We start from the raw sequence: 57671 nt of genomic DNA, 5'->3' as shown, positions 1-57671 counted from the left end.
CCTCGGCGAGCAGGCGGGCGTCGGGGGTGCCGTGCCGCAGGCTCACCGGGACGTCGACGCCCTCGTACAGTTCCCGCGTGCGGGCGAAGCCGTGACTGACGAGCGGATACCCGTTGAGCAGGTCGTGCCCCTCGGCGTGGCCGGCTTCGAGCAGCTTGGCGGCGGTGGCGTAGTCGTTGTGACGGGTGTGGCTGTCGATCGTCAGCGGGATGAAGTCGGCGCCCGCCCGGTGCAGCGCCAGGGTCAGTGCTCGCTGCTGTTCCCAGCCGGGAAGACCGCCCCGGGGCTGGATGTACGGTCGCTCCCGCTGTCGCCGGTAGGCCACCGACGCGAAGCGGCCACGCGGCAGCGAGTGCAGATATCGGCGGGCGGTCGACAGGTCGAGCTCGGTGGAGCCGCTGGCGCGGATGACCTGCGCCCGCTCGTCATCGAGGTCGCCGAGGCAGCGGTCGTCAGCACCGAACATCGCTGAGATCCCGCTTCAGCGCGTCGAACATGGGCCGGAAGTTTGGCGGCTGGTGGAACACCCGGTGGAAGCCGTAGCCGGTGAAGAGGCGCTCCACGTCGGCGGAGGATCGGTCCCCCATCACGAGGTTTCCGCCGGCGTACAGCAGGACGTCGGCGAGCCCGACGGCGGCGAAGTGGGCACCGAAGCCCGCGCAGGCACCCTCGCCCTCGCCGTTGATCGAAGCGACCAGCACGGCGCGCGCGCCGGTCTCCCACGCCGCGTCGGCGAAGTCCACGATGTCGATGCTGGTGCCGAGGTTGTACGGACGGAAGCCCTCCTCAGCCAGACCGATGGTCAGGATGCGGTTGGCCACGACATGGATGTCGTGGCCGACCACGCCGATCACGACGCCCGGCCCGCACGCGTCGTCTGCGATGTCCGGGCCGGCCACCGGCCCCGGTGGCGCGTCCACTACTCGGAGGCGGGTCTGGCGACGAGCGTCGGCATCCCGAGCAGCGCCACACCACCCGGGTTCGCCACCTTCTGTCCCGGCTTGTCGAAGTGCCGGAAGCAGGAGAAGGTCTGGTCCTCGTGCTTGCTCTGCACGAACGCCTTGAGCTTCGGGCTCTCCTCGTACATGGTCAGCATGTCGGTCTCGAAGACGTTGCCGATCACGTCCGGATTGCCCAGCTCGCAGATCATGACATCGCCGTTGGAGTGCAGGTGCAGCTGGGCCTTGCCCTCGATGCAGCTGGCGTAGATCACTCCCGGGTCGCGGAAGAGCGGCTGCAGCCGCTTCCACCCGGCACTGCCCGGCCGGAGGTAGGCGGACAGGCAGCTGAAGAAGAGGGTGGTGCGGGGGTCCCGGTGCTCGATGAGATCGGCGATCGCGGTGCAGATCCGGTCGGAGTCGAGGGTGTTCTCGTACCCCTGGTGGACGCTCGGGATCTCCATCTGGATCTCGTGCTTCCGGACGCCCAGGTCCGCCGCGAAGCGGTGCACCTGGGCCATCCGCGACTCGGTCTCGTCGAACAGGATCGTCTCGACCACGGTGTCGATCGAGGGCGAGGCGACAGCCCTGCTGATCGCCGTGACGATCTTGGAGAACATCTTCTCGGTGACCCGGTAGAACGCGGAGTGGCTGGCCGCGTCGGTGTGGTTGAGCGAGAAGTGCAGGACGCTCAGCCCGGCGGCCTCGAGGCGCTCGAACTTCTCCTCGTCGAGCACGGTGCCGTTGGAGTTGATCTGCGTCTCGATGCCCTTGCTCGTGCAGTATTGGACGATGCCCTCGCAGATGTCGAACTCGAGCAGCACCTCGCCGCCCGACAGCTTGACGCGCTGGAGATCAGGCAGTGTGTCGATGACATTGGCGACGTCCTCGACCGACAGGATCTTCCGCTCCAGCAGATCGTACGCACCGCAATAGTCGCAGCGGAAGTTGCAGCGCGAGGTCACACCGATTTCGATTGCCCGCAGGGAACCTGCGCCGACGCGGCTCATTTCCAGAGACTTGAAGGTCATTTCCGCTCCCCCTGCAGCGACATGTCCGCGACGGCTGGCCCGCCGCGACCGAACGATTGCGCATCGGTGCGAATGAGTCGGGATGAACGGAACGCCAACGTCCCCAGTCAACCTTGACGGATATTAACTCTGATCACTTTAAGGGGCAAGTTCCTGTCGGGATCCCGTCGACAACAACCACCGATATTATGGGAAACAGCAGATCACGATCCCGCGACGAAGACATCACCGATGTGTCCAAATTCAGCGGGATCCGGCGGTAGGTCGATGATGACATCGGTGATGCCGATATCCAGGCACGACCGCAACCAGTCGGAAACCTGCGCCACCGAGCCGACCAGTTTCGGCGCGTCGATACCTCGCATCGGCGCGCCGTACCACAGCCGCTCGTCGTGGATCTCCCGCGCCTCGGCGAGTGCGTAGCTGGCGGTGTGCTCGCTGGAGACCACCTGCGACATGAACATCCTGCCGGCCACCTCCTGGCGCCGGTCCGGCGCGTACATCCGCGCGGTGGCCGCCCAGGCCTGCTCCTCGGTCTCCCGCACCACCGCGCCGACGAGCATGGCCACCCGGTCGACGCCCTGCTCCGCCCGTACCCGGGCGACGTCCTCGGCGAGGGTGGCCCGCGGCCGGGCCATCATCAGGACACAGTCGGCCGGCACCACCCCCGGGGTCGACGACGAGGGCGTCACCAGCAGCGGGGCGCACTCGCCGGCCGCGTACCGCAGGCGGTCGAGCTCTGCCCGCAACTCCCCGGTGAACTCCGCGAGACGACGCCGGGCGGCGACCTTGTCGGTGTCCGCGGCGCGCGACGTCCGGGTCGCCCCCGCCACGATGTTGACGTGGGTCGGTCGCCCGAAGCGGTACTCCAGGTCGGCCACCCGCCGGGCGACCGACTCCGCCGCCTCTTGGTGCGGCCGGACCGCCACGACCGGCTGAAGCGTCGGCGAGCAGGCCAGCAGGTCGTAGGCGACCAGCCAGGGGTCCATCGCGGCCGGGAAGTCGTAGACGAAGGCACCGACCACACCGACGCGCTCGGCCGCCCGCGCGTACGCGACCAGCCGGTCCAGGTACGACCGCGTGGACAGCTTCTGCCCGAGGCCGAAGCTCTCGGAGTGCGGTGGGACGATGAAGCTCAGCGACGTCGGCCTGTCACCCACTCGGCCTCACCTCCCGCGCCCGGGCCGAGTGTGCCGGACGGGGCTGCCCCCGACAAGGCAGGTGTCCGACATGCGGCACGCACTCCGCGTCGTTGCTGATCGACGCCAATCAGCGTTACCGTCCATACCGAAGCGCCGTGATCCCGTCCGGTCCATCCACTGCGAACGGCTCACCGACCGAGGTGCCAGCATGCTCACCGACTTGCGGAACTTCTCGATGACTGCGTTCCCGGCGCGCCGGCTGCGGGTCGGTTCGTCCACGCTGACCGCCCGGGAGCAGCCGCCGCACGAGGTGCACGTCGACGCGTACGAGCTGGGCGACCGGTGCGTCAGCGCGGCCGATTTCCACGCCTTCCTCCGAGCCCGCCCCGACGACGCCAACCACCTGGACATCGACTGCATCGACCCGTGCTTCATCGTGCACCGTGCCGACGGTTTCGCGCTCCGCCCCGGCTGCGCCGACTTCCCGATGATCCAGATCAGCTACTGGGCGGCGGCGGCCTACTGCAACTGGCTGTCCCAGCTTGAGGGACGGCGCGTCGTGTACGACCTTCGGTCCCGCGAGGCCGACCTCGACGCGGAGGGTTACCGGCTGCCCACCGAGGCGGAGTGGGAGGCCGCCTGCCGGAACGGCCACCCGGCCGAGCTGGTGACACCGGGCGACACCGTCAACACCGCGGACGCCGGTCCGGCCTGCCGGCGGCTGCGGGCGGGCGAAACCCTGGCGGGCAACTTCCTACCGGGACAGCCGGCACCGGTGCCGGTGGCGGGCCTGCCCGCCGACGCCGTCGGCCTGTACGGGATGCTCGGCAACGTCCGGGAGTGGTGCCACGACTATTACGGCCCGTACGGCCCCGAGTTCCGGCGCAACCCGGCCGGGGCGAGGAAGGGATCGTTCCGCGTAGTGCGGGGCGGGTCGTTCGTCGACCCCGCGACGGACGTCGGCCCGGCGAGCCGGATGGCCGCGTACGAGGACACGAAGTGCGAGGTCTACGGCTTCCGGGTGGCGCGATCGCGATGACCGTCGACGAGTCGAGCACCGCCGCCGCCACACCGGCCTTCATCGACGTGCCACCGGCTTTTCCGGCGCCGCCCGGCGGGGTCGACCCCACCGCGGGCTTCCGCCTGGCCGTCACCCCCACGACCGTCCGGCAGTACTGGCACTACCTCGTCGACCAGGGGCTGGACCGGGTTCCCGCGCCGCTTCTGCACGGCCCGCCGTCGGCGGCCGGCACCGGCTTGCGGGCGACACCGGCCGGCACCATCGAGATCGATCCTGACCTGGGCGACCTGCCGGCCACCTGGGTCACCTGGCACGGAGCCACCGCCTACTGCGGGTGGCTGGCGGCCCGACTCGGCGCACCGTGCCGAATGCCCAGCGCCGCCGAATGGCGATACGCCGCAGGTGGGCCGGCGGGCTTCCGTTGGGCGCTCGGCAACGACTTCGACCGACCGGTGTACGCGCCGGCCGCGACCGGCCCGCGACCCGTCGGTCGCACCCCGGCCAACGGCTTCGGCCTGCACGACATGACCGGCAACGTCTTCGAGTGGTGCCAGGATCCGTTGACCGCGTCCGGCGGTGCGGACGCGGACGGCCTCGGCTCCCGCGTGATCAAGGGCGGCGCCTACACCGTCCGGAACCCGGAAAGCTTCGACAACGCCACAATCTTCACCGCCGACGAGCTGAGCGCCGTGCCGTACATCGGCTTCCGGGTGCTCAGCCTGCCCGCGCCGGAGCGGGAATCGTGACCGGCAGGTGGCCGCTCGCCAGCGTCCACGCCTCGACCACCTGATCGCCGTCGACCACCACCTCGACCGCCGGCGGGCGCGAGAGGAACGCCGAGAGCGCGGCGGTCGTCGCGTACGCGCCCACGTTCTCCACGCAGAGCAGATCGCCCACCCGTGGCTCGGCGACGGTCGAGTTGACAGCGAGCCGGTCGAGCGGCGTACACAGCGGCCCCACGACATCCACGGTGACCGACGCCCCGTCCGGATTCGAGAGGTTGCGCAGCCGGGTGCTCGGCCGCAGCACCCGACCGATCCCGGACATCCCGCCGAGCACGTTGACCCCCGCGTCGACCACGACGACCGTCGCGCCGGCCCGGTGCTTGACGTCCCGCACGGTGGTGAGCAGTCGGCCGGCCGCCGCGACCAGACCCCGCCCGGACTCGAACCAGATCTCGGCACCGGCCGCCGCGAGCGGGGCCAGGACCTGGGGCAGCCCGGCCATCAGCGGCGTCAGGTCCGGACCCTCGCCCGGTGCCGCGTAGGGCCACGGAAAGCCGCCGCCGACGTCGACGACGCCGGGTCGCACGCCGGACTCCGCCGTGATCCGCTGGACCACGTCGACGACGTGCCCGAAGGCGGCGAGCAGGTCATCGGGCCCGGGCAGTTGGGAGCCGAGGTAGCAGTGGAAGCCGAACACCTCGATGCCCGTGCCGGGTCGCCGGCAGAACTCGATCGCCTCCTCCTCCAGGAATCCGAACTGCCGCCCGTCCGCCATGGACAGCCCGGCCGCCGGCCGGCTCGGCGGCTGGACGCGGACCATGATCCGCAGGGGATCGGCCGGGCTGAGCCGCACGGCCTCGCGGACCCGGGCCGCCTCCACGGCCGACTCGCAGGACAGGATGGCGCCGGCTGTCACCGCGGCCCGCAGCTCGGCCGAGGACTTGCCGGGACCGGTGTAGAGGACCGGGCCGGACGGGCCCCCGGTGCCCAACGCCACGGCGAGTTCACCGAGGGAGGAGACCTCGCTGCCGCAGCCCGCGCTCTGGAGCGCGCCGACGACCGGCGGAAGCGGGTTCGCCTTGAGCGAGTAGAGCAGGACCGCGTCCCACGGAAGCACCCGTCGCAGATCCTCGACGCGTCGGCGCAGCACGGCCAGATCGTGGACGAGCAGCGGGGTCGACAGCTCGGCGGCGAGGTGCCGCAAAGTTGACTCGGACGAATGGTTGATCGACGGTCGCGGGTCTTCCAGAGGCTCGCTCACGTGCGTTACTGTAGCCGCGAGTTCCTTCAGCCGGGACAGCAGAGATCAGGCAGCGTGGCCCATTTTTCCCGGCCGGTGACCGATAGGAAACGGGGGCTCATGAGCGACGGGCAGGCGACAGCGACAGCGATTCACGGCAGATTGCGCGCGGTGGTCGTCAATCATCTGCGCAAGGTTCCCGACGATGTGGACTGGACCACGGTGCCGTTGCCCGATCTGGGGCTCGACTCACTGTCGGCGATTGATCTGGTGATCGATATCGAGGAGACATTCGGCGCGCAGTTTCCCGCCGATCTTCTCGTCCGTGAGACATTTGCTACTTTCGCTTCACTCGAAGCGGTCGTCACGACGATGGTGCAGCCGGCATAGCGGGAATCCGCGCAGCACGGAGAGGGGAGCCGAGGCGTGACCGGGTTGACCGAGCAGCGGCGCCGACGCCTGCCGGGGCCGACCGGGCCGGCTCATCTACGGTACGCCCGCGGCCTGCTGGGTCGTCCCTACGACGCCCTGCTCGACCTGCACCGCCGCTACGGGCCGGTGTGCGCGTTCGGCTTCGGGTCACAGCGTTACGTGATGCTCTTCGGCGCCGAGGCCAACCAGCTGCTGCTGACCGACAACCCGGCCCGCCCACGGTTCCTCTCCCGGGACGTGCTCAGCCTGTTGATCCCGGTGGTCGGCGCGCGAGCGATGGTGGTGAGCGACGGGGAGGATCACCGGCGGCGGCGGGCCCTGGTGCGGCCCGCCTTCGTCCGGCGCCGGATCGAGGGCTACGTCCCGGTCATGGTCGACGAGATCCATCGCATGATCGAGGGTTGGCCGGTCGGTGGCACGGTCAACGCCTTCGCGGCCGTCCGCTCGTGCATCCGGCGGATCGCGATCCGGTCGCTCTTCGGCGACCGGCTTCAGGCCCACACCGACCAGATCGGCCGGGAGCTGGAGACGGCGCTGAAGTACATCAACCGCTCGCCGTTCCTCCGCTTCGACCACGACCTGCCCGGCACCGCCTACCGCCGTGCGATGGCCGCCCGGGGTCGGGTCGACGAACTCGTCCGGGCGGAGATCGCCAAGCGACGCGCCGAGCCGGATGACCGGGGCGACGTCCTCGACGCGCTGCTCGCCGCCTGCGCCGACGACGGGGACCAGCTCGCCGACCTGGAGGTCCGCGACCAGGTGATCAGCCTGATCGCCTCCGGATACGACTCGAGCAGCTCGGCCGCCGGCTGGGCGGTCTACGCCCTGCTCAGCAACCCCGAGGTGTACGACCGGATCCGTGCCGAGGTGGCCCGGGTCGCCGGGGACCGGCCCTTGACCGCAGGGCTGCTCGGTGAGCTGACCTACGTCGGCTGGTCGGTGTCGGAGATCCTGCGGCTCTACACTCCTGGCGTACTGACCGGCCGCAGCGCGATCGAGGACATCGAGTTCGCCGGGGAGCTGATCCCCGCCGGCAGCAAGGTTCTCTACTCCCAGTACGTGACCCACCGCCTGCCCCGGCACTGGGCGGATCCGCTGACCTTTCGTCCCGAAAGATGGGACAGCGCGGCAGCCGACTACCGGGAGCCGGCCCCGTTCAGCTTCGTTCCCTTCGGCGGCGGCTACCGCAAGTGCATCGGCTGGGCGTTCGCCGAACTGGAGTTGCGGGCGCTGATCGCGGAGCTCGCCCGTCGCACCGAGTTGTCCCTCGTCGGGCCGCCGGTCCAGCCCACCGGGGTGGCCACCATGTGGCCCCGGGGCGGTGTACCGGTGACGGTACGGAGCGTACGAGCCCGCCCCACCGGCTGACCCCACCAACCACCTGTCGGCAACCGCACCGCGTGCGCGCCGCTGGCGCTTTGCCCGCTCGGCGAAGCGACCGGCTGGCTACAATCCGAAAGATCGGCAGACGTCGCGACGAAGCGGCATTCGGGGGCCTTGCCCGATCCGGTCCCTCCCGTCCGGTCCGCGGCGGCGCCAGCCGCCGGTGCGGTCCGACCCCGCCAGCCGAGGGTCTTCGACTAGCTGAGGTGTCGTATGAGTCAGTCGTCCATCCGTGACAACGTTGCCCCGGCCCTGAAGGAGCTGATGGCGCAGCGGGTCCTGGTGCTGGATGGCGCCTGGGGCACGATGCTCCAGGATGCCGGGCTCACCGCCGCCGACTATCGGGGCGACCTGCTGGTCGACCACCCGCGGGACGTGACCGGCGATCCCGACCTGCTGAGCCTGACCCGGCCGGACATGGTCCTGGAGGGGCACCGCCGGTACCTGGCGGCGGGGGCCGACATCACCAGCACCAACACGTTCACCGCAACCCGCATCAGCCAGGCGGACTACGGCCTGGAGGAGTACGTCCACGAGATGAACCTGCGCGCCGCGCAGTTGGCCCGGCAGGCGGCGGACGAGGTGGGCGGGCGGTTCGTGGCCGGCTCGGTGGGGCCGATGAACGTGACCCTGTCGCTGTCGCCGCGGGTCGACGACCCAGCCTACCGGGCGGTGACCTTCGAGCAGGTCAAGAACGCGTACGCGGAGCAGATCGCTGCACTCGCCGAGGGCGGTGTCGATCTGCTGCTGATCGAGACCATCTTCGACACCCTGAACGCGAAGGCCGCACTCGCCGCCGCCCGCGAGGTGGCGCCGCAACTGCCCCTGTGGATCTCGGTCACCATCGTCGACCTGAGCGGCCGGACGCTGTCGGGCCAGACCGTGGAGGCGTTCTGGCGGTCGATCGAGCGCGCCGAGCCGCTGGTCGTGGGCGTCAACTGTTCGCTGGGCGCGGCGGAGATGCGGCCGCACGTGGCGGAGTTGGCCCGGCTCGCCGGCACGTACGTCGCCTGCCACCCCAACGCCGGCCTGCCGAACGCCTTCGGCGGCTACGACCAGACGCCGGAGCAGACGGCCGGGCTGCTCGGCGAGTTCGCCCGATCCGGCATGGTCAACATCGTCGGCGGCTGCTGTGGTACCTCCCCGACGCACATCTCGGCGGTCGCGGGCGCCGTCGCGGGGCTCCCACCCCGCAAGCCGCCGGCGCACCCGCCGGCCACCCGGTTCAGCGGGCTGGAGCCCTTCGCCATCGGTCCGGACACCGGGTTCGTGATGATCGGCGAGCGGACGAACGTCACCGGGTCGGCGCGCTTCCGGCGCCTCATCGAGGCCGACGACTTCCAGGGCGCGGTGGGCGTGGCGCTGGATCAGGTACGCGGCGGGGCGAACCTGCTCGACGTCAACATGGACGCCGATCTGCTCGACAGCGAACAGGCGATGACCACCTTCCTCAACCTGATCGCCACCGAGCCGGAGGTGGCCCGGATTCCGGTGATGATCGACAGCTCCCGGTGGAGCGTGCTGGCCGCCGGCCTGACCTGCGTGCAGGGCAAGGCGGTGGTCAACTCGATCAGCCTCAAGGAGGGCGTCGAGACGTTCCTGGAACAGGCCCGGTACATCCGCGACCACGGCGCCGGTGTGGTGGTGATGGCTTTTGACGAGCGGGGCCAGGCCGACACGACCGAGCGGAAGGTGGAGATCTGCGCGCGGGCGTACGACCTGCTGGTGACCGAGGCGGGGTTCGCGCCGGAGGACATCATCTTCGACCCGAACGTGCTGGCCGTCGCCACCGGCATCCCTGAGCACAACGGGTACGCGAAGGCGTTCCTCGACGCACTTCCGCTGATCAAGCAGCGCTGTCCGGGTGCCCGGACCAGCGGCGGCATCTCCAACCTGTCCTTCGCGTTCCGGGGCAACGAGGTGGTCCGCGAAGCGATGCACTCGGCGTTTCTGTTCCACGCCGTACGGGCCGGGCTCGACATGGGCATCGTCAACGCCGGTCAACTGGCCGTCTACGAGAACATCCCGACCGACCTGCTCACCCTGGTCGAGGACGTGCTGTTCGACCGTCGTCCCGACGCCACCGACCGGCTGGTGTCCTTCGCCGCGGCGGTCAGCGGCCCCGGCGCCCGCCGCGAGGTGGACCTGTCCTGGCGGGACGCCCCGGTGGCCGACCGGTTGGAGCACGCGCTGGTGCACGGCATCGTCGAGTTCGTCGAGGCCGACACCGAGGAGGCACTCGGGCAGTTGGGCCGGCCCCTCGACGTCATCGAGGGCCCGCTGATGGACGGCATGCGCACCGTCGGCGACCTGTTCGGATCGGGCCGGATGTTCCTGCCGCAGGTGGTCAAGAGCGCCCGGGTGATGAAGCGCGCCGTCGCCTTCCTCGAGCCGCATCTGGAGAAGGAACGGCAGGAGGCCGAGCGGGCGGGGCGGGTCTCCCGCGGTCGAAGCCGGGGCAGGATCGTCGTCGCCACCGTGAAGGGGGACGTGCACGACATCGGCAAGAACATCGTCGGCGTCGTGCTCGGCTGCAACAACTACGACGTGATCGACCTCGGGGTCATGGTGCCCGGCGCGAAGATCCTGGACACGGCGGTGGCGGAGGGCGCCGACGCGGTCGGCCTGTCCGGGTTGATCACCCCGTCGCTGGACGAGATGGTCACCGTCGCCACCGAGATGCAGCGCCGTGGCATGAAGCTGCCGCTGCTGATCGGCGGTGCCACCACTTCCCGGCAGCACACCGCGGTCCGGATCGCCCCGGCCTACGACGCGACGACGGTGCACGTGCTCGACGCGTCCCGGGTCGTCGGGGTGGTGTCGGAACTGCTCGACCCGGTCCGCGCCGAACAGTTCGCGTCGACCACCCAGGCCGAACAGGAGCGACTCCGCGAGCAGCACACCGCCCGCCGCCAGCCACTGCTCACCCTGGCCCAGGCCCGCGAGAACCCGGAGCGGGTGCCCTTCGACGACCTGCCCGTACCCACGTTCACGGGCATCCGCACCGTGACGCCGGAGCTGGCCACCCTGCGCGCGATGATCGACTGGCAGTTCCTCTTCCTGGCCTGGGAACTGAAGGGCAAGTTCCCGGCGATCCTGGAGCAGCCGGTGGCGCGGGAACTCTACGACGACGCCAACACCCTGCTCGACGAGATCTGCGCCGAGGGTGCGCTCGAGGCGCGGGGCGGGTACGGCTTCTGGCCGGCCCACGCGGAAGGCGACGACATCGTCCTGGACGACCCGGCGGTACGCCTGCCGATGCTGCGCCAGCAGACCGTCAAGCCGGAGGGGCGGGCCAACCGCTGCCTGGCCGACTACATCGCGCCCGGCGGGGACCACCTCGGTGGCTTCGCGGTGGCGATCCACGGCGCCGAGGAGCTGGCCACCCGCTACGAGAAGGCCAACGACGACTACCGGGCCATCATGGTCAAGGCGATCGCCGACCGGCTCGCCGAGGCGTTCGCCGAGCACATCCACCTCCAGGCCCGGCGCGACTGGTTCGAACCCGACGCCGACCCGCTCATCGAGGATCTGCACGCCGAGCGGTTCCGCGGGATCCGGCCGGCGCTCGGCTACCCGGCCAGCCCGGACCACAGCGAGAAGCGGGACCTGTTCCGGCTCCTGGGCGCCGACGCCCTCGGCATCGGCCTGACCGACGCCTGCGCGATGACTCCGGCGGCCAGCGTCAGTGGGCTCATCTTCGCCCACCCGTCGTCGCGGTACTTCACGGTCGGCCGGATCGGCCTCGACCAGGTCGACGACTACGCGGCCCGCCGCGGTGTGGACCGCGGCGAGGTCGAACGCTGGCTGCGGCCCAACCTGGCGTACGACCCGGAGTGAACCACGGCCGCCGCCGTCTGTTTCGGCAGTGAGACCGACGGCTGTCGGAAACACGACCAGGGCGGGTCGGCCGTTGTCGGATGATCCGCTGTGGACACCTGTCGCGGGGTGTCCGACCCTAGACTGAGCATTCAGCCGCATGGATCAATGCCAGGTCGACCGTCCCTCCAGCCTGAGAGGAAGCGTCGTGTCCGACGACAGGCTCGACTCGTTTCCGCACGTCCGCGCACTGTTCGAAAAGGAGATCGCCGACGACATCGAGACCGGTGTCCAGTTGTCGATCTCGCACGAGGGACGCCACCACGACATCGCCGTCGGTGAGAACGGTCTCGGTGCACCGATCACCCCCGACACGCCGGTGCCCTGGACGTGTTCGTCGAAGCCGCTCGGCGCGCTGGCGTTCGCCCGTGCCTGGGAGAGCGGCCGTCTCGACCTCGATGACCGGGTCGCCGAGCACCTGCCCGAGTACGGCGAGGGCGGCAAGGACACCGTTCGGGTGCGGGACCTGCTGACCCACACCACCGGTGTGCCGGATCCCCTCCTCGCCCTGGACACGGACGGCCAGGAGATGCCGGACTGGGATCAGGCGCAGGCGCTGGTCTGGATGGTCGTCTGCGCCACCGAGACTCAGCAGCGGCCGGGCACGTCGATGAGCTACAACCCGATCACGAACTGGTTCGTTCTGGACCGGCTGCTCACCACCCTCGACGGGACCGACCCGGGCGACAGCTACCGGTCCATGTCCTCGCTGCTGGGCATCTCGGCGACGCTCGGGCTCGACCGGGACGGCGACGCGGCGCTGCCGGTCGCGCCGATCGCGCCGCCCGAGGAGGAGGTGGGGCTGGCGAAGATGGTCATGGCAGCCCAACTGCCGCTGCCGGGGACCGGTGTCTGGGGCAGCATGCGCGACCTGCGGGCGGTCGGCGAGGCGCTGCTCACCGGTCGCGCCGCCGACGGCACCGAGGTTGCCCGGCGGGCGACCATCGAGGCGCTGACCGCGACGCACTGGCCCGGCACGGTACGCAGCGTCCTGTCGGACACCGACTTCGCGTACGGCCTGGGGTTCATGACCCTGCCCCACCTGCTGGGTCGAGCCTGCTCGTTCCGCGCCTACGGCCACGCGGGCGGCAACACCTCCAGCCTGGTGGTGGATCCGGACGCCAAGGTGGTCATGGCGATGTACTGGAACGGCCGGCTGGCTGACGTACCGACCGTCACCCGCCGGCACGCCCTCGTCGACGCCGTCTACACCGACCTGGGGATCATCCAGGAGGCAGCTCGTTGATGCACGCCACCGGGTGCCCGGCGGTGCGTTCGACCAGGGCCGGTGGTTCCTCCGCGCAGGCGTCGAGCGCCTGCCAGCAGCGGGTCCGGAAGCGGCAGCCGCTCGGCGGGTTCACCGGGCTGGGCGGGTCACCGAGCAGCAGGATCTGCTCGCGCCGGTGGTGCGGGTCGGGCACCGGTGCCGCCGAGAGCAACGCCTGGGTGTACGGGTGCGCCGGCCGCTCGAAGATTTCCGCCACGGTCCCGGTTTCCACCACGTTGCCCAGGTACATCACGGCGACCCGGTGCGAGATGTGCCGCACCACGGACAGGTCGTGGGCGATGAACACGTAGGCGAGGCCGAGGTCCCGCTGCAACCGGCGGAGCAGGTTGATCACCTGCGCCTGCACCGACACGTCGAGCGCCGACACCGGTTCGTCGCAGACCACGATCTCCGGTTGGAGCGCCAGCGCGCGGGCGATGCCGATGCGCTGCCGCTGGCCGCCGGAGAACTGGTGCGGGTACCGGTCGACGTGCTCGGGGTTGAGACCGACGGTCTCCAGCAGTTCCTGGACCCGGCGGCGGCGCCGGTCGGCGGTGCCCAGCTCACCGTGCACGGTGAAGGGCTCGGCGATGATCTGCCCGACGGTCATCCTCGGGTCGAGCGAGGAGTACGGGTCCTGGAAGACGACCTGGATGCGCCGGCGCAGGTCGCGTAGCTTCCGGCCGCGCAGCCCGGCGATGTCGGTCCCCCGGTAGCGGATCTGCCCGCCGGAGGGTTGTTCCAGCCGGGTGAGCAGCTTGGCGAGGGTGGACTTGCCGCAGCCGGACTCGCCGACGACGCCGAGCGTCTCACCGGCGCGGAGCTGGAACGAGACGCCGTCGACCGCCTTGACCACCCCCGCCGACCGGCGGATCAGGTTGCCCCGCCGGATCGGGAAGTGCTTGGTCAGATCCTCGACCTCCAGCAGCACCTCGCCGGTCATGACGTGCTGTTCGCCCTCGCTGGCCGGGGCGCGCGGCGGCGTGCGGGGAGTCATATCGTCACGGCCTTTCGGGGATCGGCGTGGTGGTGGCGGGCTCCGGCAGAGGCTCGCCGCCCGGGGTGAGCCGCAGGCACGCGGCCCGGTGCCCAACGGTCAGCGGGACCAGTTCCGGCACCACGGTCGAGCAGTCCGGCACACGGACCGTGCAGCGCGGGGCGAACGCGCAGCCCGCCGGCAGGGCGGTCATCGTCGGCGGTGAGCCGGGAATCGCCCACAGTTCCTCGTCGGCGGGCCGGTCGATGCGGGGCACCGAGTCCAGCAGCCCCCGGGTGTAGGGCATCGCGGGGTGGTCGAACACCTCGGCGGCGGTCCCTACCTCGACCAGCCGGCCGGCGTACATCACCGCGATCCGGTCGGCGACCTCGGCCACGATGCCCAGGTCGTGCGTGATCATCAGGATCGCCGCGCCGGTCCGTTCCCGCACCGCGCGCAGCGCGGCGAGCACCTGGGCCTGCACGGTCACGTCCAGGGCGGTGGTGGGCTCGTCGGCGATGATGAGGTCGGGGTCGTTGGCGATCGCCATCGCGATCACCACCCGCTGGCGCATCCCGCCGGAGAACTGGTGCGGGTAGTCGCCGAGCCGGTTGCGGGCGTCCGGGATGCCCACCGTGTCCAGCAGTTCCACGGCCCGTTCCCGGGCTTCCGCCCGGGAACAGCCCCGGTGGACGCGGACCGCCTCGGCGACCTGGTCGCCGATGGTGTGCACCGGGCTCAGCGAGGACATCGGGTCCTGGAAGACCATGGCGATGCGGCTACCGCGCAGCCGCCGGAACCGGGGCTCGGCGAGCCCGACGAGTTCCTGGCCGGCGAAGCGGATCGAACCGCTGACGGTGGCGGTGGGTGGAAGCAGCCCCATCATCGCCGCGGCGCTGACCGATTTGCCGGAGCCGGACTCGCCGACCAGGCCGACCACCTCGCCCCGACGCAGGTCCAGGTCGAGGTGGCGGACCGCCGGCACGTCGCCGCCGTCGGCGGCGAACACCACCCGCAGGTCGCGGACCGACAGCAACACGTCGTCGGGTACGGCGTCGGCGCGGGCCGCGGGCTGGGCCAGGTAGCGGCGGCGGCGCGGCCCCTTGGTCTGGGTCGGGTCGAGGGCGTCGCGCAGTCCGTCGCCGATGAAGTTGATGGACAGCGCGATGAGCAGGATGACCAGGCCCGGGAAGTAGAACAGCCAGGGCCGGGTGGCGACCGCGGACTGGGCGTTGGCCACCAGCAGGCCGAGCGAGGTGTCCGGCGGCTGCACCCCGAACCCGATGAACGAGAGCGCGGTCTCGGCGAGGATCGCGGTGGCGACCAGGATGGTCACCGAGACGATGATCGGGCCGGCCACGTTGGGCAGGATGTGCCGCGCCATGATCCGCAGGTCGGAGGAGCCCAACGCGCGGGCGGCCGAGATGAACTCCCGTTCCCGCAGCCCGAGCACGACGCCCCGGACCACCCGGGCGACGCTGGTCCACATCAGCGCGGCGAGCACGACCGCGATGAGGACCCAGCCGCCACCGCTGCCGGCGAAGTTGTGCCCGAGCACGGCGGCGACCGCGATCGTCGGCACGGTGAGGAACAGGTCCACCAGCCGCATCAGCAGCGCGTCGACGGTGCCCCGGTAGTAGCCGGCGACGATGCCGATCACGGTGCCGACCACCGCCGCGCCGAGCGCCACGGTGAGCGCGATGAGCAGCGACTGCTGGGTGCCCCGCATCACCTGGGCGAGCAGGTCGTGGCCGAGCGAGTCGGTGCCGAGCGGGTGGATCGCCGACGGCGGCTGCGAGTTGTCGGGGGTGATCTCGTCGTGGCCGTACCGCCACAGCAACGGGCCGACGAACGCGAAGAGCGCGACGAGAACGAGCACCACCAGCGCGGCGGCGGCGAGCCGGTGCCGGCGGAACCGGGCGAGGACGGCGCGCCACTGCCCGGGCGTGGCGGCGGTGGCGGGCACCGGTGGCGGGTCAGCGGACACGGCGGATCCTCGGATCGAGAGCGGCGTACAGGATGTCGGCGAAGAGGTTGAACAGGACCACCGCGACCGCCGCGACGAGCAGCCACGCCATCACCGCGTTCACATCCCGCCCGTTGATGGACTCCAGCAGGTAGTCGCCCATACCCCGCCACTGGAAGACGGTCTCGGTGACCACCGCTCCGGCGAACACGGCGGTGAAGTCCAACGCGATGACCGTCACCAGCGGGGTGAGCGCGGTACGCAGGGCGTACTTGCGCAGCACCGTGCGCCGCCGCAGCCCCTTGGCGGTGGCCAGCTTGACGTAGTCGCTGCCGAGCACGTCGAGCATCGACGAGCGCTGGAACCGGCTCCACGCCGCGAAGTTGATCAGCACCAGGGTGATGGTCGGCAGGATCATGTGGCCGGCGAGGTCGGCGATCCGGCCGCCCAGGGTGGGCGGCGGGATCACCGAACTGTCGCCGACGGTGTAGATCAGCGTCTGGCCGGCGAGCGCGTTCAGCTCGATGCCGCCCTGCTTGAGCAGCACCGCGAGCCAGAACGACGGCATCGCCAGGAACAGGAAGCCGGTCGAGGTGAACAGGTAGTCGAGCCAGGAGTACTGGCGGACCGCGCTGACGACCCCGACCAGGATCGCCAGCACGGCCGCGATCAGCATCGCGATGAGGACGAACCGCATCGTGATGCCCAGGCGCGAGCCGAGCTCCATGCCGATGTCGGCGTTGCGGTCCACCGACGGACCGAGGTCACCCTGGATGACCCCGGTCAGCCAGTTCCAGTACCGCTGTAGCACGGGCTGGTCCAGCCCGAGCCGTGCCTCCTCGGCGGCGATCGTGTGCGGCGGTACCGGCGGTTGTCGCTCCCGCAGTTCGGTCAGCGGATCACCGGACTTGGCGACGGCCAGGAATATCAGGAACGTCGACACCAACAGCACCGGGATGGCGACGAGCAACCGCCGCAGGGCGAAGCCCACGATCTCCATGAGGAACCTTCCCGCGCCGCTGCCGGTTAGCTTTCGCCGCCGGTGATCTTCCGGAGCCGACCCCAGTGCCAGAACGGGATCCGGAAGTCGACCTGGTCGGCCCAGCCGTAGAACTCGTTGCTGCGCAGCAGGTAGATGCAGTACCAGAAGAGCGGGATCACGTTGACGTCCCGGGCCCACACCTCCTGCAACCGCCGGTAGTGCGCGATCCGCTCGGCCTGGTCGGTGGTCGACCGGGCGGCGACGTAGCAGGCGTCGGCGTCGGGGTTGGCCAGCGCGAGGTGGTTACGCTGCCCGCCGCCCTGCAGCCGGCTGGCGGTGATGTCCGGGTCGGGCATCATGTTGCCGCCGCTGATGGTCAGGTCGAAGTCGCCCTCCCGACCGATCTGCTGCGCCCAGGTCTCCGAGTCCAGGCCTGCGAACTCGACGTGCACGCCGATCGCGGCGAGGTCCTCCGCGATGCTGCGGGCCAGCCCGCCGTGACCGTCGAAGGTGGCCATGTAGAACATGCGCAGCGACAGCCGGCGCCCGTCCGCCCCGCGCGGGTAGCCGGCCTCGTCGAGCAGCTTCTCGGCCGCGGCCGCGTCGTGGCCGGGGGCGGTGACGTCGCGGGCCACGGCGTAGCTGCTGCCTGGGAAGAAGTTCGCCCACGGCTCCGACCAGCCGGGCTCCGCGAAGCGCTCCAGGCGGCTGCGGTCCACCGCCTGGGCGATCGCCAGCCGCAGCCGACGATCGGCCCACCGCTCCTGCCGGTAGTTGAAGCTCAGCAACGCCACGCCGGGGCCGCGCTCGCGGTACACCGTGGCGTGGGCGGAGCCCTCGGCCAGCGGCAGCCGCTTCATGGTCAGCACGTCCTGCGGGGCGAAGTGCGCCCGGCCGTCGGCGATCATCCGTACGCACTCGTCGAGGTCGGGTTCCACCACGATGGTGACCCGGTCCACGCCAGCCGGTGGCCCCCAGTACCCGTCCCAGGCCTCCAGCACGATCCGCCCGCCGGGCTCCATCTCGACGAACCGGAACGGTCCCGAGCCGACCGGCTGCTGGTTGTGCGGGTTGGTCGCCCAGTCGGTGCCCTCGTACAGGTGCTTGGGCAGGACGTGGGTGGCGGCGAAGTTTCCGAGCTGGGTGAGGAAGGCCGCGTTGGGCTCCGCCAGGTGGTACTCGACCAGGTGGTCGTCGAGCACCTTGATGTCGACGATGCCGTGCAGGAACGACGCGGCGTGGTAGCCGTTGGCCAGCGCGGTGAGGTGGGTGTAGGCCACGTCGTGGGCGGTCACCGGCTGGCCGTCGTGCCAGCGGGCGTGGCGGTTGAGGGTGAACCGCCAGCGTCGGGCACCGTCCAGGCACTCCCAGTGCTCCGCGAGATCCGGGTAGGACGCGGCCCCGCCGACCTCGGTGACGACCAGGCGGCTGAAGATGTTGTTGGCGACGAAGTAGCCGGCGCCCCCGACGACGTTGCGGTACGACTCGTTGATCTCGGTCGTGCCCTCGGGTACGACGACGATGTACTCGTCCAAGACCTCTCCTCGGTGTGGTGGGTGCCCGGGGATGCCCGGGCCGGTGGGAAAGTCAGCGCCCGGGTTGTCCGGGCGACTGGCGGTAGGTCAGTTCACGGGCCGGATCCGGCCCCAGTGCCAGAACGGCACCCGGAAGCCGACCTGGTCCGGCCAGCCAAAGAAACTGTCGCTGCGCAGGTAGTAGGCCGCGTACCAGAACAGCGGCACCCAGTCGACGTTGCGGGCCCAGACCCGTTGCAGCTCCCGGTAGTGCTCGCCGCGCTCGTTGCGGTCCGTGGTGGCCCGGGCGGCCGCGTAGCAGGCGTCCGCCTCCGGGTCGGAGAGCCGGGCATGGTTGCGCCCGCCACCGGTCTCGAACCGACTGGCGGTGATCTCCGGGTCGGGGATCATGTTGCCGCCGCTGATGGTCAGGTCGAAGTCGGCGTCCCGGCCGACCTGCCGCGCCCAGGTCGGCGAGTCCAGGCCGACCACATCGACCTCCAGCCCGACGGCCCGCAGGTCCTCCGCGACCGCGGCGGCGATCCCGGCGTGCCCGGTGAAGGTCTTCATGTACGCCAGTCGCAGTGCCGGCAGACGACCGGCCGAGGTGATGCCGGCCGCGTCCAGCAGCCGGACCGCCTCCGCCGGATCGTGCGCCGGCGCGGTGGCGTCCTCGGCGAACGCCCAGTCCACGCTGCGCGGCAGGTAATGGGCGTACGGCTCGGACCAGCCGGGATCGGCGAGCGGGACCAGCCGGCGACGGTCCACGGCGTGCGCGACCGCGGCACGGGCCCGCCGGTCGCGCCACCGGTCCTGGGTGTGGTTGAAGCTGAGCACGGCGACGCCGGGCCCGCGCTTGCGCCACACCGAGGCGGTCGTGCTCCCCTCGGCCAGGTGCAGCCGGGGGAAGGTGAGCACGTCCTGGACCAGGTAGTGGGCCCGCCCGTCGGCGACCTTGCGGACCGCCTCGTCCAGGTCGGGTTCGATGTCGAGGATGACCCGGTCGATCTGGGGGCGGGGGCCCCAGTACCCGTCCCACGCCTCCAGGACCACCCGCTCGCCGGGCACGTGCTCGACGAACCGGAACGGTCCCGAGCCGACCGGCTGCTGGTTGTACGGGTTGGTCGCCCAGTCGGTGCCCTCGTACAGATGCTTGGGCAGGATGTGGGCGAACACCAGGTTGCCCAGCTGGGCGAGGAACCCGGCGTTGGGTCGCCGCAGCACGTACCGCAGCTCGTGCGGGCCGAGGACCTCGATGTCCTGCACATCGTGCAGGAACGACGCGGCGTGGTAGCCGTGCGCCAGCGCGGTCAGGTGGGTGTACGCGACGTCCTCGGCGGTGACCGGTTCCCCGTCGTGCCAGCGGGCGTTCCGGTTGAGCTGGAACCGCAGGGTCCGGGCGTCGGGCGCCATCTCCCAGTGCTCGGCGAGATCCGGGTAGGCCGCCGGGGAACCGGTGTCGAAGACGACCAGCCGGCTGTAGATGTTGTTCGCCACGAAGTAGCCGGCCGAGCCAACGAAGTTGCGGTAGACCTCGTTGAATTCAACGGCCGGGGCCGGGACCTCCACGATGAAGTCCCGGCCGGGCCGGTGGTCAGCCGTCACTCTTGATGCCCCACTGCTCGGTGTTGTAGCTGGTGCCGAAGCGGGTCGGGTTGGCGCGCACGTTGCCGAAGTCGCTGCGGTACGCGATCAGGGTCGGCGTCTGGTAGATCGGCAGCGTCACCGCCTGCTCGCTGATCCGGGCGTCGACCTTGTTCAGCAGGTCGATCACCTGCTGCGGGTCCAGGGTGCGGGCGGCCTCGCTGACCCAGCCGTCGATCTCCTGGTCCTGGTAGCCGGTGTGGGTGCCCTTCGAGCCGAACACCGACTGGGCGGTGGCGGTCGGGATCACGTCCAGGTTGGTGCCGAAGACGATCAGGTCGAAGTCACCGGTGTTGACCGTGGTGCCGAGGCTGTCGGTCTCCTGGAGCTGGAGCGTGATGCCGAGCTGCTTGAGCTGGTTCTGGATCAGCACCGAGGTGTCCAGCCGGACCTGGTTGCCCTTGCTGTAGCGCATCCGCAGCGGCGGCACCGCCTTGCCCTTGGGGTCGGTGAGCTTGCCGTCACCGATCACGTAGCCGGCGTCGGTGAGGACCTTCTTGGCCGCCTCGATGTTGCCGTCGCCGAGGCCCGCCGAGGTCACGTTGTCGACGTACGCGTCGACGCCCTCCAGCTTCTGACCGGGCATGAAGTTGCGGTTGCCGAGCGCCTTGGTGCCGGCCGCGAACTGGCCGATGGTCTTGTCGATGATCGCCTGTCGGTCGACCGCGGTGAAGATGGCCCGGCGCAGGGCGACGTCGGCCAGGGCCGGGTGCGCGGTGTTGATGTCCAGGTGCTCGTAGACCAGCCCCGAGGCCAGCGAGGTGGTGACGTTGCTGATGCCCTTGAGCTGCTCGACGAGGTCGAGGGTGGGACGGGGCACCACGACCTGGATCTCGTTGTTGGCCATCGCGGTGACGGCCTGCCGCTCGTCGGTGAGGATCCGGAAGACGAGCTGGTCGAGGTGCGGGCCCTCGCCGTACCACTTGGGGTTCTTCTTCATGGTGACCGACTGGTTCGGCACGTACTGGTCGATCAGGTACGGCCCGCCGGACCAGGTCGGCACGGTGGTGCTGAAGTAGTCGTTGAACGACGTGGCCAGGTCGCCCTGCTGGGCGGCGATGTGCGCCGGGAGCAGGTGCGGGAACATCAGCCGCCACGGCTGGTAGGTGTTCTTGAACTCGACGGTGACGGTCTTGCCGTTGTCGCTGCCGGTGACCGAGGCGACCTGGTCGTACCCGGCCTGGGTGGCCGGCTCGCAGGTCGCGCACTGCTGCGGGTCCTGGACCTGCCAGGTGTACTTGAAGTCGTCGGCGGTGATCGGCGTGCCGTCCGACCAGGTGGCCTCCGGACGGATCCGGTACTCGACGGTCTGCGGCGAGTCCTTGACGACCTTGGCCTCGGTGAGCAGCGCGTCGTTCTTGGCCATGGTGAAGTCCGGCAGGGAGATCATCGCGTGCGGGAGCACGGGGTTGAGGATCTGCCGGTAGCCGAAGACGTCGCCGGTGGCGTGCAGGATGTTCCAGTTCTTGACGTCGACCTCGATCGAGTAGGCGAGCGTTCCGCCGTCGCCGACCTTGGCCTGGTTGGCGTCGACCTGCCCGGCCTGGACGCCGGAACCGACGTCCTCGCCCCCCGTCCCGCCGGTGCAGGCGGCGAGAAGGGACAGCAGGGCGAGCGCGGCTGTCGCCGCCCGAAGACGGCGGTGAGGGTTTCGGTATGACACGGGGGGCCTCTCGGTACGTGGACGTGCGTGGTGCTGCGCGGGGGCTGGCATCAGACGGATGATGCGCTGGTGGCGCGTGTTCCACGTCGGCCAGCCGAGGTCACCCCGTGGTGCACGGCACGACCGATCGGTCGCCGACAGCCAGGGTGGCTTTCCACACTGCGGATATTAGTATCCACATCGCGCTCGTCAAGTGTTCGTTCGGTGGAACTCCCGTCGGCCGGGCGGGCACTCCGGCGACAGCAGCCGAATCCGCTCGGGTGGCGGCAGCGCCGGACCCCTCGTACGGCATACGATGTGCGCCGCGCGGCATTGGCGTGTGCGAGACCGGAGCGGTACAGGAACGAGGGGATATGGCGCGCGGGAGCGATGGCGAGGGCGGCGGCGTCCAGTCCGTCAAGCGGGCGTTGCAGATCATGAACGTCATCGCCGACACCGGAGCGCCGTGTGGGCTGTCCGAACTGGCGGGCGCCACCGGACTGCCGATCGCCACCATCCACCGGCTGCTCCGGACCCTGATCGGCGCCGGCATCCTGCGTCAGGAGCCGGACCGGCGGTACGCGCTCGGCAGCGCGCTCGTTCACCTCGGCGACCAGGCCCTGGCGATGATCGCCCCGCTGGTCCGACCGCACCTGACGGCGCTGGTGGACGCCCTCGGCGAGACCGCCAACGCGGCCCGCCTCGAAGGAACGCAGATCGTCTATCTGGCCCAGGTTCCCTCCCGGCACCAGATGCGGATGTTCACCGAGGTCGGCCGCCGGGTGGAGGCGTACCGGACGGCGGTCGGCAAGGCGATGCTCGCCCAGCTCGACGACCAGATGATCGCCGAGGTCTACGCCAACACCGAGTTCGTCGCCACCACGCCGACCACCATCACCTGCCTGGACGACCTGCTGCGGCAGCTGCAGTCGGTACGCCGGGACGGCTACGCGATAGACGACGGGGAGCAGGAGATCGGGGTGCGCTGCGTGGCGGTGGCGGTGCCCGGACCGCCCAGCACGCTGGCACTGTCGGTCTCCGGGCCGACCGCCCGGATCAACGACGGCCTGGTCGCCAGGGCCGTGCCGCTGCTGCAGCAGTCGTCCTCGGCGATCGCGGCGGCCAACCGGGCCACCTACCCCGGGCTGCCGGCACCCCGGGCGGCCCGCTAGCCACACCGGAACGGCCGGCACACCCGGCCGGCCGGCACACCGCCGACCGGCCGCGACACCTGCACACGGGCCGCAACGCCGGCCGCCGGGCAGACCCGCGCGACCGGCGTTGCGACGATCGATTCAGCTGGCGAGCAACCGGTACGCCGGCAGGGTCAGGAAGTCGACGTAGGTCGCCCCGAGCGCGACCTCCTCGAACACCTCGCGGGCCGCCTCGTACCGGCTGGCGGCGAACCGCTCCGCGCCCAGCTCGGTCCGGAGCGCGTCGATCTCCTCGGCGATCAGGCCCCGGACCCGCTCCGCCGTGACCACCTCACCGCTGTCCAGCGCCGTGCCGGTCTGCACCCACTGCCAGACCTGGGAACGGGAGATCTCCGCCGTGGCCGCGTCCTCCATCAGGTTGAAGATCGCCACCGCGCCGGTACCGCGCAGCCACGCCTCGATGTAGCGCAGCCCGACCGCGATGTTGTTACGCAGCCCCGCCGCGGTCACCGAGCCCGGCGTGGCCGCGATGTCAAGCAGGTCCTCGGCGGTGACCTTGACATCGTCCCGCTGCCGCTCGACCTGGTTCGGCCGGTCCCCCAGAACCGCGTCGAACACCTCCCGGCAGACCGGCACCAGGTCCGGGTGCGCGACCCAGGAGCCGTCGAAGCCGTCGCCGGCCTCGCGTTCCTTGTCCGCCCGCACCTTGGCCAGGGCCGCCGCGGTGATCTCCGGCTCCCGCCGGTTCGGGATGAAGGCCGCCATCCCGCCCATCGCCACCGCGCCCCGCCGGTGGCAGGTCGCGACCAGCAGGTCGGTGTACGACCGCATCATCGGGGCCGTCATCGTCACCGAGTTGCGTTCGGGCAGCACGAACCCGGATCCGGCGTCACGGAAGGTCTTGATGATGCTGAACAGGTAGTCCCAGCGACCGGCGTTCAGTCCCGAGGCGTGCTCGCGCAGCTCGTAGAGGATCTCGTCCATCTCGAACGCGGCGGTGATGGTCTCGATGAGCACGGTGGCGCGGATCGTGCCGGTCGGGATGCCCAGCGCCTCCTGCGCGTGGCGGAACACGTCGTTCCAGAGCCGCGCCTCCCGGTGCCCCTCCAGCTTGGGCAGGTAGAAGTACGGCCCGCTGCCGGCGGCGAGCAGCCGTCGCGCGTTGTGGAAGAAGTAGAGGCCGAAGTCGACCAGGCCAGCGACGGCCGGCGCCCCGTCCACCAACAGGTGCTGTTCGTCGAGGTGCCAGCCGCGCGGCCGGACCACGATCGCCGGCAATGGCCCGTCGCCGAGCTGGTAGCGCTTGCCCTCCGGGCTGGTGAAGTCGATCCGGCGCTCGATGGCGTCGGTCAGGTTGAGCTGGCCGGCGACGACGTTCGTCCAGGTCGGGGCGGTGGCGTCCTCGAAGTCGGCGAGCCACACCTTGGCCCCGGAGTTCAGCGCGTTGATCGTCATCTTCCGGTCGGTGGGACCGGTGATCTCCACTCGCCGGTCACGCAGGTCGGCCGGGGCGGGTGCCACCTGCCAGGTGCCCGCTCGGACATCGGCCGTCTCCGGCAGGAAGTCCAGCCGCCCGGTCCGGGCGATCTCGGTACGCCGCCGCACCCGCTCGGTGAGCAGCCGGTCCCGGTCGCCGTGGAAACGGCGGTGCAGGTCGGCGACGAACGCGAGCGCGTCGGGGGTGAGCACGTCCTCGCTGCCCACAACGGCCGGTCCAACGATCGTCACCGAGGCGTCTGTGGCCACGCCCGACCTCCAGTCTTTCGTATGGTGAATAATGAATTCCGCATGGCGGAATACGGGGGGTACCATACCACCAGCCGAGGCCTTCTGGAACGACGTGCGACAGCACGAGAACGACCTGCCGAAGCCGGCCCCGGCCGGACCTCCTGAGTGCCGATCCCGGCCGGACCTGCGAAAAGCCGGGCCTGTCGAAGAAGACAGGCCCGGCCAAAGATTCGCTCTGGACGGTCAGCCGCCGAGCGTGGCCAGCTCCGAGACGACCACGTTGGTCAGGGCTCGACCGTCCCGGCGGACCTGGCGCAGATACCACTTCTGGATCGGCGCGTGCGTGGTCTTCGCGAACTGCCACGGCCCGCGCGGGCTGGTGAGTTGCCCGAGTCCGCCGATCGCGGTGTTGATCGCATCCGGGCTCGGGTTGGTGCCGGCCGCGGCGATCGCCCGGTCCAGCACGGCCGCCGCGTCGTACGACGCCATCACCACCGAGGTGGGCACCCGGCCCGGGTACGCCGCGTTCCAGGCGGCGACGAACTCCCGGTTGGCCGCGTTGTCGAGGTCGGGCGAGTAGTTCAGACCGTTGTAGATGCCCTCCGCCGCATCGCCCTGCTCGGGCAGGCTCGCCGGCTCCGTCACGAAGCCGGCCGCGTAGAGCGGCAGGTGGGACACCTTCGACTTGGCGTACTGCTTGACGAAGGTGATGGCGTTCTGCGCGTCGAAGAAGCAGTAGATCGCGGCCGCGCCGGACTCGGCGATCTCGTCCAGGTACGGTCCGAAGTCCTCGGTGACCGGGAACGGGCTGAAGACGGGCTTGCCGGTCGGGTTGGCCAGCCGGCCACCGAGCTCGGTGAAGGTCTCCGCAAAACCGCGCAGCTCATCCCGGCCGCTCTGGAAGTCCGGCCCGATGGCGTAGACCGAGCCCCGCTTGACCTGCTGCTTGACGAAGGGCGCCATGGCCACACCCGGCTCGACGGAGATCAGGTTGGTGTGCCAGACGTACGCGACGTCGGTCAGCGCCGGGCGCCCCAGCCCGCCGACGATCGGCACCTTGTGCTTGTTGGTGAGCGGATGGATGGCGGCGACACTGCCGCCGTTGATCATGCCGGTGACCGCTGAGACCTTGTCCTGCTCCAACAGTTTCGTGGCGGACTCGACGGCGACCTTGGGGTCGTAACCCTCGTCGCCGACGACCAGCTCGGCTGGGTGGCCGCCGAGCCGCCCGCCGCGCATGTCCAGGTAGAGCTGGAACCCGTCGCGCAGCTCCGAACCGGGCGCCTGGAGGGAGCCCTCCAGGACGGTGAGCATTCCGATCCGGATGGTCTGCGCCTCCGACTCCGACCCGTCGTCGCAGCCGGCGACACCGAACGCCAGAACGCCGGTCAGGAAAGCGGCGACCAGACGCCGCGCGGCGGGGACGGCGGCTCGGGCCGGGCGGGCGGCGGTCACAGCATCCCCAGCAGCTGGGAGCGCACCGCCGGGGTGAGCGCCTCACCCATCCGGTTCGCCAGGTCGGTCATCTCGTACGAGACCTGACCGACGTCGCAGGCGGGTGAGGCCAGCACGAGCAGGGACGCCCCGTCGCTGAACGCCATGCAGAACATGAAGCCCCCCTCCATCTGAGTCACGTTGGAGATCACCGAGCCGGCCTCGAAGAACCGGGCGGCCCCGACGAGCAGGGCGATGAGTCCGCTTCCGGTGGCGGCGAGCTGGTCCGCCCGGTCCCGGGGCAGGCCGTGGTTGTGCGCCAGGACCAGCCCGTCGGTCGAGATGGCGAGGGCGTGGCTGACCTCGGGGGTACGGCCGACAAAATTCTGCAGCAGCCAGCTCAGGTCGTTCGGGCTCGTCACGGCGTCGCTCCAGGTGAGGGGGGAGTGAGGGGGTTGGGATTCGGCGTCAGGAGGCGGCGGGGGCCCGGCGCCCGGCGACACCCTTGGCATAGGCCGACATCGCCGCCGCCACGGCGGACGGGTCGAGCTTGCGCGGCGCGTCGGCAGCCGGTTTCCGGGCGTCGGGGATCAGGTGCGGCTGCGGTACGCGACGCGGCAACCCGACCTGGGTGGACGACGGTGGGGCCTGGGTCGGCAGTGCCATCGTGGCGGCTGCCCACTTCTCGCCGGCATCGACCGGCCAGGTGATCGCCACCGAGTCGCCGTCCAACGCGGTCTTGAACCAGCCGTTCACCGCGCGTTGGTCCGACGACGCCGCGGCGGTCCCGGCCGTCGGCTGGAACAGCGGGGCGGGTGTGGCGCGCGCCGGAGGGGGGCTGGCGGGTGCCACAGCCTGCCCGGCACCGGCCGGCCGGGACACGACGGGAAGCAGTGCGGTGTCGGACATGGCCTGACCGACGCCGGCCCCGGCGGGAACCCGCGCGGTGCCGGGCATGGCCTGACCGACGCCGGCCACGGGGGTGCCGGCACGGGGGGCGGTGGGCGTGACCGGTTGCACGCCAACAGCGGACGATCGCGCCGGGCCCACCGGGACATCCACCGGCTCCGGGCGCTGGACCGGTCGGCGTACGACGATCACCGCGGGCATCGCGATCTCGGCCACCGTGCCGCGCGTCGGTCCGGGGCGTAGCTCGACCCCGACACCGTGCCGGGCGGCGAGCCGGGCGACCACGGTGAGGCCCATCGCCCGCACTCCCGACACGTCGACCGACGCCGGGTTGGCGAGCGCCGCGTTGAGCTGGTCGCACCGCTGGGTGGAGAGCCCGACGCCCTGGTCCACCACCTGCACGATGGCCCGGTCGGAGAGCGCGTGCCCGGTGACCAGCACCTCGCTCTCCGGTGGGGAGTACCCGGTCGCGTTGTCCAACAGCTCGGCGAGCAGGTGCACGGTCTCGTCCACCGCGGGGCCGGCGATGCACAGCTCCCGGTCGACGCTGCCGATCCGAACCCGGGTGTAGTGCTCGATCTGGGAGAGCGCGGCCTGGATCACGTGGTCCAGCGGGACCGGTTCCTGGCGTACCCGGGAGATACCGGAACCGCCGAGCACCAGCAGGCTCTGGTTGATCCGGGCCATCCGGGTGGCGAGGTGGTCCAGCTGGTACAGCTGCTGGAGCCGCTCCGGGTCGGCCTCGTCGCGCTCCACCAGGTCGACCTGGGCGAGCATCGCGTCGACCAGTCGCTGCTCGCGGCGGGACAGGTGCACGAAGATCTCGGAGATGTTGGCCCGCATCACCGCCTGCTCGCCGGCGATCCGGACCGCCTCCCGGTGCAGCGCCCGGGTCGCGGTCGCCACCTCGGCGATCTCGTCGTTACCGGTGATCTGGAACTCCGACACCGAGTGGTCGGCCACCTCGTTCGGCCGCACGGTGCCGGGCGGGGCCGCGTTGAGCTCACGGACCACGGCGGGCAGCCGGTCGTACGCCACCTTGGTCACCGTGTTGCGCAGGGACCGCAGGCGGCGGGTGATCCGCCGGGCCACCACAGCGGTGAGTACGGCGGTGATCACCAGCACGACGAGAATGCCGACGCTCTGCAACAGCGCGTCGCGGAGGAGTTCTCCGCGCTCGGCCGCCACCCGGTCGGCCACCGCGCGGTCCACCTCGCCCTGGATCTGGAACATCCGGCTGATCCAGCCGTCGGTGGCCTCGACCCAGGCGTTCGCGTCGGCCGTCAGTCGGTCGCCGGGCAGTGTCCGGCCCACCTGGTCCTGAAGCCGCTGCGCGGCGACCACCTGCTGGTCGGTGCCGATCTGCTCCCAGTTCGCCACCCACCTGGGCTCGGCGAGGGACAGGAACGCGTTGCTGGCCTCGGCGAAGCGGGCCTGCGCGCCGACGATCTCCTGCTGCCCGGCCGGGGTCAGCTCGCCGCCGGCGAGGCTACGCAGCACGATGACCTGGAGCTGGCCGATCGCCTCACCCGCCTCCGACACCGCGACCCCGGCCCGGACGTCGTCGGCGATTCGGGTCGAGGTGTCGGTGGCCACGGACGCGCGGAAGGCGAGCAGGTCGGCGACGAGGATGCGGTAGCTGAAGGCGACCGCGGAGAGCGTGGCGCGTGGGCTGGAGCGCACCTGCTCGCGCAGGGTGCTCAGCGCGGTCAGCCCGGCGTCGACCCGTTGCAGGGCGGGAATGTTGGCCGTCACCTCCGCACGCCCCCGCCGGAACTCGGCGATCTCCGTGTCCGTCCGCGCCACCTGCTCGTCGAAGCGGGCGCTGGCTGCCTGGCTCCGGGTGGTCAGCTCGACCGCGGCGATCACCCGCTCGGCCTGAAGCGCACGGGCCAGCGCGCCCGCCTGCGTGGAGAGCCTGACCAGGTCGTGCACGGTGTCCGCGGTCATCACCTGGCGGACCGTCCCCTGCAGGGCCAGGCCGGCGAAGGCGATGACAGCGACCAATGGCACCGCAACCAGTAGTCGCAGCAGGCGAACGATGCTGCCACGGGCGAGCCACCCCCGGCGCGCTTCGGCGTGTGTGCGCACTGCACCTGCCGCTACCGCACGTATCACTGGCTTACTCCGCCCCCTTGCATCATCGATGTTGATCGCGGCAGGACCCGACACGCGTGTCGGGTACATGGTGGAGTGTGGGCGACACGCCCACGTCGAAGCGCATTCCTACCATGACCATGAGGCCCCGCAGGATCATGATCCCCCTTCCGGAAGGTGATTAACGGGTCGGAGGATACTTGAGTGCACGATCGCGACGTCCGCGACGCCGATTGTCATACATTAATATCCGGACAGGCGATGCCCGGACCCGCCCCTTCCCGTCCGACGTGAACGTCGCTCCCCCCACACCGCCGGATCCCGGCCGCGTCGATATCTTTGGCGCGAAAGCACCCCGGAGAGGGTGCCTCCGTACCAACATCTGCATGTGGCCGAGGGGGCGATGAGATGCACGGGGGGCACGGAGGCCATGGGCATGGAGGGCGTGACAAGCATGCGGGGCACGATCCGGAGGCGTTCCGCCGCAAGTTCTGGCTGAGTCTGGCCCTGACCCTGCCGATCGTGGTCACCAGCCACATGGTGATGGGCTGGTTCGGCTACCGGCTGGAGTTTCCCGGGATCGACCTCGTCGGTCCGGTGCTGGGCACGGTGGTTTTCGGGTACGGCGGGTGGCCGTTCCTCCAGGGCGCGGCGCGCGAGGTCCGGGATCGCGCGCCGGGCATGATGCTGCTGATCGCGATGGCGATCAGCGTGGCCTACGTGGCGTCGCTGGCCACCGCGCTCGGCGCGTTCGACCTGGACTTCTGGTGGGAACTGGCCGCCCTGGTCACGATCATGCTGCTCGGGCACTGGCAGGAGATGAAGGCGATCGGACAGGCCCAGAGCGCCCTGTCGGCGTTGGCCGCGCTCCTGCCCGACGACGCGGAACGGCTGGACCCGGAGGGCCAGCCCGGGCGGGTCCCGGTGGCCGACTTGCACGTCGGTGACCTGGTCCTGGTGCGCCCGGGTGGGCGGGTGCCGGCGGACGGGCGGATCGTCGACGGCCAGGCCGAACTGGACGAGTCGATGATCACGGGCGAGTCGAGACCGATGTCCCGGTCGACCGGCGATCGGGTGGTGGCCGGTACGGTGGCCACGGACGCGGCGCTCCGGGTCCGGATCGACGCGGTGGGCGAGGACACCGCACTGGCCGGCATTGCCCGGTTGGTGACGCAGGCGCAGCGGTCCAGCGGTCGCGCGCAGCTGTTGGCCGACCGGTTCGCGGCCTGGTTGTTCTACATCGCCACCGGCACCGCGGTGGTCACGCTCGTCGTGTGGACGGTGCTCGGCAACCTGGGCGGGGCGGTCGTCCGCACCGTGACCGTGCTGGTCATCGCCTGCCCGCACGCGCTCGGCCTGGCCATCCCGCTGGTGATCGCCCTCTCCACGGCGGTGGCCGCGAAGGACGGCATCCTGGTCAAGGACCGGCTGGCACTGGAGCGGATGCGCACCGTGGACACCGTGCTGTTCGACAAGACCGGCACCCTGACCCGGGGCGAGCACGTCGTCACCGGCGTCGCCGCCACCGGCAGCGGCAGCGAGGCGGAGGTGCTCGCCGTCGCCGCTGCGGTGGAGGCCGACAGCGAACACCCACTGGCTCGGGCAATCGTCGCCGTCGCCGCCGAGCGGGGTCTGCGGCAGACCGCGACGGGCTTCCAGGCGCTGCCCGGTCGTGGGGTACGCGCCGAGGTCGACGGGACCGGCTACGCGGTCGGCGGCCCGGCGCTGCTGCGGGAGTTCGACGCCACCGTCCCCGACGACCTCGCCGGCCAACGGGACGACTGGTCCCGACGGGGCGCCGCAGTGCTGTACCTGCTGCGCCCGGACGACGGCCGGGCCGACGTGCTCGGTGCGCTCGCACTTGAGGACGAGGTACGACCGGAGGCCCGCCAGGCCATCGCCGACCTGCGGAAGCAGGGCGTACGCAAGATCGTCATGATCACCGGGGACGCGCGACCGGTCGCCGAGGCGGTCGCCGCCGATCTGGGGTTCCGACCCGGCGAGGACGAGGTCCTCGCCGAGGTGCTGCCGGCGGACAAGGACGACGCGGTGGCGGACCTGCAACGCCGGGGACTGCGGGTGGCGATGGTGGGTGACGGGGTCAACGACGCTCCCGCCCTGGCCCGCGCGAACGTCGGCATCGCGATCGGCGCGGGCACCGACGTGGCCATCGAGTCCGCCGGAGTGGTGCTCGCCTCCTCCGACCCGCGCGGCGTCACCGGGGTGATCCGGCTGTCCCGGGCCGCGTACCGGAAGATGATCCAGAACCTGACCTGGGCCGCCGGCTACAACGTGGTCGCCCTGCCGCTCGCCGCCGGTGTCCTGGCCTGGGCCGGGGTGACGCTGAGCCCGGCCGTCGCCGCGGTGCTGATGTCGGCCTCCACCATCGTCGTCGCGCTCAACGCCCAGTTGCTGCGCCGGGTCCAGCTGCGCCCACCGGGCTGAGGATCTTCGCGGGCGGACGCTATGCGGCGGGATAGGCGCGGGTCTCGGCGGCCTTGACCGCGGCCCAGACCGGTTGCCCGGGAGCCAGCCGCAGCTGGGCAGCGGCGGCCGGGGTGACGTCGGCGGCCACCTCGATCGGGCCGGTGAGCTGGATCCGCAGGTTGTCGCCGTGCCGTTGCACCCCGGTGATGGTGGCCGGCCAGGTGTTGCGGGGACTGCCGTCGGGCTGCCCCGGGTGCAGGGCCACGGCCGAGGGCGGGAAGGCCACGAAGACCTCGCCGTCGTGCCGGTCACCGGTGGTGAGCCCGAAGCCGTCGGTGAGCCGGATCCGCTGCCCGCTCGCCCGGCCCCGGTAGAGGTTGAGCCCGACCAGCCGGGCCACGTAGTCGGTGCGGGGTTGGGCGGTGATGGTGGCGGCGGTGCCCGCCTGGACCACGAGACCGTCCTCGATGATGACGAGCCGGTCGGCGAGCACCAGGGCGTCGAGCGGGTCGTGGGTGACCAGCAGGGTGGCACCGGGATGAGCGGTGAGGTGCTGGTGCAGTTGGGCCCGGGTGTCCAGGCGGGTACGCGCGTCGAGGGCGGCCAGCGGCTCGTCGAGCAGCAGCAGCGCCGGCTCGACAGCGAGAGCGCGGGCCAGGGCGACCCGCTGGGCCTGCCCGCCGGAGAGCTGCCGGGGCTTGCGGCGGGCATGCTCGGTCAGCCCCATCCGGCCGAGCCAGTCGGCCGCCCGCTGCCGGGCCTGCTGCCGGTCGAGGCCGCGTCGACGCGGACCGAAGGCCACGTTGTCCAGCGCGCTGAGGTGCGGAAAGAGGAGGTACTCCTGGAACACCACGCCGATCGGGCGGTGCTCGGTGGGGGTCCACGTCCGGCGGCCGGGGTGGTCCAGCTCGCGCCCGGCCAGGGTGAGGTGCCCGGCCGAGAGCGGAAGCAGGCCGGCCAGCGCACGCAGGGCGGTGGTCTTGCCGGCACCGTTGGGCCCGAGCAGCGCGACGACCTCGCCCGGACCGATGGTCAGCGGCAGGTCGAGCAGGAAGCCGCCCCGGTCCACCACCAGGTGGGCGTCGAGCAGCGGCCCGGCGGCGGTCATCGGCCGGTCCAGCGGTCGCGGAGGCTGGCGAGGATCACCACGGAGACGGTGAGCAGAATGAGGCTGAGCACGATCGCGGCCTCCAGGTCGGTCTCCAGGGCGAGGTAGACGGCCACCGGCATGGTCTGCGTACGGCCGGGGTAGTTGCCGGCGAAAGTGATGGTGGCACCGAACTCGCCGAGCGCGCGGGCCCAGCAGAGCACGGCTCCGGCGGCCACCCCGGGTGCCACGAGCGGCAGCGTGACGTGGGTGAAGGTGGTCCACCGGCCGGCACCGAGGGTGGCCGCGGCCTCCTCGTAGCGGGTGTCGGCGCCCCGCAGCGCCCCCTCCACGGCGATGATCAGGAACGGCATGGCGACGAACGCCTCGGCGAGCACCACCGCGGTGGTGGTGAACGGCAGGGTGATGCCGAACGTCGCGTCGAGCCAGGAGCCGACCAGCCCGCGACGACCGAAGACCAGCAGCAGGGCCACGCCGCCGACCACCGGCGGCAGCACGAGCGGCACGGTGACCAGGGCGCGTACCACCCGGCGGCCGGGGAACCGGACGCGGGCCAGCAACCAGGCCAGGGGTACGCCGAGGGCCAGGCAGAGCAGGGTGGCCAGGGTGGCGGTCTGCATCGACAGCCGCAGCGCGGTGAGCACGGCCGGTTCGGTGAGCCGCTGCGGCAGCGTGCTCCACGGAGCCCGGGCGAGCAGTCCTACCAGCGGCAGCACGAGGAAGAGCAGCCCGAGCGCGGCGGGCAGCAGCAGCGCCATCGGCGTCCGGCCAATGCGTCGGGTGGCGTGTCGGGTGGGAGTCGGTGGCGCGAGCGTGCCGGGCCGCGCCACCTCGTTGTCGAGGCGGGACACCGGCTACGGCGCCTGGAACCCGGCCGCGGTGAGCACGCCGCGGCCGGCGTCGGAGCGGACGTACTCGACGAACGCCCGGGCGGTGGGCCGGTTGGCCGTGTCCTTCAGCACGACGATCGGGTACTCGTTGATCGCCTCGGCCGACTCGGGGAACTCGATCCCGTCGACGTCTTCGGCGGCGGCCCGGACATCGGTGCGGTAGACCAGCGCGGCGTCGACCTCGCCCAGCCGTACCTTGGCCAGCGCCGCCTTGACGTCCCGCTCGAGGGTGACCGGGGTGAGCGCCACACCGGCGGCGTCCAGCGCCCTGCACGCCACCGCCCCGCACGGCACCTGTTCGGCGCAGAGCGCGACCTTCGCGCCGAGCCTGGTCAGATCGTGCAGGCCGGTCACCGCGTCCGGATTCCCCTCGGGTACGGCGATGACGAGCTGGTTGCGGGCGAAGGTGACCGGGTCGCCGTCGCCGTTGCCCGCCTCGATCACGGCGGCCATGTTGGCCGGGGCGGCCGAAGCGAACACGTCCGCTGGTGCGCCCTCGTTGATCTGGTTGGCCAGGGCGGAGCTGCCGGCGAAGGTGAGGATCACCCGCACGCCCGGGTGCGCCGTCTCGAAGTCCTGACCGATCCGGGTGAACGACTCGGTCAGCGACGCGGCGGCGAGCACGGTGAGCTGTCCGTCGATGCGGCCGGCAGCGGCGGGCCGGCCGGTCGAGTCGTCGCCGCACCCGCTCAGGCCCAGCACCGCGAGCGCGGTGACCGCGGCCAGGGCGGTGCGCAGCCGTACCCCGCTCATCAGTTGGTCCTCCCCGTGCCCGCGCCCGTCGCGGCTCGCAGCGAGCCGCCCCCGAGCAGCTCCGCCGCCGCCCACCCTACGCCCCACCCCCACCCTCCCCGCCCCGTCGATCTTGCACTTTCGGTCGCCCTTGTGCACCTTTTGTTCGGCTTCGCGGGGACAGAAAGTGCAAGATCGCGGAGGGTGGCCGTGCGGGGGAGTGACTCGGGTTACCGGGGTGGGGGGAACTTTCGGGCGGGTTGGGGCGACCATCTTCACGACATCGGTTTTCCAGAGGTAGTACGTGTCCACCGGGGTCGGGCAGCAACTGTTCGACTGACGAGGAGAATGGATCCCATGCTTCGCCACCTCCGCCGCCCGTTCGCCACCGGACTCGCCGCCGCGCTGGCCGCGGCGGCCCTGCTGATCGCACCCGCCTCCCCCGCGTACGCGCACAACGTTCTGCGCAAGGCGACCCCCACCCAGGACGCCGAACTCGACACCGCACCGACCAAGGTCACGCTGGAGTTCATGGAGAGGCTGAACCCCAAGTTCACCACCATCACGCTCAGCGACGCCGACAAGCAGCCGGTGGCCACCAGCGAGCCGGACGTCTCCGGCACCAAGAGCACGATCACCATCGACGCACCGCTGGCCAACGGCGTCTACACGGTCGCGTACCGGGTGGTCTCCCTCGACGGGCACCCGGTGCAGGGGTCGTACAAGTTCACCGTCGCCGACCCCACCGCCACCGCCGAGCCCTCCCCGAGCGCCGAGCCGAGCGAGTCGGCGGAGACGACGCCCGCGACCCCGACCGCCGCGCCGACCTCCGCCGCTGCCGCCAGCCCCTCCGCCGATGACTCGTCCGGTGGCTCCGGCCTGCTGATCGGGCTGCTCGCCGGCGGCCTGGCGCTGGTCGCCCTGGTGGTCGGAGCGGTGCTGTTCCGGCGCCGGCGCGGCAGCGCGAGCCCAGGCGCTCGGTGATCAACCGGGCGGGGCGGGGTACGGGGTGGGCACCCGGTCGGCCTCCGCGTAGCCGGCGGCCTGGATGGTGAACAGCTCGGCGTAACGGCCGCCGGCGGTCATCAGCTCGTCATGGGTGCCCGCCTCGACCAGCCGCCCGTGGTGCAGGACGAAGATCCGGTCCGCGTGCCGGACGTTGGCCAGCCGGTGGGTGATGAGGATGGTGGTCACCCGGCCCTGCCGGTCACGGATGGCCTGGAACAGCGCGTTCTCCGCACGCGGGTCGAGTGCGGAGGACGGCTCGTCCATCACCAGCAGTTCGGCGTCGCGGAGGAACCCGCGGGCGGCGGTGATCCGTTGCCACTGCCCACCGGAGAGGTCCTGACCGTTGGCGAAGGTGCGATCCAGCAGCGTCTCGTAGCCGTACGGCAGCTCGCGGATCGTGTCGTGGGCGACCGCGCGGGCGGCGGCGGCCTCGATCCGGTCCTGCCGGGCCTCGGCGTCGATGTCGCCGATGGCGATGTTCGTGGCCGCCGTAAACGGCCACTTGTGGTACTCCTGGGTGACCACCGCGATCCGGGCGCCCAGCCCGTCGCGGTCCCACTCCGACAGCGGCACGCCGTTCCACCGGATGACCCCCTCGCTGGGCGTACGCAAGGTGGCGATCATCGCGGCGAGGCTGCTCTTGCCCGACCCGTTCTCCCCGACAAAGGCCACCGTCTGCCCCGCCTCGATGGTCAGCGTCACGCGATCCACCGCCGGGCTGTCCCGCTCGGGGTAGCACAGGCTCACCCCGTCGACAGTCAGTACGCGCAGCGGGTCCGGCGTGCCCGCGCCCGACTGGCTGGGCAGGTAGGCGGCGGCGCGGGTCATGAACCCGGTGTAGTCACGGAAGTGCTGCCCCTCGGTGTAGACGCGGTCGACCTGGAAGGTGACGGTGGAGAGCGAGCGCTGCGCCGCCTGCACCGCGATCACGCAGGTCGCGGCGGCGGCGAGCGGGATCTGTCCGTCGACCAGCAGCACGCCGAGCAGGACGTACACCACGCCGGTCGCCACTCCCCCGATCGTCGCGCCCAGCGTGGTGGTCGTGGTGACCCGGCGGGCCAGCAGGAGCTGGATGTCGGTCTCCACCCCCATCACCCGGTCGTACTGGTCGAGCAGGAATCGGCGCAGCCCGTACGAACGCAGCTCCGGGGCGGAGTCGCGTTCGGCCATCAGCCGGTGCAGCAGCCACTGCCGGCGCCGCCGTACCGAACCGGCGATGTAGGTCTGGTACCGCAGGTGTCCCGCCCGCAGCGACGCCCACGCGTTCGGCACCGTCGCCACCAGCAGCGCCAGCAGCAACATCGGGTGGATCAGCACCACGGCGACCGCCACCCCGATCACCCCGACCAGCCCGGCGAGCAGGTTCATCGACGCCTGCACCAGGTCGATGACGGAGTCGGTGCCCCGGGATGCGCGTTCCATGTCGTCGGCGAAGGCATCCGCGTCGAACGCCTCCAACCGCACCGCCGTGGTCACCTCGAACAGGCCCCGCTCGACCTCGCGACTCACCCTCGGCGTCAGCCCGTTGAGCGCGTACCCGGTGGCGATGCCCATCCCGGCGCGGATCGCGGTCGCGCCAGCCAGCACCACGAGCGCCGGCAGGGCCGCGACCACCTTGTCCCCGGTCGGCCCACCCGCGAACAGTTCCACCAGCACCCGCTGGGTGGCCAGCAGCCCGAACGTGGCCATCACACCGGCACCGACCGTGGCGACGGCCACCACCGAGGTACGCAGCCGGTCCGCCCGCCAGCTGATCCCCAGAGCCGCCCAGACCAGCCGGGGCAGCTCGGCGAAGACGGCGAAGAGTCCCGCCTCCGCCCGGGCCCGCACGCCCGTCTCCCACCACGTCGCCCGCAGCTCCGGTAGCACGGATTCGGCAGCCGTCGGCCCGGCTTGCCGCGGTCGGACACGCCACCGGGTCGGTACAGCCGCCATGGTCACCTCCACGCGATCGAACAGTTACCTATGGTCACTGCCGACCCGGGCATCGGTCCACCCCTGTCGGCGTGCCGAATCGCCTGGCCAGGTCGACTTGGTGGAACCGGCGCGCCGGGTGCGGACCGCAGGTGAGTTCGGCGGCGCTATACCGTGCACTGGTAGGAGGTGGACCTGTGCGGCCTGAGCGACCGCCGACCGACCCGGATGTCGACCTCGGCGTTGCGCGCCAGCGCGCCGAACTCCGGGAGGGCCGCGCCAGCCTGCTCGCCGCGATCGCCGTCGGCGGCATGGTCGGCGCGGTGGGCCGGCACGGGCTCGCCGTGGCCTTCCCACCCACGCCCGGCGGCTTTCCCTGGGCCACCTTCGCCGCCAACGTCTCGGGCTGCCTGCTCATCGGCGTGCTCATGGTCCTGATCACCGAGGTCTGCCACGCACCACGACTGGTCCGGCCCTTCTTCGGCGTCGGCGTCCTCGGCGGATACACCACCTTCTCCACCTACGCGGTCGAGGTGCAGCAGGCGGTGGCCGCCGGCGCGGCGCGGACCGCGCTGCTGTACCTCGCCGGCACCCTCGTCGCCGCGCTCACCGCGGTTCGGACCGGGATGACGCTGACCCGCTTGGTGACGGATCGCGCGGCCACCAGCGGATCGCCGCCGAGCAGCACCGGTTCGCGTCGGGGCGTCGGATGACGGTGATCCTCGTGGCGCTCGGTGCCGCACTCGGCGCCCCGCTGCGCTATCTGGTCGACCGGGCCGTGCAGGCCCGGCACGGCTCCGCGTTTCCCTGGGGCACCTTTGCCGTCAACGTCGCGGGCTCGCTCATGCTCGGCGTCCTCATCGGTGGCGCGGCTTCGCACGCGGTGCCCGGGTCCCTGGTCGCCCTGCTCGGCACCGGCCTGTGCGGGGCGTTGACCACCTACTCGACCTTCGGTTACGAAACCGTCCGGCTCTTCGAGGACGGCGCCCGCCGCTACGCGCTGATCAACGCCGGCGTCAGCGTCGGCGCTGGGCTGGGCGCCGCGTTCGCCGGTGTCGCGCTGGCCCACGCCATCTGGGGTTGAGCAGCGGGTTTGCCAGCTCCGGCGGCGGGTAGACGCGCGGCCCGCGTCGCCCGGCCGCGCGGAGAACCGGCTGGGCGTCCTCCGCTGGAGCTGTGCTGACCTGGTAAGGAGGCCCGGTGCGGGGTGAGTTGGACCCCGGCTGCGTACTGTGCACCGGCGGGTTGCCGGCGTCCTGGGTGCTGTCGTACACCGACGGCGACCCGGCGGGCGAGGGCACCCGGGAGACGATGCTGACGCTGGGCAACGGATACCTCGCGGCCCGCGGGGCCGCCCCCGAGGCGGTGGCCGACGGCGTCCACTACCCCGGCACCTACCTCGCCGGATTCCACAACCGCCAACCCGGGCCCGATGGCGGCGAGGAGAGCATCGTCAACCTGCCGAACTGGCTGCCGTTGACCTTCCGCCCCGCCGCCGGCCAGTGGTACGCCCCGGAGCACGGCCGGCTCCTGCACGAACACCGGGCACTGGACCTGCGGTGCGGGCTGTACCTACGCGAACTCCTGGTGCTCGACCCGGCGGGACGGCGTACCCGGATCCGGCAGCGGCGTCTGGTCTCGATGGCCGCACCGCACCTCGCCGCATTGGAGACCACCCTCGTCGCGGAAAACTGGTCGGGCCCGTTGGAGATCCGTTCCGGCATCGACGGCGGCGTGCGGAACACGAACAGCCCCGCCGAGGCCGCCACGTCCCGCCGGCACCTGACCGGGATCGGTTCCGGCGTCGACGGTCCCGACGTCATCTGGTTGACGGCCACGACCACTGGGGCGGGACACCGGGTGGCGGCAGCCGCCCGGGCGACACTCACCGGCGGAGAGGGGGCCAGCCGCCGCCGGGCGGGCGGCACGGAGGACGTCGCCCAGGTCGTCACACTCGACGCGAACACCGGAGAGCAACTGGTGGTGGAGAAGACCGCCGCGGTCTTCTCGTCCCGGGACGCCGCGGTCGACGAACCGCTCGCCGCGGCCCGGGACGAGGTCCGCCGGGCCGGTTCGTTCACCCGGCTGCTCGCCGAGCACACCGCCGCGTGGCGGGACCTCTGGACGCGGTTCCGGCTGGACGTCGGTGAGTCGCATCCGTGGCAGCTGCCGATCCGCGTACACACCTTCCACCTGCTGCAGACCCTCTCGCCGTACGCGGCCGAACTCGACGCCGGAGTACCGGCGCGCGGGTTGCACGGGGAGGGCTACCACGGGCACATCTTCTGGGACGAACTCTTCGTCTACCCGTACCTCAATCTGCGGTTTCCCGAGTTGACCCGGGCCCTGCTGGAGTATCGGCACCGGCGGCTGACCGCCGCGCGACGGCAGGCGGCCGACACGGGCGGGGACGGAGCGCTCTTCCCCTGGCAGAGCGGCACCAGCGGGCGGGACGAGAGCCCGCGATGCTCGGTGAACCCGGTCAACGGCGAGTGGATGCCCGACCACACCGGTCGGCAGCCGCACGCCAACCTCGCCATCGCGTACTCCGTGTGGCGCTACTGGGAGACCACCGCTGACCTGTCCTTCCTCGCCGAGTCCGGGCTCGAGCTGCTGGTCGCCACGGCCCGCTACTGGGCGGCGGCGGCCAGCTACGACCCGGCCGACGACCGGTACGACATCCGTGGCGTGACCGGGCCCGACGAGTACCACGACGGCTATCCGGGGCGGCCCGGCCAGGGGCTGGACAACTGCGCGTACGTCAACGTCATGGTCGCCTGGGTGCTCGGCCGGGCCGAGGAGGCGTACGCCGTCGTCGGCCGGCATCCCGGCGCCGTGTCGTGGCGGACGATCGCCGTCGACGACGCGGAGCGTGCACGCTGGGCACACATCGCCCGGCGGCTGCGGCTGGCCTTCCTCCCGGGCGGGATACCCGCGCAGTTCGAGGGCTACCGGGACCTCGCCGAGCTGGACTGGGACCGGTACCGGCGGCGCTACGGCGACCTGCGCCTGCTCGGCCCGCTGCTGCAGACCGAGGGCGACGACCCGAACCGGTACAAGATTTCCAAGCAGGCCGACGTGCTGATGCTGCTGTACCTCTTCAGCGCCGAGGAACTGACCGCACTGGTACGCCAGCTCGGCTACGCCTTCGACCCGGCGAGCATCCCGGCCATCGTCGACTACTACCTGTCCCGCACCACCCACGGCTCCACGCTCAGCCGGGTGGCCCACGCGTGGGTACTGGCCCGGACGGATCGCCGCCGATCCTGGGAGATGCTGCTCGCCGCGCTCGGCACCGACCTGACCGACCCGGCGCACAGCAGCACCCGGGAGGGCATCCACCTCGGGGCGACCGCGGGCACCCTGGACATCCTCCAGCGCTGCTACACCGGGTTGGAGGTACGCGGTGACGTGCTGCGGCTCAACCCGTTGCTCCCCGACTGCCTCGACCACCTCGACTGCGTGATCCGGTACCGGAACCGGCTGATCGGGCTGCGGATCGACCACCACACCGTACGCTTCACCACACCGCCGGGGGCGGACCCACCGATCACCGTGCTGGTCCACGAGCGACCGGTCGAGCTGGCGGCCGGCACCACCGTCGCCGTCGGGCTGCATCGGATGCCGGCCGGGACGGTGCCGTGACGACGAACCGGACGCGGAGCGAGGGCCGCCCGGATCTGGACCCCCAGGCACCGCTGCCCGATCTGTTCCGTCGGCTGGACGCCACCGAGCACGGCCTGACCACCGAACAGGCCCGCCAACGGCGCACCGAGTACGGGCGCAACGAGCTGCGCCGGCAGCGTCGCCGCAGCTGGTGGCGGGAACTCGGGCGACAGCTCGTCCACCCGCTCGCCCTGCTGCTCTGGGTGGCCGCGATCCTCGCCTGGGTGGCCGGCACGGCCGTGCTCGGCGCGGCGATCCTGGCGGTCATCGCGCTGAACGCGGCCTTCGCCGCGGTGCAGGAGCGGCAGGCGGAGCGGGCCGTCGAGGCGCTGACCCGGTACCTGCCCCAGCAGGCGCGGGCGCTGCGCGACGGGCAGTGGCGCCAGGTGCCGGCCGCCGAGCTGGTCCCCGGCGACATCATCGCGGTCGGCGAGGGTGATCGGGTCAGCGCCGACGCGCGGCTGGTCGACGGCGGTGTCGGGGTGGACCTGTCCGCCCTGACCGGCGAGTCCCAGCCGGCCTACCGCAGCGCCGACGCGGCCGGCCGGGCCGGCAGCCTGACCGAGGCGGGCAACCTGGTCTTCAGCGGCACCTCCTGCGTGGCCGACGAGGCACGCGGGCTGGTCTACGCGACCGGCATGCGTACCGAGCTGGGCCGGATCGCCGCCCTGTCCCAGCGGGTGGGGCGGGAGGAGAGCCCGCTCGAACGGCAGGTCCGCCGGGTGGCGTGGCTGATCGCGGCCGTGGCGGTCGGCGCCGGGGTGATCTTCTTCCCGATCGGGGTGTTCGCCGCCGGCATGCCGATCTCCGACGCCTTCACCTTCGCGATCGGGCTGCTGGTGGCGAACGTGCCCGAGGGGCTGCTGCCCACCATCACGCTGGCGCTGGCGGTCGGCGTACGCGGTCTCGCCCGACTGGGCGCGGTGATCAAGCGGCTCAGTGCGGTGGAGACGCTCGGTTCCACCACCGTCATCTGCACCGACAAGACCGGCACCATCACCAAGAACCGGATGCGGGTCAGCGCCGTACGCGCCGGAGACCAACTGCTGGACCCGCTGCCCGACCCGCCTCCCCCGCCCGGCCCCGCGCTGTGCGCCCTGGCCGTGTCGGCGGTCGCCTGCAACAACGCCGAGCTGCGGCCGGACGCGGACGTCGGCGACCCGACCGAGACCGCGTTGCTCCGCTTCGCCGCGAAGCTCGGACCGCCGCCCGGCGGCCAGCGGCAGGCGCAGTTCCACTTCGATCCGCGGCTGCGGCTGATGTCCACCGTGGACTCGTCCGGCACGGAGCTGTGGCTGCACACCAAGGGAGCGCCGGAGGAGGTGCTGCGCCGGTCCACCCGGATCATCGATGCCGGCGGCGTCGAGCGGCCGCTCGACGAGGCCACCCGGGCCGACCTCGCCGACGCGGTGACCGGGCAGGCCCGGCAGGGGCGCCGGGTCCTCGCCCTGGCCCGCCGCCGGTTGACCGGGCCGACCGGGGAACGGGCGCAGGCCGAACGGGAGCTGACCTTCCTCGGGTTCGTCGCCATGGTGGATCCGCCCCGGGCGGCGGTGCCGGACGCGGTGGCCCGCTGCCACACCGCCGGTATCCGGATCATCATGGTCACCGGCGACCACGGGCTGACCGCGACCGCCATCGCCCGTCAGGTCGGCATCACCCGGGGCGAGCCGAGGGTGCTGACCGGGGCGGACCTCGACGGCATGACCCCGCAGGCGCTGCGGGACCTGCTGGCCGCAAACCCCGAGGTGATCTTCGCCCGGGTGTCGCCGGAGGCCAAGCTGCACATCGCCGAGGCGCTGCAGGCCGACGGGCAGATCGTCGCCATGACCGGCGACGGGGTCAACGACGCACCGGCCCTGCGGCAGGCCGACATCGGCGTGGCGATGGGGCGGGCCGGGACGGACGTGACCCGGGAGGCGGCGACCATGGTGCTCACGGACGACAACTTCGCCACCATCGTGGCCGCGGTCGGCGCCGGCCGGCGGGTCTACGCCAACGTCCGCAAGTTCATCCTGTACATCCTCGCCCACACCACTCCCGAGGTCGTCCCGTTCCTGATCTTCGCGCTCTCCGCCGGGGCGGTGCCGCTGCCGCTGACCGTGCTCCAGATCCTCGCCATCGACCTGGGTACGGAGACCGTGCCCGCGCTGGCGCTGGGCCGCGAACCGGCCGAGCCGGGGTTGATGGAGCGGCCGCCCCGGCGGCGTACCGACCGGGTGATCGACCGGCGGATGCTGCTGCGCGCCTGGGCGTTCCTCGGGCTCATCTCCGCGGTGCTGGTGATGGCGGGCTTCTTCGCCGTCCTGCTCTCTGGCGGCTGGACCCCGGGCGCGCCGACCGGGCCGGGCAGCCCGCTGCACGAGACCTACCTCCAGGCCACCACGATGACCTTCCTCGGCATCGTGGCCTGCCAGGTCGGCACCGCCTTCGCGGCGCGTACCGAACGCGCCCCCTTGCGGGCGGTGGGCGTGTTCACCAACCGTCCGCTGTTGTGGGGCATCGCCTTCGAACTCGCCGTCGCCGCGGCCATCGTCACCGTGCCACCGCTGCCGGACCTCTTCGCTACCCGGCCACCGCCGGTGCCGGCACTCGCGCTGCTGCTGGTCTTTCCGATCATCGTGTGGGGCAGCGACGAACTGCGCCGCAAGCTGACCGGCTCCTGACCAGGGCCGGTGCCACCCGGCAGGACATCCGGCGGGAACCACTCCGGCCCGGGGAGCGACTACCGGTACATGGGGTGTGAGCAGTGGCGGGAGATTCTGTCGGCGCAGTTGGACGGTGAGGCGACGCCGGACGAGCAGCACACGGTCGCGGGGCACCTGGAGACCTGCGCCGGCTGCCGGATCTGGCTGGACGCGGCGGCGACGGTGAACCGGCGGGTGCGTACCCAGGTGGTGACCGACCTGCCGGACCTCAGCGAGAGGATCCTCGCCGCCGCGCCGCGGCGGCGGCGGTGGTGGCGCATGCCGCTCGCCCAGCGGCTCACCACGTTCACCGGCCTGCGCGCCGCGCTCGGCCTGCTCGGCGCGGTCCAACTGGTCCTCGGGCTGGCTCAGATCGGGCGCGTCGACGTGGCCGGGCACCTGCACGTCAGCGGCCAGCACCTGTGGCACGAGTCCGCCGCCTGGAACGTCGCGGTCGGCGCCGGGTTCCTCTTCGTCGCGTTGCGTCGTACCTCGCCGTCGGAACTGCTGCCGATGCTCAGCGCCTTCGTGGTGACCCTCGTGCTGCTGTCGGTCAACGATTTCGTCGCCTCGCAGGTCGCGGTGGAACGACTGGTCAGCCACGGCTTCCTCGTGGTCGGTTTTCTGATCATCGTGCTGCTGGCCCGCAACTCGCGGCGGCCCGGTGAGCCGAGCGACCGGCAGCAGCCCGAGGAGTCCCGCTGGCGGCTACAGCCCGACGAGCTCGACGAGCCGGCTCCCCTGCGTCTGGTGCCGCCCTACTCGACCCGCAACGCCCAGACCCGCCACGGCAACGCCCAGACCCGCCACGGCAACGTCCAGACCCGCCACGGCAACGCCCAGACCCGCCACGGCAACACCCAGACCCGTCACGGCGACCAACGTCGGCGGGCCGCCTGACGGCGTCGCCGGGTCAGCCGGCCGCGTCGGGCCGGTCGCCCCGATGGTCGGTGGTCGCGGTCCGCATGGCCGCGACCAGGTCGTCGCGGGCCCGGGCGACCCGCGACCGGATGGTGCCGACCGGCACGTCGCAGACCTGCGCGGCCTCGGCGTACGACAGGCCGAGCAACTGGGTGCTCACGAACGCCTCCCGGCGCCCGGGGGCGAGGCCGTCGAGCAGCCCGTGCAGCACCACCCGCTCGTCCACTCCGGTGCACACCCCGGCCGGCGTCGCCTCCGCGGCGGCCTGCCAGTCGACCAGGTTCGCGGTGCGGGGGCGGCAGGTGGCGGCCCGCACCTGGTCCACCGCGACCCGCCGGGCGATGGCGAGCAGCCAGGTCCGTGCCGTGGATCGGCCGGCGAACGACGGCAGCGCCCCCCAGGCCCGCAGGTACGTCTCCTGGACCAGGTCGTCGACGTCCCGCACCCCGGGCAGGTGAGCCAGAAACCGACGCACGTCGTGCTGGGTCGCCCGGACGAACGCCGCCGCGGCGGCGTGGTCGCCCCGGCCCGCGGCGAGGGCGTACCCGGTGGCGTCGTCGGTCACGGCTGTCATCGCCGTATTGGTCGGTCGGCGCACCGGATTGGTTCCCGGCCGGCTGGTCGCGCACCGGCCGGGACAGGGGCGGCGAGTCAGGCGACCGGGCGGAACCGACGCAGCCGGAGGCTGTTGGCCACCACGAAGACCGAGGAGAAGGCCATCGCCGCACCGGCGATCATCGGATTGAGCAGGCCCGCGGCGGCCAGCGGCAGGGCCGCCACGTTGTAGGCGAAGGCCCAGAACAGGTTGCCCTTGATGGTGCCCAGGGTGCGTCGGGCGAGCCGGATGGCGTCCACCGCGGCCAGCAGGTCGTCGCGTACCAGGGTCAGGTCGGACGCCTCGATCGCCACGTCCGTACCGGTGCCCATGGCCAGGCCGAGATCGGCCTGGGCCAGCGCTGCGGCGTCGTTGACCCCGTCGCCGACCATCGCCACCGCCCGGCCCTCGGCCTGGAGGCGAGCGACCACCTCGACCTTCTCCGCCGGCAGCACTTCCGCGATCACCTCGTCGATGCCGACCTCGGCGGCCACCGTCCGGGCGACGGTCGCGTTGTCGCCGGTGAGCAGCACCGGGGTCAGGCCCAGCGCACGCAGCCGCCGCACCGCCTCCCGGCTGGTCGGCTTGACCTGGTCGGCCACGGCGAGCACACCACGAGCCCGACCGTCCCAACCGACCAGCACCGCCGTGCGTCCCGCCGCCTCCGCGTCGGTCGCCGCCCGCACGAGATCATCCGGTACGACGAGACCCCGCTCGCGCAGCAGCCGGGGCCGGCCGAGCAGCACCTGACGGCCCTCCACCGTGCCGGTCACGCCGAGCCCCTCGACGTTGGCGAAGTCGCCGACCGGCGGCAGCCCGTCGGGCTCGGCGGCCACGATGGCCCGGGCCACCGGGTGCTCCGAGCCGGACTCCAGCGCGGCGGCGAGCCGCAGCACCTCCGCCCGTTGCTCGCCCTCGCCCGGCGTCACGTCGAGCAGGGCCATCCGGCCGGTGGTGACCGTGCCGGTCTTGTCCAGCACGACGGTGTCCACCCGCTTGGTGGATTCCAGCACCTCCGGCCCCTTGATCAGCACGCCGACCTGGGCGCCGCGGCCGGTGCCGACCAGCAGTGCGGTCGGTGTGGCCAGGCCGAGGGCGCATGGGCAGGCGATGATCAGCACCGCCACCGCGGCGGTGAACGCGGCGGTGGGCCCGGCTCCGCTGACCAGCCACCAGCCCAGGGTGGCGGCGGCCAACGCGATCACGATCGGTACGAAGATCCCCGAGATGCGGTCGGCGAGCCGCTGCACGGCGGCCTTGCCGCTCTGCGCCTGCTCGACCAGCCGGGCCATCTGCGCCAGCTGGGTGTCGGCGCCGACCCGGGTGGCGGTGACCACCAGCCGTCCACCGGCGTTGACACAGCCGCCGACCACCGGGTCGCCCACGCCGACCTCGACCGGCATCGACTCGCCGGTCACCATGCTCGCGTCGACCGCCGAGCTGCCCTCCGTCACCGTTCCGTCGGTGGCGATCTTCTCGCCGGGGCGTACCACGAACCGGTCCCCCACCACGAGCTGATCGACCGGGATCTGGGTCTCCACCCCGTCGCGCAGCACCGAGACGTCCTTGGCACCCAGCTCCAGCAGCGCCCGCAGCGCCGCTCCGGCGGTCCGCTTCGATCGCGCCTCGAAGTAGCGGCCGATCAGGATGAAGGTGGTCACCCCGGCCGCCACCTCCAGGTAGATGTTGCCGGCGCCGTCGCTGCGGCCGATGTCGAGGCTGAACGGGTGGGTCATTCCGGGCATGCCGGCGGTGCCGAAGAACAGCGCCCACAGCGACCAGCCGAAGGCGGCCAGCGTGCCGACCGAGACCAGGGTGTCCATGGTCGCGGCGCCGTGCCGCAGGTTGACCAGCGCGGCCCGGTGGAACGGCAGCCCGCCGTAGACCACGACCGGGGCGGCCAGCGTCAGCGACAGCCACTGCCAGTTGGTGAACTGCCAGGCCGGCACCATGGCCAGGACGATCACCGGCACGGTCAGCACCGCCGAGACCCAGAGCCGGGTACGCAGGGACCGCAGCTCGTCCACCGGCTCGGCGGCAACTGCCGCTGCGGCCGGGGTGGGCGGTGGCGGCAGCGCGGCCCGGTAGCCGGTCTTCTCCACCGTGGCGACCAGGTCGTCGGGGGTGACCGGGGCGTCGTAGGAGACGGACGCCTTCTCGGTGGCGTAGTTGACGGTCGCCCGCACGCCGTCCATCCGGTTCAGCTTCTTCTCGATGCGGGCGGCGCAGGCGGCACAGGTCATGCCGCCGATCGAGAGTTCGATCAGGTTCGTCGCCGTGTTCATCGTGGCACCTCGGCCTACCGCCGTTGGTCGGCGCCGCCGCCGACCAACTCGTATCCGGCTTCGTCGACGGCCGCACGGACGGCGTCGTCGTCCAGCGGCTGCTCGCTGGTGACGGTGACCCGGCCGGCGGCCAGGTCGACCTGCACCTCGTCGACCCCGGGGAGCGCACCCACCTCGGCGCTGACCGCGTTGACGCAGTGCCCGCAGGTCATGCCCTGCACCTGGTACGTCGTGGTGACCATGGAATTCTCCTCTCCACGCCCGGCCAGGGCGGACCGGACGACCGGCTCCGGATACCCGATGGGGGTATCCGTCACGACGACGGTAACATACCCCCTGGGGGTACGGTATGCTGGCCGCATGACCACACCTGCGCCGATCCGCGGCTACACCGCCAGCAAGGAGCAACTACTCGCCCGGCTGCGCCGTGTCGAGGGCCAGGTGCGTGGCATCGAGAAGATGGTCGACGAGGACCGCTACTGCATCGACGTGCTCACCCAGATCTCCGCCGTTCAGGCCGCGCTGGACAAGGTCGCCCTCGGCCTGCTGGACGGGCACGCCCGGCACTGCATGCACGAAGGCGCCGCCGAGGGGCGCGCCGACGAGATGGCCACCGAGATGATGGCCGCCGTCGGCCGTCTGCTGAAGCGCGGCTGACCAGCCAGCCTCGCCGAGACGCGGCTGAATCACGCCGACGAGACGCGGCCGACCGCCGAGCCGGCCAGGGCCCTGGCCCGCCACGAACCACCGCCAAGCCCTCGCGACCTGCGTTCCGATGCCGGGCTGACTACCATTCGCTCACGATGGCCAGCCGACATCCGCGCCCCACCGCCCGCGTTCACCGCCGGGCGCTTGCCTCCGTCGCCCCGCTGCGGCGTCCGTCGAACGCCGACCAGGATGTCACGGTACGCAGCCATCCCGCCACTGTCGGGCCACCCACGTCGCCCGTCGCGGCGGTGGTACGACACCACTGAACCGACGCGGCCGCCGGCACGTACTCCGCCCTGGAATCGTTGGGAGACATTGAATGGGCGCCGACCACACCCGTTCCGCTCCGCCCACCCCGCCCGGGGTGCGGCGGATCCTCATCGTGACGGTGGTCCCCCTGTTCCTCGTCACCCTGGTCGCCGCCCTGGTGCTCTGGCCCACGGACGCGCCCCGACCGGAAACGGCCGACGACATCCCCCGCCACCACGGCACGGTCACCCGGGTGGTGACCGAGACCTGCCCGCCCAACCCGGCGGTCCCGGAGGGCACCCCGACGACGGCGGCCGGTCCGTGCGGCACGGTCACCGTGCGGGTGCAGGACGGCCCGGACGCCGGCCAGGAGGTGCAGACGCCCATCCCGGCCGGGCCCGGGGCGCCTCGGGTCAGCGCCGGCGACGAGATCATCCTGGTCTCGCTGATCGACCCGGAGGATCCGTCGGTCAGCACGTACAACATCGCCGAACACCAGCGGGGCAAGCCTCTGGTGTGGCTCACGGTGCTGTTCGCCGCCGCCATCGTCGCCTTCGGGCGGCTACGCGGCCTGGCCGCCCTGGCCGGCCTGGCCGCCAGCTTCGCGATCCTGCTGGCCTTCGTGCTCCCCGGCATCAGCGCCGGCCACCCGCCGCTGCTGGTCGCCATCGTCGGCTCGGCGCTGATCATGTTCGTGGTGCTCTACCTGACGCACGGCGTGTCCGCGCAGACCTCGGTGGCCGTGCTGGGCACCCTCGCCAGCCTGGTGCTCACCGGGCTGCTCGGCCTGGCCGCGACCACCGCCACCCACCTGACCGGCTTCGGCAGCGAGGACGCCACCACGCTGTCCATGTTCCGCGCCGACGTCGACCTGCACGGCCTGCTGCTGGCCGGCATCATCATCGGGTCACTGGGCGTCCTCGACGACGTCACGGTCACCCAGGCCACGGCGGTCACCGAGCTGCGCCACGCCAACCCGAACATCTCCCGCCGCGAGCTGTACCGCTCGGCGACCCGGGTCGGGCGGGCGCACATCGCTTCGGTGGTCAACACCATCGTCCTGGCGTACGCCGGTGCGTCGCTGCCGCTGCTACTTCTGCTCACCGCCGACTCCCGCGCCCTCGGTCAGATCGTGACCAGTGAGTTCCTCACCCAGGAGATCGTCCGCAGCGTGGTGGCCACGATCGGGCTGATCGCCGCCGTACCGCTCACCACCGCCCTGGCGACGCTGGTGACCACGGCCGGGCACCGAACGCCGGGCGATGGTGACCGCGGACCGCGCGACGACGGCACCCCCAGGGCTTCCCGGCCGGCGACGGACCGGGCCGAGGCGCTGCACGCCCTCAGCACACCGCGTACCCGCAACACGTCCACCGCCGCCCCATCGGGGTGGCCCGAACCGGACAGGAGCACGGACACCAGATGGTGACACTCCTCAACGTGACCGCCTCGGCCGCCGCGGCCGATACGAGTGTCGCTGGTCACCCACCGCGATTACGAAATGACACATCTGACCGGGTACGAGGCGTAGAGACCCCGATCGACTCTCGGGTAACCTCACTGCCGGTCACCGCCGAAGGCGTGTCCCAGCGCCTGCGGTACCGCCGCCCAATCGCCACCAGGCGAACCGGGGACCCAGGTACGTGGGGTGAATCCGCGACAGCGGTAGGGGCCGCTTCCGTCCCGAACCCGTCAGCTAACCCGGTCGGCGGTCGATGGAAGGGAAAACAGTGACGGCACCCCTACGCCGCTGGTTGACACCCGTGGTGGCCGTGTTCGCCGCGTTCGCCGTGTTCGCCGGGCCGATGCCCGCGACGGCCGCGCCCAAGCCACCGAAGCCCGCGGAGCACGACGACGAACCGCCGATGCTCAATGAGTTGATCGAGGCGACGAACCGGGACTTCTCCAAGGCCAAGTCGCGACTGGAGAAGTCCAAGAAGAAGCAGCTCCAACTCGCGGTGGAGGTCCGCCGCGCCCAGGCTGCCCTGGACGACCTCGCCCCGCAGGTGGCGGAGATCGCGACGCAGTCGTACCGGACCGGCCGGGTCGGCGCGATCGCCATGCTGTTGCAGAGCGATGCCCCCGACTCGTTCATCGACCGGGCCTCCGCGCTCGACGAGTTGAACCTGGTCAACGACAAGAAGCTGGCCGAGGTCAACGCGGTGAAGCTGCGCGCCGAGACGGCCAAGCTCGCGCTCGACGCCGAGGTACGCGAGCAGCAGAAGCTGACCAACGACATGGCCCGCAAGAAGAGTGAGGCGGAGAAATCTCTCCGGCTGGTCGGCGGCGTCGGCCTCACCGGCGGCCTGGTGGCAGCCACCTCCCCGGTCGCCCGGATCGGACCGAACCGGGCGGCGGACGGCGGCTGGAAGCCCGAGTCGGCCAACCAGAAGGACCCGACCACGTCGGGCTTCATCACGCCGCGGACCCTGCACATGTACAAGGAGGTCAAGCGGGCCGGCTTCAACCGGTTCGTCGGCTGCTGGCGCCCGGGTGACAAGTTCGAGCACCCCAAGGGCCGGGCATGCGACTGGTCACTGCAGAACAGTGGTTTCAGCCCGTGGCACAACAACGACACCCGGGTCTACGGCAACAACCTGGCGGCCTTCCTGGTCCGCAACGCCGATCGGCTGGGCATCTACTACGTGATCTGGAACCGGCAGATCTGGTTCCCGGCGACCGGCTGGAAGTCTTACAGCGGCCCGTCGAACCACACCGACCACGTCCACGTGTCACTGCTCTGAGCGCCTCGGGCGCGTTTTTCGAGGGCCGTTCCGCCACCCGGCGGAACGGCCCTCGCCGTCGATCATGCCAATTTGGCGGCTCCGGTCAGGCGGTCGGCACCAGCGCACCGGCCAGCTCGACCGGTCGCGCGGTCACCGCCCGCACCTCACCGGCGGCCAGCCGGTACGACATCCCCACCACCGCGCACCCGCCCGCGGCCACCTCGGCGGCGAGCGTCTCGGACGACTTCAGCATCGCCTCCACGGTCTGCGCGATGTGGATGTCGACGATCCCGTCCAGTTCCGCCACCCCCGCCTCGCGCGCCCGGCGCAGGCTGGGCACCACCGCATCCACCACGGCACGCAGGTGACCCGACGGCGGCGTGCCGGTCGCCACCGATGCGCGGGCCGCCTGCACGGCACCGCACGAGTCGTGCCCGAGCACCACCACCAGTGGCGTACGCAGCACGGTCACCGCGTACTCGACGCTGCCCAGCACCTCGGGCCCGACGGTGTGCCCGGCGGTACGCACCACGAAGAGATCGCCCAGCCCACGGTCGAAGATGATCTCGGCAGCGAGGCGGGAGTCGGAGCAGCCCACGATCACCGCGAAGGGATGCTGTTCCGTCGCGACGGCAGAGCGGTGGCTGGCGTTCTGGTTGGGATGCCAGAGGGCGTCGGTGACGAACCGGCGGTTACCGGCGATCAGTTCGGCCAGCGCGCGTTCCGGGGCACCCGGCACGTCCGCGGTGAGGAACTCCCGCTCCGGTCCTGACTGCCCGCCGATCGATCCGGGTCGGCTCATCCGAATTCACCTCTTCTCTCGGTGTAATGCCTGGTCATCCCGGCCGACGCTGGACACGGGCCGCCACCACGGTCACACGCACTGCAAGCCGCGTCAAGATATGCGTGATATGCATTTCAGGTATTCCGCAACGCTTGCCAAGGGCGGCCGGAAACGTCAGCCACACCTGATGACCCGGGGCGCCGGCCATACGATGGTCAACATGGCGACGGCAGATCAGCGGGAAAGCACCCGAAACTGGACGTTTCTCACGAATCACGGGCACGTCCTGCTGGCCATCGCCCGCAACCCGACCGCCCGGCTACGCGACGTGGCGGCCGAGGTGGGGGTCACCGAGCGGGCCGCGCAGGCGATCGTCGCGGACCTGGAGGCGGGTGGCTACCTGCGGCGTACCCGGGTCGGCCGCCGCAACGAATACACCCTCAACCCGGCCGGCCGGTTCCGCCACCCGGCCGAGGCTGACCGCCAAGTCGGCCACCTGCTGGCCCTGTTCACCGAGGAGCCGCTGGCCGACCTCGCCGACTGACCCACCCGCTGGCCTCACTCCCGCCGCCGGACCGAGCCCCGCCGCCGACCATAGGGCGACCGGCAACAGGGCGGAGGGCCCGCCGAGCAGCCCATCCATGGTGGCCACCGCGGGGTGGCGGCGGGATCGGGTCCTGGCGCGCCAGGCGGCCGGACGAGGAGACCAGATCCGCGACCGGCGACATCGCACTGGACACCGCAACTCGCGGCCCTGCCACACGATGCCGCAACCCGTGGTCCTGGGCGCGGGGTGCCGCGCAAACCTGATCATCGCCGATCGCCGTTTCGCCGTAACGGCGGTGTCCCGACCGATCGGACACCGCCGTACCGACGAAACGGAGTCGATCAACTGGCTCCCATCGCCCTGTTGCCGGTCTCCCTCAGCTTTGTCGTCCACAGGGGACACGGTGGCGCGGCTCACGGCTCGGCCACCGTCTCCGCCATGCGATCTGGGCACGGGGGCGATAGGTTGGACACGTGTCGTCTTTCGCGTTCGCCCGTCCGATGTGGCCGGCGACGCTGCGCGCGCTCCGGGAGCTGACCCGGCTGGCGCTGGCGACACTCGTGCTCGCGGTCGCTTTCGGCACGACCGCCGCCACCGGGCCGACACCCGGCATCGAGCTCCCGGCCGCACCGGTCGCCGCCACGGTCGTGGCCCGGCCCTTCGTCGAGCCGATTCGCGCGACTGACACGACCCCGACCGCGCCGCATCGACTTGTCGCCCCGGCCCGGTCCGAGCACGCCGGCACCCGACCCGCGGCGGCCACCGCGATCCCGGCGCACGCGGTCCCGGCCGACGCGATCCCGGCCGACGCGATCCACACGATCCCGGCCGACGGCATGCTGGCGCATGCGATCCCGGCCACCGCGATCCCGGCCACCGCGGTTTCGGCCGATGTCACCGGCTGGCGAGCCGCCGCCGGCGAGGGCGAACCGACTCGACGCGGTCCGCCCACCGCCTGACCGACGGCCCGCGGACCACCCCCGCCACCCCGGCGCTTCGATCCCGCCCCCGGCGATCCCGCCACCCCGGTGGGCCATCCGCGACGAGCGCGACCGCCCGGACCTCCGGCGGCGCCGGCCGTCAGACACCCGTCCCGCCCAGTCGACGACCCTCCTTCGACCGCGAGGTGTTGATAATGCGAACCGCCCTCTCCGCCGTACTGCTCGACGTTCCCCGGGCCGCCACGATCTGGCTGAGCCTGCTGGGCGTGATGACGCTCGCCGTCGCCGGTCTGCTGCTGCGTCCCCGCCGCCTCCGCTTCGACGCGGGTGCCCGGATTCGGGACGCCGCGCTGCCCGGCCCGGACGAGCGCGCCGACCGGCAGCGGGACCAGGACCGCTGGGCCGGGGAGGTCGCCGTGGCCGCCGACCGGGCCGACGCGACGGCACGCCGCCGCCGCGACGAGTGGATCGCCACGCAGGACGAGGCCGAGCAGGCCTGGCAGGCGTACGAGGCGGCAGAGGCCAATGTCCGCCGGCTGTCGGACGCCGCCGCCATGCCCCTGCCGCAGACCCCGCGCACCCCCGCCGAGTACGCCGACCGTGAGCGCTGGCTGCACCGGGCGGCACTGGACGCGTACTGGCGGCGGGAGCTGTCGGTGGAACAGCTCAGCGACGTCTTCGCGCACCGCGGTTGGGATCCCCGGCTACACCCGGTCGAGCAGGAGTTGATGCTGCGCCGGGCGGTACGCGACCACCTCTTCGCCCAGCAGCGGGCGGCCCGGGAACGCGAGCAGGCGGCGTGGCGGGCCGCGGAACTCGCCGGCGCGGCGGCACGCAGCCTGCGGGAGGAGATGATCGTCGCGCTGCTCCCGCCGGCCGAGGAGCGCGAGTCGCTGCTGCCGCTGGTCGGGCTCGGCGACGCCGACCAGACCCGCGACATCCCCGCCGTGGTCGTCGGACGGGCACCGGTGCCCGCCTAGCCATTGGGTGTCGCGCCAGGGACCGACCGCGAAACCGGTGTCGGATGGCCGCCGATCGGGTAGGACCTCGCCGGACACGAGGAGGGCCGACGTGGTGGCAGCGCGCACCGGGCGTACGCCCGAGGATGGGCCGAACCGGGGCGCCGGACCGCGACAGACCTGGGCCGCCCTGCCCTGGCTGGTCCGTTCCGCGGTGGTGTGGAGCGCCTGCCTGGTGGTGATCGCCGCCGGGTTCTACCTGCTGGCGCGGATCATCATGCTGGTCACCCCGCTGGCCATCGCGGTGGCCGCCACCCTCTTCCTCACCGCGCTGCTCGACCCGGTACAGCTCGCGTTGCGCCGGCTGCGGCTGCCTGCCACGCTGGCCGCCCTGCTCACCATGCTGCTGTTGCTCGGCAGCCTGGGCGGCGTCGGGGTGCTGGTCTGGCACCTGACCGCGAACCAGTTCAGCGAGTTGGGCGACGAGCTCCGCCAGGGCCTCGGCCATACCCGGGACCTGATCACCTCGGCGCTGCCGGTCACCGACGAGCAGCTCGACCGGCTGCTCGCCCAGCTACGCCAGGCGGCCACCTCGCCGCAGGTCGACCCGCTCGCCAGCGCGCGCACCGTCGCCGAGGTGCTCGGCTCCGCCCTGCTGGCCCTGGTGCTGCTCTTCTTCCTGCTCAAGGACGGCCGGGCGATATGGCACTGGACGCTGCGCCGGATGACCGGGCCGAACCGGGAGATCGCCGCCGAGGCCGGTCGGGTCGGCTGGCGGACGCTCGGTTCGTACAGCCGGGGCACCATGCTGATCGCGGCGATCGACGCGGTCGGGATCGGCCTTGCCCTGGTGTTGCTCGGTGTACCGCTGGCGTTCCCACTGGCGTTGATCACCTTCATCGGCGGGTTCGTTCCCATCATCGGCGCGACCGTGGCCGGCGCGGTCGCGGTGCTGGTGGCGCTGGCCGCCGACGGCCCGACCACCGCCCTGCTCACCCTGGCGGCGGTGATCGCCGTCCAGCAGATCGAGGGCAACCTGCTGGAGCCCCTGGTCATGAAGCGTCAGGTACGGCTGCACCCGGTGGTGATCCTGGTCGCGGTGACCGCCGGCACCCTGATCGCCGGCATCGGTGGTGCCTTCGTCGCCGTCCCGATCGCCGCCGTCGCCTGGCGGGTCATCGACAGCGTCCAACGCCAACGACAGCCCGCCGGCGCGCCATCGGATCCACCGGCCCCACCGCCATCACCAGAGCCCCGCGACGCCGGGTGAGGTGAAGAGGAATTACTGCCGGCGGGAGACGGACGGCACGCCGACGGTCACCGGGAGGTTGGCCTGGAACCAGCGTTTCGCCGCCCCGGCAACCTGTTCCAGGGTGCCGGGCTCCTCGAAGAGATGGGTCGCGCCGGGGACCACCCGCAACTCGGCCGGCGCGGTCAGTCGGCTCAGCGCCTCCTGGTTGAGGGTGATGACCTGTTCGTCGAGGCCGCCGACCAGCAGCAGGGTCGGCGCGCGTACCTGGTCGAGAGCGGCACCGGCCAGGTCTGGGCGTCCGCCCCGGGACACCACGGCGCGTACCAGATCCGGCCGTTGCGCCGCCGCGACGAGGGCGGCAGCGGCACCCGTGCTGGCACCGAAGAGCCCGACCGAGGCCGTCCCGCCGGGGCGCTCGGTGGCCAGCCAGTCCACGATCGCGGCCAGTCGTCCGGCGAGCAGGCCGATGTCGAAGCGCAACTCGGCGGTGACCGCGTCCATTTCGTCCTCGGCCGGGGTCAGCAGGTCGACCAGGACGGTACCGAGCCCGCCGGCGTTGAGCGTGTGCGCCACCGCCACGTTGCGGGGGCTGTGCCGGGAACTGCCGCTGCCGTGCGCGAACAGCACCACGCCGGCCGGTTGCGGCGGCACCAGCAGGTCGGCCGACAGGTCGACCTCCCCTGCCGGGACCGTCACCGTGCTGCTCCGTAGGTCCATCTCGCCCTCCCCGCCGCGTCGGCATCCCGCCTGCCGGATACCCGGGCTGAACAGGCGCACGCCATCGCGATCCCGGCATCCCGGATAGGCGGCACCCGTTTGCGGCCGGGGCTGGGCGGGTAGCCGACGCCCGACCCCAGCCGGAACGGTGCCAGAGGCGCCGCCGACCAGATCGTGAGGATCCGTCATGCCGCATCATGATCGTGAGCCCCGTCCTCCCGAGGCCGCCGAGCGCGAGCGGCGGGATCAGGACATCCAGCACGGCCGGGACTGGGCGGACGAGGCAGCTCAGGCCCGTTCGGCCGGCGACCCCCGGGCCAGGACGCCGCACGACGCCACCGGCCGGCCATCGCAGGGCGAGCCCATCTGACCGCCGGCCGGCGACCGTCGCGCCGGCGTTGGGAGACGACGGTCAGATCGGGTTCTCCGGCAGGCGGAGCAGGGGCTCCCGGCCGGGGGCCTGCTCGACCGGCGGGAGATTCGCGCGAGGTGGCGGGTTCGGCACGGTCACCGGCTTCGCGCAGGTGACCCGGACCGGTTCGCCGTAGTGGCGTAGCTCCAGCGCCGCGTCCGGGTCGGCGTGGTGCAGCGCGTACGTCGTCTGGTGCGACCGGACGTCGACCCGGAGCCGCATGCCGCACCACTGAAGCGCGAACGCCAGGCGGTTCAGCCGGCTCGACAGGCGTGGCTCGAAGGACGGCACGCCATCGTGGTCCCGTAATCCGCCGAACCCGGCGACCAGCGCGATCCACGCCCCGGCGAGGGCGGCCATGTGCACCCCGTCACGGGTGTTCTCGTTCAGGTCGTGCAGGTCCATCAGCGCCGCCTCGCGCAGGTAGCTGTGCGCCAGGTCCGGGTAGCCGACCTCCACCGCCAGCACCGCCTGCGTGCACGCCGACAGCGACGAGTCGCGCACCGTACGCCGCTCGTAGTAGAGGAAGTTGCGCAGCTTCTCCTCGACGGTGAACGCGTCGCCACGCCAGTGCATGGCCAGCACCAGGTCAGCCTGCTTGATCACCTGCTTGCGGTACAGATCGAAGTACGGGTAGTGCAGCAGCAGCGGGTACTTGTCCTGCGGCGTGTCCGCGAAGTCCCACTCCTGCAGCCGGGTGAAGCCCTCCACCTGTTGGTGCACGTCGAGTTCGTCGTCGTACGGGATGTGCATGGCCACGGCAGCGTCCCGCCACGCGGCCGCCTCCTCGTCGGTCACGCCGAGGTGGTACGCCTCGTCGCGGTAACACGCCGCGGCGTCGGCGGCGGCCAGCAGATTCCGCTGCGCCATCAGGTTGGTGTAGACGTTGTCGTTCTTGACAGCGGTGTACTCGTCCGGGCCGGTGACCCCGTCGATGTGGTACTGCCCGGCGCGGTCGTGGTGCCCGAGCGAGCGCCACAGCCGTGCGGTCTCCACCAGCAGGGTCAGCCCGATCTCGCGTTCCAGCTGACGGTCCCCG

General features: G+C 71.8%; 47 protein-coding genes and 1 riboswitch (2 of these 48 running past the window's edge). Of the genes, 22 read left to right on the top strand and 25 right to left on the bottom strand.

All coding sequences use genetic code 11. The features are described from left to right. The 4 genes from IEY61_RS09105 to IEY61_RS09090 form a co-directional block, all read right to left on the bottom strand. Positions 1-466 carry the 5' end (the start) of a methylaspartate mutase gene (locus IEY61_RS09105; RefSeq protein WP_189042459.1) on the bottom strand. Its footprint begins 938 nt before the window's first position, so the window shows 466 of its 1404 coding nt (coding positions 1-466); its start codon is at positions 464-466; its stop codon lies beyond the left edge, outside the window. Continuing rightward, positions 453-920, bottom strand: a complete 468-nt coding sequence (gene glmS, locus IEY61_RS09100) for a methylaspartate mutase subunit S (RefSeq protein WP_189042457.1) — start codon at positions 918-920, stop codon at positions 453-455. The genes IEY61_RS09105 and glmS overlap by 14 nt, the downstream gene beginning before the upstream one ends. Then, positions 920-1969, bottom strand: a complete 1050-nt coding sequence (locus tag IEY61_RS09095) for a radical SAM protein (protein WP_189042455.1) — start codon at positions 1967-1969, stop codon at positions 920-922. Before IEY61_RS09095 ends, glmS begins: the two co-directional genes overlap by 1 nt. A 203-nt stretch (positions 1970-2172) precedes the next feature. Continuing rightward, positions 2173-3129 (bottom strand): LLM class oxidoreductase, encoded by a 957-nt coding sequence (locus tag IEY61_RS09090; protein WP_189042453.1) that lies wholly within the window; start codon positions 3127-3129, stop codon positions 2173-2175. A gap of 190 nt (positions 3130-3319) precedes the next feature. On the opposite strand from IEY61_RS09090, the gene IEY61_RS09085 reads away from it, so the two are divergent. Further along, a complete protein-coding gene (locus IEY61_RS09085) occupies positions 3320-4150 on the top strand; it encodes a formylglycine-generating enzyme family protein (RefSeq protein ID WP_189042451.1) in 831 nt (276 codons plus the stop codon). Next, positions 4111-4878, top strand: coding sequence for a formylglycine-generating enzyme family protein (locus IEY61_RS09080; RefSeq protein ID WP_189042449.1), 768 nt, complete (start codon positions 4111-4113; stop codon positions 4876-4878). The genes IEY61_RS09085 and IEY61_RS09080 overlap by 40 nt, the downstream gene beginning before the upstream one ends. On the opposite strand, the gene IEY61_RS09075 is transcribed toward IEY61_RS09080, so the two are convergent. Next, the gene (locus tag IEY61_RS09075) at positions 4847-6118 is read right to left on the bottom strand and encodes a type III PLP-dependent enzyme domain-containing protein (protein WP_189042446.1); all 1272 of its coding nucleotides are present in this window, start codon (positions 6116-6118) and stop codon (positions 4847-4849) included. The genes IEY61_RS09080 and IEY61_RS09075 overlap by 32 nt on opposite strands. 99 nt (positions 6119-6217) lie before the next feature. Between IEY61_RS09075 and IEY61_RS09070 the strand changes: the two genes are divergently transcribed. From IEY61_RS09070 to IEY61_RS09055, 4 genes are all read left to right on the top strand, one after another. Continuing rightward, the gene (locus IEY61_RS09070) at positions 6218-6487 is read left to right on the top strand and encodes an acyl carrier protein (protein WP_189042444.1); all 270 of its coding nucleotides are present in this window, start codon (positions 6218-6220) and stop codon (positions 6485-6487) included. Between the two features lie 36 nt (positions 6488-6523). After that, positions 6524-7897, top strand: a complete 1374-nt coding sequence (locus IEY61_RS09065; protein WP_189042442.1) for a cytochrome P450 — start codon at positions 6524-6526, stop codon at positions 7895-7897. 228 nt (positions 7898-8125) lie between these two features. Then, positions 8126-11752: a methionine synthase gene (metH, locus tag IEY61_RS09060; protein WP_189042440.1), complete on the top strand. Its 3627-nt coding sequence runs from the start codon at positions 8126-8128 to the stop codon at positions 11750-11752. 187 nt (positions 11753-11939) lie between these two features. Continuing rightward, positions 11940-13037 (top strand): serine hydrolase domain-containing protein, encoded by a 1098-nt coding sequence (locus IEY61_RS09055; RefSeq protein WP_189042438.1) that lies wholly within the window; start codon positions 11940-11942, stop codon positions 13035-13037. Here the strand turns inward: IEY61_RS09055 and IEY61_RS09050 are convergent. The 6 genes from IEY61_RS09050 to IEY61_RS09025 all read right to left on the bottom strand — a co-directional run bounded on the left by IEY61_RS09050 (position 13015) and on the right by IEY61_RS09025 (position 21803). Continuing rightward, entirely contained in the window at positions 13015-14001 is a 987-nt protein-coding gene (locus tag IEY61_RS09050; protein ID WP_189042534.1) for an ABC transporter ATP-binding protein, read from the bottom strand. The two genes, IEY61_RS09055 and IEY61_RS09050, sit on opposite strands and share 23 nt — an antisense overlap. 58 nt (positions 14002-14059) lie before the next feature. After that, entirely contained in the window at positions 14060-16021 is a 1962-nt protein-coding gene (locus IEY61_RS09045) for a dipeptide/oligopeptide/nickel ABC transporter permease/ATP-binding protein (protein WP_189042436.1), read from the bottom strand. Beyond that, positions 16011-17000 (bottom strand): ABC transporter permease, encoded by a 990-nt coding sequence (locus tag IEY61_RS09040; protein WP_229705773.1) that lies wholly within the window; start codon positions 16998-17000, stop codon positions 16011-16013. The genes IEY61_RS09045 and IEY61_RS09040 overlap by 11 nt, the downstream gene beginning before the upstream one ends. A gap of 26 nt (positions 17001-17026) precedes the next feature. Continuing rightward, positions 17027-18517, bottom strand: coding sequence for an ABC transporter substrate-binding protein (locus IEY61_RS09035; RefSeq protein ID WP_189042434.1), 1491 nt, complete (start codon positions 18515-18517; stop codon positions 17027-17029). An 87-nt stretch (positions 18518-18604) separates the two neighbouring features. Next, positions 18605-20101, bottom strand: coding sequence for an ABC transporter substrate-binding protein (locus IEY61_RS09030; protein ID WP_189042432.1), 1497 nt, complete (start codon positions 20099-20101; stop codon positions 18605-18607). Continuing rightward, on the bottom strand, positions 20091-21803 hold the full coding sequence (locus tag IEY61_RS09025) for an ABC transporter family substrate-binding protein (protein ID WP_189042430.1): 1713 nt from the start codon (positions 21801-21803) through the stop codon (positions 20091-20093). Before IEY61_RS09025 ends, IEY61_RS09030 begins: the two co-directional genes overlap by 11 nt. A 353-nt stretch (positions 21804-22156) precedes the next feature. Here IEY61_RS09025 and IEY61_RS09020 point away from each other — a divergent pair, with 353 nt between their 5' ends. Then, complete coding sequence (locus IEY61_RS09020) at positions 22157-22954, top strand: IclR family transcriptional regulator (RefSeq protein ID WP_189042428.1); 798 nt, start codon at positions 22157-22159, stop codon at positions 22952-22954. Between the two features lie 123 nt (positions 22955-23077). Here IEY61_RS09020 and aceB read toward each other — a convergent pair whose 3' ends face one another. The 4 genes from aceB to IEY61_RS09000 form a co-directional block, all read right to left on the bottom strand. Next, positions 23078-24664: a malate synthase A gene (aceB, locus tag IEY61_RS09015; RefSeq protein WP_229705772.1), complete on the bottom strand. Its 1587-nt coding sequence runs from the start codon at positions 24662-24664 to the stop codon at positions 23078-23080. Between the two features lie 243 nt (positions 24665-24907). Continuing rightward, complete coding sequence (locus IEY61_RS09010; protein WP_229705771.1) at positions 24908-26119, bottom strand: ABC transporter substrate-binding protein; 1212 nt, start codon at positions 26117-26119, stop codon at positions 24908-24910. Beyond that, positions 26116-26520: a roadblock/LC7 domain-containing protein gene (locus tag IEY61_RS09005; RefSeq protein ID WP_189042424.1), complete on the bottom strand. Its 405-nt coding sequence runs from the start codon at positions 26518-26520 to the stop codon at positions 26116-26118. Before IEY61_RS09005 ends, IEY61_RS09010 begins: the two co-directional genes overlap by 4 nt. A 46-nt stretch (positions 26521-26566) precedes the next feature. After that, positions 26567-29020: a sensor histidine kinase gene (locus IEY61_RS09000; RefSeq protein WP_189042423.1), complete on the bottom strand. Its 2454-nt coding sequence runs from the start codon at positions 29018-29020 to the stop codon at positions 26567-26569. Between the two features lie 492 nt (positions 29021-29512). Between IEY61_RS09000 and IEY61_RS08995 the strand changes: the two genes are divergently transcribed. Beyond that, positions 29513-31549 (top strand): heavy metal translocating P-type ATPase, encoded by a 2037-nt coding sequence (locus IEY61_RS08995; protein ID WP_189042422.1) that lies wholly within the window; start codon positions 29513-29515, stop codon positions 31547-31549. 19 nt (positions 31550-31568) lie between these two features. On the opposite strand, the gene IEY61_RS08990 is transcribed toward IEY61_RS08995, so the two are convergent. The 3 genes from IEY61_RS08990 to modA form a co-directional block, all read right to left on the bottom strand. Then, positions 31569-32639: an ABC transporter ATP-binding protein gene (locus tag IEY61_RS08990; RefSeq protein WP_189042421.1), complete on the bottom strand. Its 1071-nt coding sequence runs from the start codon at positions 32637-32639 to the stop codon at positions 31569-31571. Further along, positions 32636-33397, bottom strand: coding sequence for an ABC transporter permease (locus IEY61_RS08985; RefSeq protein ID WP_229705785.1), 762 nt, complete (start codon positions 33395-33397; stop codon positions 32636-32638). The genes IEY61_RS08990 and IEY61_RS08985 overlap by 4 nt, the downstream gene beginning before the upstream one ends. Positions 33398-33493: 96 nt before the next feature. Beyond that, positions 33494-34267, bottom strand: coding sequence for a molybdate ABC transporter substrate-binding protein (modA, locus tag IEY61_RS08980; protein WP_373293121.1), 774 nt, complete (start codon positions 34265-34267; stop codon positions 33494-33496). 351 nt (positions 34268-34618) lie between these two features. Between modA and IEY61_RS08975 the strand changes: the two genes are divergently transcribed. Further along, positions 34619-35245 carry a copper resistance CopC family protein gene (locus IEY61_RS08975; RefSeq protein ID WP_373293115.1) on the top strand — a complete coding sequence of 209 codons (627 nt, stop codon included), beginning with the start codon at positions 34619-34621 and terminating at the stop codon, positions 35243-35245. On the opposite strand, the gene IEY61_RS08970 is transcribed toward IEY61_RS08975, so the two are convergent. Beyond that, a complete protein-coding gene (locus IEY61_RS08970; RefSeq protein ID WP_189042418.1) occupies positions 35246-37204 on the bottom strand; it encodes an ABC transporter ATP-binding protein in 1959 nt (652 codons plus the stop codon). A 176-nt stretch (positions 37205-37380) separates the two neighbouring features. On the opposite strand from IEY61_RS08970, the gene crcB (IEY61_RS08965) reads away from it, so the two are divergent. From crcB (IEY61_RS08965) to IEY61_RS08945, 5 genes are all read left to right on the top strand, one after another. Then, a complete protein-coding gene (crcB, locus tag IEY61_RS08965) occupies positions 37381-37896 on the top strand; it encodes a fluoride efflux transporter CrcB (protein ID WP_189042417.1) in 516 nt (171 codons plus the stop codon). Beyond that, complete coding sequence (crcB, locus tag IEY61_RS08960; protein WP_189042416.1) at positions 37893-38267, top strand: fluoride efflux transporter CrcB; 375 nt, start codon at positions 37893-37895, stop codon at positions 38265-38267. Before crcB (IEY61_RS08965) ends, crcB (IEY61_RS08960) begins: the two co-directional genes overlap by 4 nt. Positions 38268-38383: 116 nt before the next feature. Next, entirely contained in the window at positions 38384-40828 is a 2445-nt protein-coding gene (locus tag IEY61_RS08955; RefSeq protein WP_229705770.1) for a glycoside hydrolase family 65 protein, read from the top strand. After that, the gene (locus IEY61_RS08950) at positions 40825-43515 is read left to right on the top strand and encodes a cation-translocating P-type ATPase (RefSeq protein WP_229705769.1); all 2691 of its coding nucleotides are present in this window, start codon (positions 40825-40827) and stop codon (positions 43513-43515) included. The genes IEY61_RS08955 and IEY61_RS08950 overlap by 4 nt, the downstream gene beginning before the upstream one ends. Positions 43516-43584: 69 nt before the next feature. Continuing rightward, a complete protein-coding gene (locus IEY61_RS08945) occupies positions 43585-44436 on the top strand; it encodes a zf-HC2 domain-containing protein (protein ID WP_189042413.1) in 852 nt (283 codons plus the stop codon). Between the two features lie 13 nt (positions 44437-44449). On the opposite strand, the gene IEY61_RS08940 is transcribed toward IEY61_RS08945, so the two are convergent. From IEY61_RS08940 to IEY61_RS08930, 3 genes are all read right to left on the bottom strand, one after another. Continuing rightward, complete coding sequence (locus IEY61_RS08940; RefSeq protein ID WP_189042411.1) at positions 44450-45031, bottom strand: sigma-70 family RNA polymerase sigma factor; 582 nt, start codon at positions 45029-45031, stop codon at positions 44450-44452. A gap of 77 nt (positions 45032-45108) precedes the next feature. Next, positions 45109-47337, bottom strand: coding sequence for a heavy metal translocating P-type ATPase (locus IEY61_RS08935; RefSeq protein ID WP_189042409.1), 2229 nt, complete (start codon positions 47335-47337; stop codon positions 45109-45111). A gap of 14 nt (positions 47338-47351) precedes the next feature. Then, on the bottom strand, positions 47352-47579 hold the full coding sequence (locus IEY61_RS08930; RefSeq protein WP_189042521.1) for a heavy-metal-associated domain-containing protein: 228 nt from the start codon (positions 47577-47579) through the stop codon (positions 47352-47354). A gap of 118 nt (positions 47580-47697) precedes the next feature. Here IEY61_RS08930 and IEY61_RS08925 point away from each other — a divergent pair, with 118 nt between their 5' ends. The 3 genes from IEY61_RS08925 (at position 47698) to IEY61_RS08915 (ending at position 51038) form a co-directional block, all read left to right on the top strand. Then, positions 47698-47994: a metal-sensitive transcriptional regulator gene (locus tag IEY61_RS08925; RefSeq protein WP_189042407.1), complete on the top strand. Its 297-nt coding sequence runs from the start codon at positions 47698-47700 to the stop codon at positions 47992-47994. 370 nt (positions 47995-48364) lie between these two features. Next, positions 48365-49723, top strand: a complete 1359-nt coding sequence (locus IEY61_RS08920) for a YibE/F family protein (protein ID WP_189042405.1) — start codon at positions 48365-48367, stop codon at positions 49721-49723. Positions 49724-49889: 166 nt separating this feature from the next. Continuing rightward, positions 49890-50021, top strand: a riboswitch (cyclic di-AMP (ydaO/yuaA leader). 3 nt (positions 50022-50024) lie between these two features. Beyond that, complete coding sequence (locus tag IEY61_RS08915; RefSeq protein WP_189042403.1) at positions 50025-51038, top strand: coiled-coil domain-containing protein; 1014 nt, start codon at positions 50025-50027, stop codon at positions 51036-51038. Positions 51039-51123: 85 nt separating this feature from the next. On the opposite strand, the gene IEY61_RS08910 is transcribed toward IEY61_RS08915, so the two are convergent. After that, complete coding sequence (locus IEY61_RS08910) at positions 51124-51822, bottom strand: carbonic anhydrase (RefSeq protein WP_189042401.1); 699 nt, start codon at positions 51820-51822, stop codon at positions 51124-51126. Positions 51823-52015: 193 nt separating this feature from the next. Between IEY61_RS08910 and IEY61_RS08905 the strand changes: the two genes are divergently transcribed. The 4 genes from IEY61_RS08905 (at position 52016) to IEY61_RS08890 (ending at position 55521) form a co-directional block, all read left to right on the top strand. Continuing rightward, positions 52016-52348 carry a helix-turn-helix transcriptional regulator gene (locus IEY61_RS08905; protein ID WP_189042519.1) on the top strand — a complete coding sequence of 111 codons (333 nt, stop codon included), beginning with the start codon at positions 52016-52018 and terminating at the stop codon, positions 52346-52348. 476 nt (positions 52349-52824) lie between these two features. Beyond that, complete coding sequence (locus IEY61_RS08900; protein ID WP_189042399.1) at positions 52825-53310, top strand: hypothetical protein; 486 nt, start codon at positions 52825-52827, stop codon at positions 53308-53310. A 176-nt stretch (positions 53311-53486) separates the two neighbouring features. Beyond that, positions 53487-54272 carry a hypothetical protein gene (locus tag IEY61_RS08895; RefSeq protein ID WP_189042396.1) on the top strand — a complete coding sequence of 262 codons (786 nt, stop codon included), beginning with the start codon at positions 53487-53489 and terminating at the stop codon, positions 54270-54272. Between the two features lie 91 nt (positions 54273-54363). Next, on the top strand, positions 54364-55521 hold the full coding sequence (locus IEY61_RS08890) for an AI-2E family transporter (RefSeq protein ID WP_229705768.1): 1158 nt from the start codon (positions 54364-54366) through the stop codon (positions 55519-55521). 12 nt (positions 55522-55533) lie between these two features. Here IEY61_RS08890 and IEY61_RS08885 read toward each other — a convergent pair whose 3' ends face one another. Further along, complete coding sequence (locus IEY61_RS08885) at positions 55534-56220, bottom strand: dienelactone hydrolase family protein (protein WP_189042394.1); 687 nt, start codon at positions 56218-56220, stop codon at positions 55534-55536. A gap of 187 nt (positions 56221-56407) precedes the next feature. Between IEY61_RS08885 and IEY61_RS08880 the strand changes: the two genes are divergently transcribed. Further along, entirely contained in the window at positions 56408-56590 is a 183-nt protein-coding gene (locus IEY61_RS08880) for a hypothetical protein (RefSeq protein ID WP_189042392.1), read from the top strand. 42 nt (positions 56591-56632) lie between these two features. On the opposite strand, the gene IEY61_RS08875 is transcribed toward IEY61_RS08880, so the two are convergent. After that, on the bottom strand, positions 56633-57671 hold the 3' end of the coding sequence (locus IEY61_RS08875; RefSeq protein WP_189042390.1) for a glycoside hydrolase family 65 protein. 1337 nt of this gene lie beyond the right edge of the window; only the last 1039 of its 2376 coding nucleotides appear in the window; its start codon lies off the right edge, out of view; it ends in the stop codon at positions 56633-56635.

It is taken from the genome of Micromonospora sonchi (genome assembly GCF_014646235.1).
Classification (GTDB): Bacteria; Actinomycetota; Actinomycetes; order Mycobacteriales; family Micromonosporaceae; genus Micromonospora; species Micromonospora sonchi.
This window is presented reverse-complemented; position numbering and strand designations above follow the sequence as displayed.

What these genes read in the sequence shown, in the direction of transcription:
- IEY61_RS09095 (WP_189042455.1), bottom strand. Translation starts at nt 1,969, where the DNA reads ATGACCTTCAAGTCTCTGGAAATGAGCCGCGTCGGCGCAGGTTCCCTG.
- IEY61_RS09085 (WP_189042451.1), top strand. Translation starts at nt 3,320, where the DNA reads ATGCTCACCGACTTGCGGAACTTCTCGATGACTGCGTTCCCGGCGCGC.
- IEY61_RS09070 (WP_189042444.1), top strand. Translation starts at nt 6,218, where the DNA reads ATGAGCGACGGGCAGGCGACAGCGACAGCGATTCACGGCAGATTGCGC.
- metH (WP_189042440.1), top strand. Translation starts at nt 8,126, where the DNA reads ATGAGTCAGTCGTCCATCCGTGACAACGTTGCCCCGGCCCTGAAGGAG.
- IEY61_RS09050 (WP_189042534.1), bottom strand. Translation starts at nt 14,001, where the DNA reads ATGACCGGCGAGGTGCTGCTGGAGGTCGAGGATCTGACCAAGCACTTC.
- IEY61_RS09040 (WP_229705773.1), bottom strand. Translation starts at nt 17,000, where the DNA reads ATGGAGATCGTGGGCTTCGCCCTGCGGCGGTTGCTCGTCGCCATCCCG.
- IEY61_RS09020 (WP_189042428.1), top strand. Translation starts at nt 22,157, where the DNA reads ATGGCGCGCGGGAGCGATGGCGAGGGCGGCGGCGTCCAGTCCGTCAAG.
- IEY61_RS08995 (WP_189042422.1), top strand. Translation starts at nt 29,513, where the DNA reads ATGCACGGGGGGCACGGAGGCCATGGGCATGGAGGGCGTGACAAGCAT.
- IEY61_RS08990 (WP_189042421.1), bottom strand. Translation starts at nt 32,639, where the DNA reads ATGACCGCCGCCGGGCCGCTGCTCGACGCCCACCTGGTGGTGGACCGG.
- IEY61_RS08985 (WP_229705785.1), bottom strand. Translation starts at nt 33,397, where the DNA reads ATGGCGCTGCTGCTGCCCGCCGCGCTCGGGCTGCTCTTCCTCGTGCTG.
- IEY61_RS08975 (WP_373293115.1), top strand. Translation starts at nt 34,619, where the DNA reads ATGCTTCGCCACCTCCGCCGCCCGTTCGCCACCGGACTCGCCGCCGCG.
- IEY61_RS08970 (WP_189042418.1), bottom strand. Translation starts at nt 37,204, where the DNA reads ATGGCGGCTGTACCGACCCGGTGGCGTGTCCGACCGCGGCAAGCCGGG.
- crcB (WP_189042416.1), top strand. Translation starts at nt 37,893, where the DNA reads ATGACGGTGATCCTCGTGGCGCTCGGTGCCGCACTCGGCGCCCCGCTG.
- IEY61_RS08945 (WP_189042413.1), top strand. Translation starts at nt 43,585, where the DNA reads ATGGGGTGTGAGCAGTGGCGGGAGATTCTGTCGGCGCAGTTGGACGGT.
- IEY61_RS08940 (WP_189042411.1), bottom strand. Translation starts at nt 45,031, where the DNA reads ATGACAGCCGTGACCGACGACGCCACCGGGTACGCCCTCGCCGCGGGC.
- IEY61_RS08935 (WP_189042409.1), bottom strand. Translation starts at nt 47,337, where the DNA reads ATGAACACGGCGACGAACCTGATCGAACTCTCGATCGGCGGCATGACC.
- IEY61_RS08930 (WP_189042521.1), bottom strand. Translation starts at nt 47,579, where the DNA reads ATGGTCACCACGACGTACCAGGTGCAGGGCATGACCTGCGGGCACTGC.
- IEY61_RS08925 (WP_189042407.1), top strand. Translation starts at nt 47,698, where the DNA reads ATGACCACACCTGCGCCGATCCGCGGCTACACCGCCAGCAAGGAGCAA.
- IEY61_RS08920 (WP_189042405.1), top strand. Translation starts at nt 48,365, where the DNA reads ATGGGCGCCGACCACACCCGTTCCGCTCCGCCCACCCCGCCCGGGGTG.
- IEY61_RS08910 (WP_189042401.1), bottom strand. Translation starts at nt 51,822, where the DNA reads ATGAGCCGACCCGGATCGATCGGCGGGCAGTCAGGACCGGAGCGGGAG.
- IEY61_RS08905 (WP_189042519.1), top strand. Translation starts at nt 52,016, where the DNA reads ATGGTCAACATGGCGACGGCAGATCAGCGGGAAAGCACCCGAAACTGG.
- IEY61_RS08895 (WP_189042396.1), top strand. Translation starts at nt 53,487, where the DNA reads ATGCGAACCGCCCTCTCCGCCGTACTGCTCGACGTTCCCCGGGCCGCC.
- IEY61_RS08885 (WP_189042394.1), bottom strand. Translation starts at nt 56,220, where the DNA reads ATGGACCTACGGAGCAGCACGGTGACGGTCCCGGCAGGGGAGGTCGAC.
- IEY61_RS08880 (WP_189042392.1), top strand. Translation starts at nt 56,408, where the DNA reads ATGCCGCATCATGATCGTGAGCCCCGTCCTCCCGAGGCCGCCGAGCGC.